General features: G+C 62.6%; 55 protein-coding genes and 2 tRNA genes (1 of these 57 running past the window's edge). 30 read left to right on the top strand and 27 right to left on the bottom strand.

What is annotated here, in order from left to right; genetic code table 11:
• Nucleotides 1–351, bottom strand: a 351-nt coding sequence (locus AC1D1N_RS23060; RefSeq protein ID WP_477351253.1) for an aminotransferase class I/II-fold pyridoxal phosphate-dependent enzyme, incomplete at its 3' end; no start/stop codon positions are given.
• Nucleotides 352–625: 274 nt separating this feature from the next.
• Between AC1D1N_RS23060 and galE the strand changes: the two genes are divergently transcribed.
• The 3 genes from galE to AC1D1N_RS23075 all read left to right on the top strand — a co-directional run bounded on the left by galE (nt 626) and on the right by AC1D1N_RS23075 (nt 4,807).
• Complete coding sequence (gene galE, locus AC1D1N_RS23065; RefSeq protein ID WP_112561872.1) at nt 626–1,621, top strand: UDP-glucose 4-epimerase GalE; 996 nt, start codon at nt 626–628, stop codon at nt 1,619–1,621.
• Nucleotides 1,622–1,726: 105 nt separating this feature from the next.
• Nucleotides 1,727–2,977: a D-amino acid dehydrogenase gene (locus tag AC1D1N_RS23070; protein ID WP_112561873.1), complete on the top strand. Its 1,251-nt coding sequence runs from the start codon at nt 1,727–1,729 to the stop codon at nt 2,975–2,977.
• A 3-nt stretch (nt 2,978–2,980) separates the two neighbouring features.
• A complete protein-coding gene (locus AC1D1N_RS23075; protein WP_477351256.1) occupies nt 2,981–4,807 on the top strand; it encodes an alanine racemase in 1,827 nt (608 codons plus the stop codon).
• Here the strand turns inward: AC1D1N_RS23075 and AC1D1N_RS23080 are convergent, their stop codons facing one another.
• The 7 genes from AC1D1N_RS23080 to AC1D1N_RS23110 all read right to left on the bottom strand — a co-directional run bounded on the left by AC1D1N_RS23080 (nt 4,808) and on the right by AC1D1N_RS23110 (nt 11,985).
• Entirely contained in the window at nt 4,808–6,184 is a 1,377-nt protein-coding gene (locus AC1D1N_RS23080) for an FGGY-family carbohydrate kinase (RefSeq protein WP_477351257.1), read from the bottom strand.
• Entirely contained in the window at nt 6,181–6,498 is a 318-nt protein-coding gene (gene rhaM / locus AC1D1N_RS23085; protein WP_477351259.1) for an L-rhamnose mutarotase, read from the bottom strand. The genes AC1D1N_RS23080 and rhaM overlap by 4 nt, the downstream gene beginning before the upstream one ends.
• Nucleotides 6,498–7,493 (bottom strand): ABC transporter permease, encoded by a 996-nt coding sequence (locus AC1D1N_RS23090; protein WP_477351261.1) that lies wholly within the window; start codon nt 7,491–7,493, stop codon nt 6,498–6,500. The genes rhaM and AC1D1N_RS23090 overlap by 1 nt, the downstream gene beginning before the upstream one ends.
• Nucleotides 7,490–8,467, bottom strand: coding sequence for an ABC transporter permease (locus tag AC1D1N_RS23095; protein ID WP_112561878.1), 978 nt, complete (start codon nt 8,465–8,467; stop codon nt 7,490–7,492). The genes AC1D1N_RS23090 and AC1D1N_RS23095 overlap by 4 nt, the downstream gene beginning before the upstream one ends.
• A complete protein-coding gene (locus AC1D1N_RS23100) occupies nt 8,464–10,014 on the bottom strand; it encodes a sugar ABC transporter ATP-binding protein (protein WP_477351263.1) in 1,551 nt (516 codons plus the stop codon). Before AC1D1N_RS23100 ends, AC1D1N_RS23095 begins: the two co-directional genes overlap by 4 nt.
• Before the next feature lie 114 nt (nt 10,015–10,128).
• Entirely contained in the window at nt 10,129–11,124 is a 996-nt protein-coding gene (rhaS, locus tag AC1D1N_RS23105; RefSeq protein ID WP_023669661.1) for a rhamnose ABC transporter substrate-binding protein, read from the bottom strand.
• 57 nt (nt 11,125–11,181) lie between these two features.
• Nucleotides 11,182–11,985, bottom strand: coding sequence for a DeoR/GlpR family DNA-binding transcription regulator (locus AC1D1N_RS23110; RefSeq protein WP_112561997.1), 804 nt, complete (start codon nt 11,983–11,985; stop codon nt 11,182–11,184).
• A 183-nt stretch (nt 11,986–12,168) separates the two neighbouring features.
• On the opposite strand from AC1D1N_RS23110, the gene AC1D1N_RS23115 reads away from it, so the two are divergent.
• From AC1D1N_RS23115 to ggt, 3 genes are all read left to right on the top strand, one after another.
• On the top strand, nt 12,169–14,271 hold the full coding sequence (locus tag AC1D1N_RS23115; RefSeq protein ID WP_436258024.1) for a bifunctional rhamnulose-1-phosphate aldolase/short-chain dehydrogenase: 2,103 nt from the start codon (nt 12,169–12,171) through the stop codon (nt 14,269–14,271).
• Nucleotides 14,272–14,379: 108 nt separating this feature from the next.
• Nucleotides 14,380–15,672: an L-rhamnose catabolism isomerase gene (gene rhaI / locus AC1D1N_RS23120; RefSeq protein ID WP_477351266.1), complete on the top strand. Its 1,293-nt coding sequence runs from the start codon at nt 14,380–14,382 to the stop codon at nt 15,670–15,672.
• A 142-nt stretch (nt 15,673–15,814) separates the two neighbouring features.
• Nucleotides 15,815–17,554, top strand: coding sequence for a gamma-glutamyltransferase (gene ggt / locus AC1D1N_RS23125; protein WP_477351268.1), 1,740 nt, complete (start codon nt 15,815–15,817; stop codon nt 17,552–17,554).
• 22 nt (nt 17,555–17,576) lie between these two features.
• On the opposite strand, the gene AC1D1N_RS23130 is transcribed toward ggt, so the two are convergent.
• From AC1D1N_RS23130 to AC1D1N_RS23140, 3 genes are all read right to left on the bottom strand, one after another.
• The gene (locus AC1D1N_RS23130; RefSeq protein WP_352592729.1) at nt 17,577–17,921 is read right to left on the bottom strand and encodes a hypothetical protein; all 345 of its coding nucleotides are present in this window, start codon (nt 17,919–17,921) and stop codon (nt 17,577–17,579) included.
• A 296-nt stretch (nt 17,922–18,217) separates the two neighbouring features.
• The gene (locus AC1D1N_RS23135; protein WP_477351270.1) at nt 18,218–19,567 is read right to left on the bottom strand and encodes a sigma-54-dependent transcriptional regulator; all 1,350 of its coding nucleotides are present in this window, start codon (nt 19,565–19,567) and stop codon (nt 18,218–18,220) included.
• Entirely contained in the window at nt 19,564–21,438 is a 1,875-nt protein-coding gene (locus AC1D1N_RS23140; RefSeq protein WP_477351272.1) for a sensor histidine kinase, read from the bottom strand. The genes AC1D1N_RS23135 and AC1D1N_RS23140 overlap by 4 nt, the downstream gene beginning before the upstream one ends.
• Nucleotides 21,439–21,663: 225 nt before the next feature.
• Between AC1D1N_RS23140 and AC1D1N_RS23145 the strand changes: the two genes are divergently transcribed.
• Nucleotides 21,664–22,998, top strand: coding sequence for a dicarboxylate/amino acid:cation symporter (locus AC1D1N_RS23145; RefSeq protein WP_477351274.1), 1,335 nt, complete (start codon nt 21,664–21,666; stop codon nt 22,996–22,998).
• Between the two features lie 144 nt (nt 22,999–23,142).
• Nucleotides 23,143–23,724: a histidine phosphatase family protein gene (locus tag AC1D1N_RS23150; RefSeq protein WP_477351276.1), complete on the top strand. Its 582-nt coding sequence runs from the start codon at nt 23,143–23,145 to the stop codon at nt 23,722–23,724.
• 181 nt (nt 23,725–23,905) lie between these two features.
• Here the strand turns inward: AC1D1N_RS23150 and AC1D1N_RS23155 are convergent, their stop codons facing one another.
• A complete protein-coding gene (locus AC1D1N_RS23155) occupies nt 23,906–24,670 on the bottom strand; it encodes a pseudouridine synthase (RefSeq protein WP_477351278.1) in 765 nt (254 codons plus the stop codon).
• On the opposite strand from AC1D1N_RS23155, the gene AC1D1N_RS23160 reads away from it, so the two are divergent.
• Nucleotides 24,669–25,661, top strand: a complete 993-nt coding sequence (locus AC1D1N_RS23160) for a hypothetical protein (protein ID WP_477351280.1) — start codon at nt 24,669–24,671, stop codon at nt 25,659–25,661. The genes AC1D1N_RS23155 and AC1D1N_RS23160 overlap by 2 nt on opposite strands.
• Nucleotides 25,651–27,237, top strand: coding sequence for a GH3 family acyl-acid amido synthetase (locus AC1D1N_RS23165; RefSeq protein ID WP_477351282.1), 1,587 nt, complete (start codon nt 25,651–25,653; stop codon nt 27,235–27,237). Before AC1D1N_RS23160 ends, AC1D1N_RS23165 begins: the two co-directional genes overlap by 11 nt.
• Before the next feature lie 11 nt (nt 27,238–27,248).
• Here AC1D1N_RS23165 and AC1D1N_RS23170 read toward each other — a convergent pair whose 3' ends face one another.
• On the bottom strand, nt 27,249–28,349 hold the full coding sequence (locus AC1D1N_RS23170; RefSeq protein ID WP_477351284.1) for a cytochrome P450: 1,101 nt from the start codon (nt 28,347–28,349) through the stop codon (nt 27,249–27,251).
• Nucleotides 28,350–28,528: 179 nt separating this feature from the next.
• On the opposite strand from AC1D1N_RS23170, the gene AC1D1N_RS23175 reads away from it, so the two are divergent.
• Nucleotides 28,529–29,602, top strand: a complete 1,074-nt coding sequence (locus tag AC1D1N_RS23175) for a hypothetical protein (protein ID WP_477351286.1) — start codon at nt 28,529–28,531, stop codon at nt 29,600–29,602.
• A gap of 275 nt (nt 29,603–29,877) precedes the next feature.
• The gene (locus tag AC1D1N_RS23180) at nt 29,878–30,087 is read left to right on the top strand and encodes a DUF768 domain-containing protein (RefSeq protein ID WP_477351287.1); all 210 of its coding nucleotides are present in this window, start codon (nt 29,878–29,880) and stop codon (nt 30,085–30,087) included.
• Between the two features lie 77 nt (nt 30,088–30,164).
• Here AC1D1N_RS23180 and AC1D1N_RS23185 read toward each other — a convergent pair whose 3' ends face one another.
• Nucleotides 30,165–30,623: a hypothetical protein gene (locus AC1D1N_RS23185; RefSeq protein ID WP_112561893.1), complete on the bottom strand. Its 459-nt coding sequence runs from the start codon at nt 30,621–30,623 to the stop codon at nt 30,165–30,167.
• Between the two features lie 190 nt (nt 30,624–30,813).
• On the opposite strand from AC1D1N_RS23185, the gene AC1D1N_RS23190 reads away from it, so the two are divergent.
• Together AC1D1N_RS23190 and AC1D1N_RS23195 are read left to right on the top strand one after the other, a co-directional pair.
• Nucleotides 30,814–31,071, top strand: coding sequence for a DUF982 domain-containing protein (locus tag AC1D1N_RS23190; RefSeq protein ID WP_112561894.1), 258 nt, complete (start codon nt 30,814–30,816; stop codon nt 31,069–31,071).
• Nucleotides 31,072–31,143: 72 nt separating this feature from the next.
• Nucleotides 31,144–31,743, top strand: a complete 600-nt coding sequence (locus tag AC1D1N_RS23195; RefSeq protein ID WP_477351288.1) for an SOS response-associated peptidase — start codon at nt 31,144–31,146, stop codon at nt 31,741–31,743.
• A 96-nt stretch (nt 31,744–31,839) separates the two neighbouring features.
• On the opposite strand, the gene AC1D1N_RS23200 is transcribed toward AC1D1N_RS23195, so the two are convergent.
• The 10 genes from AC1D1N_RS23200 to AC1D1N_RS23245 form a co-directional block, all read right to left on the bottom strand.
• Nucleotides 31,840–31,915: transfer RNA gene (locus tag AC1D1N_RS23200), tRNA-Phe, on the bottom strand.
• A 224-nt stretch (nt 31,916–32,139) separates the two neighbouring features.
• Nucleotides 32,140–32,331, bottom strand: coding sequence for a DNA gyrase inhibitor YacG (gene yacG / locus AC1D1N_RS23205; RefSeq protein WP_436258269.1), 192 nt, complete (start codon nt 32,329–32,331; stop codon nt 32,140–32,142).
• Entirely contained in the window at nt 32,328–32,954 is a 627-nt protein-coding gene (locus AC1D1N_RS23210) for a Maf-like protein (protein WP_112561910.1), read from the bottom strand. The genes yacG and AC1D1N_RS23210 overlap by 4 nt, the downstream gene beginning before the upstream one ends.
• A 19-nt stretch (nt 32,955–32,973) precedes the next feature.
• Nucleotides 32,974–33,192, bottom strand: a complete 219-nt coding sequence (infA, locus tag AC1D1N_RS23215) for a translation initiation factor IF-1 (protein WP_006200926.1) — start codon at nt 33,190–33,192, stop codon at nt 32,974–32,976.
• Between the two features lie 183 nt (nt 33,193–33,375).
• Nucleotides 33,376–33,825, bottom strand: a complete 450-nt coding sequence (locus tag AC1D1N_RS23220) for an arsenate-mycothiol transferase ArsC (protein WP_477351482.1) — start codon at nt 33,823–33,825, stop codon at nt 33,376–33,378.
• Between the two features lie 124 nt (nt 33,826–33,949).
• Complete coding sequence (locus AC1D1N_RS23225; RefSeq protein ID WP_477351290.1) at nt 33,950–34,435, bottom strand: UPF0262 family protein; 486 nt, start codon at nt 34,433–34,435, stop codon at nt 33,950–33,952.
• A gap of 6 nt (nt 34,436–34,441) precedes the next feature.
• The gene (gene hisD / locus AC1D1N_RS23230) at nt 34,442–35,734 is read right to left on the bottom strand and encodes a histidinol dehydrogenase (protein ID WP_477351292.1); all 1,293 of its coding nucleotides are present in this window, start codon (nt 35,732–35,734) and stop codon (nt 34,442–34,444) included.
• Between the two features lie 110 nt (nt 35,735–35,844).
• Nucleotides 35,845–36,279, bottom strand: coding sequence for a DUF2948 family protein (locus AC1D1N_RS23235; protein WP_112561913.1), 435 nt, complete (start codon nt 36,277–36,279; stop codon nt 35,845–35,847).
• A gap of 278 nt (nt 36,280–36,557) precedes the next feature.
• The gene (gene murA / locus AC1D1N_RS23240) at nt 36,558–37,850 is read right to left on the bottom strand and encodes a UDP-N-acetylglucosamine 1-carboxyvinyltransferase (protein WP_477351295.1); all 1,293 of its coding nucleotides are present in this window, start codon (nt 37,848–37,850) and stop codon (nt 36,558–36,560) included.
• A 139-nt stretch (nt 37,851–37,989) separates the two neighbouring features.
• Entirely contained in the window at nt 37,990–38,208 is a 219-nt protein-coding gene (locus tag AC1D1N_RS23245) for a hypothetical protein (RefSeq protein WP_436258274.1), read from the bottom strand.
• 148 nt (nt 38,209–38,356) lie between these two features.
• On the opposite strand from AC1D1N_RS23245, the gene AC1D1N_RS23250 reads away from it, so the two are divergent.
• From AC1D1N_RS23250 to AC1D1N_RS23265, 4 genes are all read left to right on the top strand, one after another.
• Nucleotides 38,357–38,431, top strand: a tRNA-Thr gene (locus AC1D1N_RS23250).
• A gap of 182 nt (nt 38,432–38,613) precedes the next feature.
• Nucleotides 38,614–38,979 carry a helix-turn-helix domain-containing protein gene (locus AC1D1N_RS23255; protein ID WP_477351297.1) on the top strand — a complete coding sequence of 122 codons (366 nt, stop codon included), beginning with the start codon at nt 38,614–38,616 and terminating at the stop codon, nt 38,977–38,979.
• A gap of 302 nt (nt 38,980–39,281) precedes the next feature.
• Nucleotides 39,282–39,893 (top strand): Crp/Fnr family transcriptional regulator, encoded by a 612-nt coding sequence (locus AC1D1N_RS23260; RefSeq protein WP_477351299.1) that lies wholly within the window; start codon nt 39,282–39,284, stop codon nt 39,891–39,893.
• 57 nt (nt 39,894–39,950) lie between these two features.
• Complete coding sequence (locus AC1D1N_RS23265; protein ID WP_477351301.1) at nt 39,951–40,460, top strand: hypothetical protein; 510 nt, start codon at nt 39,951–39,953, stop codon at nt 40,458–40,460.
• 324 nt (nt 40,461–40,784) lie between these two features.
• Here the strand turns inward: AC1D1N_RS23265 and AC1D1N_RS23270 are convergent, their stop codons facing one another.
• The gene (locus tag AC1D1N_RS23270; RefSeq protein ID WP_477351303.1) at nt 40,785–42,068 is read right to left on the bottom strand and encodes an ATP-grasp domain-containing protein; all 1,284 of its coding nucleotides are present in this window, start codon (nt 42,066–42,068) and stop codon (nt 40,785–40,787) included.
• A gap of 47 nt (nt 42,069–42,115) precedes the next feature.
• Here AC1D1N_RS23270 and AC1D1N_RS23275 point away from each other — a divergent pair, with 47 nt between their 5' ends.
• From AC1D1N_RS23275 to AC1D1N_RS23325, 11 genes are all read left to right on the top strand, one after another.
• Nucleotides 42,116–42,562, top strand: a complete 447-nt coding sequence (locus AC1D1N_RS23275; protein ID WP_477351305.1) for a hypothetical protein — start codon at nt 42,116–42,118, stop codon at nt 42,560–42,562.
• A gap of 156 nt (nt 42,563–42,718) precedes the next feature.
• The gene (copM, locus tag AC1D1N_RS23280) at nt 42,719–43,333 is read left to right on the top strand and encodes a CopM family metallochaperone (RefSeq protein ID WP_477351307.1); all 615 of its coding nucleotides are present in this window, start codon (nt 42,719–42,721) and stop codon (nt 43,331–43,333) included.
• Between the two features lie 12 nt (nt 43,334–43,345).
• Entirely contained in the window at nt 43,346–43,624 is a 279-nt protein-coding gene (locus AC1D1N_RS23285) for a DUF5676 family membrane protein (protein WP_436258281.1), read from the top strand.
• Between the two features lie 20 nt (nt 43,625–43,644).
• Nucleotides 43,645–44,094, top strand: a complete 450-nt coding sequence (locus tag AC1D1N_RS23290) for a hypothetical protein (protein WP_477351309.1) — start codon at nt 43,645–43,647, stop codon at nt 44,092–44,094.
• A 19-nt stretch (nt 44,095–44,113) separates the two neighbouring features.
• Nucleotides 44,114–44,437, top strand: a complete 324-nt coding sequence (locus AC1D1N_RS23295) for a DUF2933 domain-containing protein (protein ID WP_436258283.1) — start codon at nt 44,114–44,116, stop codon at nt 44,435–44,437.
• Between the two features lie 2 nt (nt 44,438–44,439).
• Complete coding sequence (locus tag AC1D1N_RS23300; RefSeq protein WP_477351311.1) at nt 44,440–45,108, top strand: methyltransferase family protein; 669 nt, start codon at nt 44,440–44,442, stop codon at nt 45,106–45,108.
• 83 nt (nt 45,109–45,191) lie between these two features.
• Nucleotides 45,192–46,622 carry a multicopper oxidase family protein gene (locus AC1D1N_RS23305; RefSeq protein ID WP_477351313.1) on the top strand — a complete coding sequence of 477 codons (1,431 nt, stop codon included), beginning with the start codon at nt 45,192–45,194 and terminating at the stop codon, nt 46,620–46,622.
• 52 nt (nt 46,623–46,674) lie between these two features.
• Entirely contained in the window at nt 46,675–49,110 is a 2,436-nt protein-coding gene (locus tag AC1D1N_RS23310; RefSeq protein ID WP_477351315.1) for a heavy metal translocating P-type ATPase, read from the top strand.
• Between the two features lie 8 nt (nt 49,111–49,118).
• Entirely contained in the window at nt 49,119–50,342 is a 1,224-nt protein-coding gene (locus tag AC1D1N_RS23315; protein WP_436261901.1) for an MFS transporter, read from the top strand.
• A complete protein-coding gene (locus AC1D1N_RS23320; RefSeq protein ID WP_477351317.1) occupies nt 50,339–51,850 on the top strand; it encodes a thymidine phosphorylase family protein in 1,512 nt (503 codons plus the stop codon). Before AC1D1N_RS23315 ends, AC1D1N_RS23320 begins: the two co-directional genes overlap by 4 nt.
• Entirely contained in the window at nt 51,847–52,758 is a 912-nt protein-coding gene (locus AC1D1N_RS23325; protein WP_477351319.1) for a ribose-phosphate pyrophosphokinase, read from the top strand. The genes AC1D1N_RS23320 and AC1D1N_RS23325 overlap by 4 nt, the downstream gene beginning before the upstream one ends.
• Before the next feature lie 52 nt (nt 52,759–52,810).
• Here AC1D1N_RS23325 and AC1D1N_RS23330 read toward each other — a convergent pair whose 3' ends face one another.
• Together AC1D1N_RS23330 and AC1D1N_RS23335 are read right to left on the bottom strand one after the other, a co-directional pair.
• Nucleotides 52,811–54,124, bottom strand: coding sequence for a glucoamylase family protein (locus AC1D1N_RS23330; RefSeq protein WP_477351321.1), 1,314 nt, complete (start codon nt 54,122–54,124; stop codon nt 52,811–52,813).
• Between the two features lie 57 nt (nt 54,125–54,181).
• Entirely contained in the window at nt 54,182–54,826 is a 645-nt protein-coding gene (locus AC1D1N_RS23335) for a CBS domain-containing protein (RefSeq protein WP_436258289.1), read from the bottom strand.
• A gap of 278 nt (nt 54,827–55,104) precedes the next feature.
• Between AC1D1N_RS23335 and AC1D1N_RS23340 the strand changes: the two genes are divergently transcribed.
• Nucleotides 55,105–55,556, top strand: the 5' portion of a protein-coding gene (locus tag AC1D1N_RS23340; RefSeq protein ID WP_436261902.1) for an ABC transporter ATP-binding protein. 256 nt of this gene lie beyond the right edge of the window; only the first 452 of its 708 coding nucleotides appear in the window; it begins with the start codon at nt 55,105–55,107; its stop codon lies beyond the right edge, outside the window.

Consider the following 55,556-nt stretch of genomic DNA (forward strand, 5'->3'; position numbering starts at 1 on the left):
GGAGACGAAGCCGGAGGTGAAGACCAGGGCCGCTTCCTTGTCGTGCAGGTCGGCAAGTTCCACTTCGAGCTCGACCAGCGGGTTGCTGGTACCTGAAATGTTGCGGGTGCCGCCGGCGCCAGAGCCCATCTTGCCGGCCGCGTTCTGGAACGCGGCGATGACATCGGGATTCTGGCCCATGCCGAGATAGTCGTTGGAGCACCAGACGGTGATTTCCTCGGCGCGGCCATTGGAACGCCAGATGGCGCGCGGAAACTTGCCGACAATGCGCTCGAGATCGGCGAAGACGCGGTAGCGCCGCTCGGCATGAAGCTGGTCGATCGCTTCCTCGAAGAACCGCTGATAGTTCATATCGCCTTCCCAGTTTTGCGCGGGATCATAATCATTGGCCCATTCGTCGTCCACCTGGCCTGTTTGGTCAAAATGCCACGCCCCAAGCCTGTTCCTAACGATCCCAGATCGTGGCCTATTCCCTTGATGTGGATCAATTTTGTTTCCATGCCACAGGCCGGTGAGACTGTTACGGATTTAACATTCAGGCGTTTCTAATGGCCTTGCCGCAGGCTTTCCAGTAAGGCGGTCATTGAGACAGTTTCCGATAAATCATGAGCAAAAGAGGACGCGGATGACGGTTTTGGTAACGGGCGGCGCCGGCTATATCGGCAGCCACATGGTCTGGGAACTGCTGGATGCCGGTGAGAGCGTCGTCGTTCTCGACCGGCTTTCCACCGGCTTCGAATGGGCGGTTGCGCCCGAGGCCAGACTGGTCGTCGGCGATGTTGCCGACAGGGAATTGGTCGGCCAGATCATCCGCGAGAACAGGGTCGACGCGATCATCCATTTCGCCGGCTCCATCGTGGTTCCCGAATCGGTTGCCGATCCGCTCGCCTATTACGAGAACAACACCTCAAAGACCCGCACGCTGATCGAAACCGCGGTGCGTGAGGGCGTGCCGCATTTCATCTTCTCTTCGACGGCCGCCGTTTATGGTGGCGCCGGCCTTGAGCCGGTGCGCGAGGATGCCCGCCTGGCGCCGGAATCGCCCTACGGCCTGTCCAAGCTGATGAGCGAATGGATGCTGCGCGATGCAGCGCTTGCCCATCCCTTGCGCTACACGGCGTTGCGCTATTTCAATGTCGCCGGCGCCGATCCCAAGGGCCGCACTGGCCAGTCGACCCCGGGCGCCACTCATCTGATCAAGGTCGCCTGTGAGACCGCGCTCGGCAAGCGTCCCTTCATGCAGGTGTTCGGCACCGACTATCCAACGCCGGACGGCACCTGCATGCGCGACTACATCCATGTCAGCGACCTGGCCGCGGCGCATCGCCTGGCGCTGGAGCGGCTGCGCGCCGGGGGACAGAGCCTCGTCGCCAATTGCGGCTACAGCCATGGCTATTCAGTGCTCGAGGTCATCGACAGCGTGCGCCGCGCCTTCGGCCGGGATTTTGAGGTCAAGATGGGCGACCGCCGTCCGGGCGACGCCGCCGCCGTGGTCGCCAATTCGGATCTTGCCCGCGCCGAACTCGGCTGGACCCCGCAACGCGACGATCTCGATCAGATCGTCACTGATGCGCTCGCCTGGGAGCGCATCCTGACCGGCAAGAACTCAGCGCGGGGCTGAGCCAGGTCCGCCCAAGGGCTCGCAAGGCGCGCGGCGAAGCGCTATTGAAGGCATTCGCAAGCAAAGCGTGGAGGCGCTGCGCCGCGAAGAGCTTGGGGGAACGGCATGAGGATAACGGTGCTCGGGGCCGGCGTTGTCGGTACGGCGGCCGCCTATTATCTGGCCGCCGACGGCCACGAGGTCACCGTGATCGAGCGGCATCCGGCGCCGGCGCGGGGCACCAGCCAGTCCAATGCTGGCCTGGTCTCGCCCGGTGACGCCACCGCCTGGGCCTCGCCGGCGGCGCTCAAGACGTTTTTGCGCGCGCTCTGGAACCATGATCTCGGCATCAAGGTCAGGCTGCGCTTCGATCCCTATTTCCTCGCCTGGAGCCTGCGCTTCCTGCGCCAGTGCACGGTGGCGCGGCTGCGCGCCAACAGCCGGGTCAAATTGCGGCTGGCGCTCTATTCGCGCGACTGCATCAACGCCATCTCGGCCGACACCCGCATCCACTATGACGAGCGCAAGAAGGGCATCCTCTATTTCTTCCGCTCGCAGCACAGCCTCGACACCGGCACCGACAATTATCGCTATCTCGCCGAACACGGCCTGCCGATCGAGATCGTCGGCCGCGACCGGCTGATCGAGCTGGAGCCGGGCCTTGCCGGGGTGAAGGAAAAGATCGCCGGCGGCGTCTATTCGCCGATCGACCAGACGGGCGATTCCAGGCTGTTCGTCGAAAAGCTCGCCGCGCACGCCACCGAAAAGCTCGGCGTAAAATTTCTCTATGGCACGACGGTCGAGGGCCTCGATATCGAAGGCGACCGCGTACGTGCAGTGATGACCTCGGCCGGTCCCATCGCAGGTGATGCCGTGGTCATCTCGATGGGGCCGGAGAGCGGTCTGCTCGGCCGCCGCTACGGCATCGACTTGCCGGTCTATCCGGTGAAAGGGTACACCGCGACCATTCCGCTGGAGGACGAAAGCAAGGGTCCGACCATGGGCGGCGCCGACGAGGACCAATTGATCGCCTATTCCAGGCTGGGCAACCGCTTGCGGCTCGCTTCGACCGCCGAATTCACCGGCTTCGACCGCACCCATCGTCCAAGCGACTTCGCCGCCATGTTCCGGACCGGCAAGGACCTGTTCCCCGACGCCTTCGACGAGAAAAAGGCGGTGCTCTGGGCGGGTCTGCGGCCAATGATGCCGAACTCCGTGCCGGTCATCGGCCAGGCGCGCTACAAAAACCTCTATCTCGACACCGGCCACGGTCATGTCGGCTGGACCATGGCCTGCGGCTCCGGCAAATTCCTGGCCGACCTCATCGCCGGCCGCAAGCCGGAGATCGACCCGCAAGGGCTGGTCTACGGAGGCTAGGCGATGTCGGGACCGCAAGTCGCCATCGACCTTGGCCGCATCGAGCGCAATGCGCGCACGATCGTCGAGCGCTGCGCGCTGTCAGGCATCAAGGTGTTCGGCGTCACCAAGGGCACGTGCGGCATGCCGCAAGTGGCGCGCGCCATGTTGCGCGGCGGTGTTGCTGGCATCGCCGAATCGCGTTTTGAAAACATCCGCCGGCTGCGCGACAGCGGCATCAATGCGCCGATCATGCTGCTGCGCAGCCCGCCGATGGCGCGTGTCGAGGAGGTGGTGCGCACCGTCGACATCAGCCTGCAGTCCGAGCTGACCACGATCCGCGAGATCTCGCGCATCGCCGAGCGCATGTGCCGCGTCCACGACATCATGCTGATGATCGATCTCGGCGATCTCCGCGAAGGCATCTGGCCGAGCGACCTCATCCCCACCGTCGAGCAGATCCTGCAATTCAAGGGCGTGCGCATTGCTGGCATCGGCACCAATCTCGGCTGCTTCGGCGCCATCATGCCGACGCCGGAAAATCTCGGCCAGCTCGTCGCCCATGCCTACAAGACTGAGCGCCTGTCCGGCAAAAGCCTCGACTTCATTTCCGGCGGCGCCTCGTCATCGCTGACACTGCTGCTCGAAGGCAAGCTTCCCGCCGGCATCAACAATCTCAGGGTCGGCGAGGCGATCCTGCAAGGCGGCATCGAGACCTTCCGCGATGTTCCGTGGCCGGAACTCGAACCCGATGCCTGCCGGCTGACCAGCGATATCATCGAGGTCAAGCTCAAGCCGTCGCGGCCGATCGGTGAATCCGGCTACGACGCTTTCGGTAATCAGCCGGTCTTCCCCGACGAGGGCGACCGGCTCCGCGCCATCGCCAATATCGGCCGCGAGGACGTGCTGGTCGAAGGGCTGACGCCGATCGCCAAGGGCATACGCGTACTCGGCGCCTCCAGCGACCATCTGCTGCTCGACGTGCAGGACGCCGATCCGCGCCCCGCCGTCGGTGACCGCGTCGCCTTCCGCATGAACTATGGCGCCATGCTTTTGGCGATGACGTCGGAATATGTCGAGAAGGCGCCGATGCACGACGTGGCGGATTTCTCCGGCCGCAAGATGGTGTCGATCTCGGCCGAACTAGAAGCCGCCGGCATCCTTGCGCGAGAGGGAACCGGCGCGCGGCTGGAGGCGATGAACTTCGATGTGGTGGAACTCGCCGATGTCGAGCGCCCGCCATCGGGCTTGATCCGGCTCGCTGCCGGCGCCGACCGCCGTATCGCCCACAAGGCACTGACCGCGACGGCGCGCGCGACGCATTCCTTCGGCCTGATCTGGATCGATTCCATCGCCGCGTTGATGCCTGAGGATGAAGAGGGCAGAGATCTGCCGGAAGCCTCTGTGCTGGCGCGTACACTCGGTCTCGACCACAAGGCGGGCGCGCTGCAGCCGCAGCTGTCGCCGGAAAATGTCGTCATCATCGGCCTGCGCCACGCCGATCCGGCCGAAGCGAGGGTGCTGAAGGATTCGCGCGTCTCGGCCTTCACGATGACCGACATCGACGCCATGGGCATGCGCGACCTGATGCATGAGGCGATCCGCATCGCCACCTCGGGAACGCAAGGCTTCCATGTCAGCTACTCGCCCACAGTCACCGAATTCGCCGGCTGGGCAGCAGGCTCTGGCGGACTGACGGTGCGCGAAACGCATCAGGCGATGGAAGCGATCTCGCTCTCCGGCGGCCTGCTGTCGATGGATGTCTCGGGCCTGACCGCCGATCTTGAGCCAAGGATCGGCACAGACGTGGTCAACTTCGTCATGTCGGCCTTCGGCAAGCGGATTTTGTGATCAGCCCTGCGCTCGTACAGCCGCGCGCCACGCGCTGACATAGTTTGGCCAGACCGGGTCGGTCTGCGGCTCTATTCTCTCGCCTTTGCCGTGCGTTGTTCCCTGATCCGTTGCCAGCAGTGCAGCGCCGATGCTGGTGCCGGTGGCCGCCTCGGAGGCGATGACGGTACGCCCGGTCGCTGCTGCCAGCATGCCGACAAAGAGGCGGTTGCGGGCAAACGGTCCCTCCACGGTGGTCGGACCGTCGGCGCCGATCAGCTCGAGGCAGGTGGCCGTCATTAGCGCCAGATAGAACGAGATGGCGGCGAACCGCTCGCCCTTGCTGATGCCGTCGGCATGAAGCCATACCGCGGCATGGTGCGGGAATGGCCCCGATCCCCGCTGGGTCGACGGCAGGAGCAGCATTTTTCTTGCCAGAACGGCGAGCACATCGCTGCCGCTGCAATCCTGCGGTTTGTCCTTGGTCAGCAGGGAAAACTCACGGCCACCCATGAAGCGGGCCGAGGGCACGGGAGCGCCCAGCGCGCTGACATTGACCAGCGTGTCGCGCGCCGCATCGAGTGCAATCTCCCTGCCGCCGACGGCCATCGACACCACCCAGGTGCCGGTCGAGACGACGGAAAAGGGCGGCTTGTCGGAGAGAAGATGCGGCAGCAGCGAGGCATTGGAATCGTGCAAGCCGCAAAAGACTGGCGTCTGCGGGCCAAGCCCGGTTCGCGCGGCAAGCGCCGGCAGGATCGGCCCGAGACGATCCCTGGCCGACCGCACCGGCGCCATCAGGCTGCGCCATTTCAGGCTGTCGACCATCGACGAAAAATCGGCTGTCCACGGATCCCACAGATCGGTGTGGCAGCCGAGCGAGGTCACCTCATTGGCGGCGACGCCGGTCAGGCGTAGCGCCCAGTATTGCGGGTACATCAGCATCGCAGCGGCCTTGGCAACTTCGGCGGGAAAACGCTGATGCTGCCAGAAGAATTGCGCACCCAGATTGAGGCCGAGGGGCAGACGCGGAGTCCCGGTTTCAGTGAAGGGCGGACGGATCGCGTCATACTCCGCCGCCAGCCTGTCGGGTCCGTAGAACTCGTAGTCGAGCACCGGCAGCACCAGTTCACCAGAAGCGTCGACCAGCACGCCTGTTGCGCCATGGGTGGTGATCGAAATGGCGTCGATGCGCTGTTCGCGGTTGAGGCTGGCCAGGCTGTTGAGGATGAATGTCCATAGCGCCTCGACATCGTGATGCGGGTAGGGCGGCTGCCGCAGCGGCGCATTGGCCATCCGGCGCAAAGCCACCTCGCTCAGCGTGACGAGATCGACCAGCGCCACCTTGGCGTTGGTCTTGCCGATGTCGATGACGGCGATGTGGCGGAGCCCACTCATGCCATATGGAACACTGTTTCCAGCTGCACGGCCACCGGCTCGTTGTCGGGCTTCGTTTCCATGATGTCGGCCATGTGGGCCCACCAGCGCTGCATAACCGGATGTTTCGGCAGGTCGGCCATGCCATGATCGTCGCGCCGCCACAGCACGCCGAACAATATGCCTGTCTCTTCGTCGAGATGGATCGAATAGTCGGAGACGCCGGCTTGCTTCAGCAGCGCGACCAGCGACGGCCAGATCTCGTCATGGCGCTTTTTGTACTCGGCCTTCATGCCGGGCTTAAGCTGCATCTTGAAAGCGTATTTCTCAGACATCAGCTGACACCACGCAGCCGCCGCCAGACGATCGGCAGCGCGATGACGATGATCAGCAGCAGGCCGATGAAGATCGACATGACGATGCCGGGTACATTGAGCAGGCCGAGCCCGAAGGTCACCAGCCCCATGATGAAGGCGGCGAGCACGACGCCCAAAATGCTGCCGGAGCCGCCCAGAATGCTGACGCCGCCGAGCACCACCATGGTGATGACTTCGAGCTCATACCCCTGCGCGATCGACGGCCGCGTCGAGCCGAGACGCGAGGTGATCAGCACCGAGGCGATGCCCGCCATCAGCCCGGTCAGGCAAAACAGGATGAATTTGATGCGGTCGACGCGCACGCCGGAAAACTGTGCGGCGACCGGGTTGTTGCCGATGGCGAAGACGCGGCGGCCGAAACTGGTGCGATGCAGCAGGAACCAGTAGATCATCGCCGCTATGAGGAACAACACCAGCTCGAACGACACCACCCACCAGACGTAACCCTGGCCGAAGAACGCGAAGCTCTCGGGGTAGCCCTTGTAGGCCTGGTCGCCGAGGATGATGAAGGCGATGCCGCGAAACAGGCTCATCGTGCCGATGGTGACAACGATGGATGGCAGGCCAAGTCGGGTCACCAATAGCCCGTTGAAGGCGCCGCAGCCAAGCCCGACGACGATGCCTATCAGCACCAGCACAGGTGTGTCCGCGCCGGCCTGCACCGCCATGCCCATTATGGTCGACGCGAGCGCGATGATAGCGGCGACCGAAAGGTCGATCTCGCCCGAAATAATCAGCAGCGCCATGGCAAAGGCGATGAGGCCCTTCTCAGTGAAATTGAAGGTCAGATCCGACAGCGAGTAGGCGTCGAGGAAATAGGGCGAGGCGAAACTGTTGACGGCAAAGATCGCGACCGCCACCACGACCAGCAGTGCTTCCCAGGAAAAGATCGCCGAGGAGAGCGGCTTGTCGAGCCGGTCGGGGATGTGGCGCGGGGCCGGAATGTCGCTCATGCCGCCTCCGCTTTCCGCAGGATGATACGACCTTGCTGGCGTTCGCCGCGCGCGTTGAGCACGACGGCCAGAATGATGGCGCTGCCCGAAATCGCCATCTGCCAGAAGGGCGAGATGTTGATGACCGGCAGTGCGTTGGAAATAATGCCGAGGAACAGCGCGCCCAGCACCGCGCCGCCGACCGAGCCGATGCCGCCGGCGATCGAGATGCCGCCGATGACACAGGCGGCGATGATGTTGAGCTCATAGCCATTGGCGACCTCGACCGAGGCGATGACATAGCGCGAGATCCAGAGATAGCCGGCGAGGCCACCGATCATGCCGGAGATGCAGAAGACGATGAATTTGGTGCGACCGACGTCGATGCCGGCATAGACCGACGCCGTCGGGTTGACGCCGATGGCGTAGATCGAGCGGCCGAGCGCGGTCCGTGTCATCAGGATGAAAAACAGCGCGATGACCAGGATGGCGATCCACGACAGCACCGGAATGCCGAGGAAGGCCGCCCGTTGGAAGCCGATGAAGTCGGGGCTCATCTTGTCGGCATTGACCCAGGCGCCACCGGACAGGACGAAAGTGGCGCCGCGATAGATGGTAAGCGTGCCCAAAGTCACCACGATCGAAGGGATGTTCAGCCGCCACACCAGCAGGCCGTTGATGGCGCCAAGCACCAGCCCGACCGCGAGTGCAATGACGATCAGCAGTGGGATCGGGATCGCCGGATGCGCTGCGTTCAGCATCGCCACCACCATGCCGGTGAAGCACAGGTTGGAGGCCATCGACAGGTCGATCGACCGCGTCAGGATGACCACCATCTGTCCCAGAGCCAGGATCATCAGGATCGAGGTGTCGTTGAACACCTGGCCGAGATTGCCGGGGTCGGCGAAGGCCGGGAAGCGTGTCGAGATCAGGCCGATCAAAACGACGATGGCCGCCGCCAGCCAGATCTCGCGGTATTTCAGGAGAGCCTTCATGCCGCGATCCCCGCTGCCGTCCTGACCAGCGCTTCGGCGTCCAGCCCCTTATTGTCATAGACCGCCGCAACCAGGCCTTCGCGCATGACGACGACCCGGTCGGACATGCCGAGGATTTCGGGCAGTTCCGACGACACCATGATCACCGACAGGCCTTGCGCCACCAACTCGGCCATGAAGCCGTGCACGGCGGCCTTGGAGCCGATATCGATGCCTTTGGTCGGCTCATCCAGGATGATCACCTTGGGCGCGGTCGCCAGCCATTTGGCGATGACGATCTTCTGCTGGTTGCCGCCCGACAACGTGCCGACATCCTGGCTGAGTGAGGAGGCGCGCAGGTCCAGCCGCTCGGTGTAGGAGCGGGCGAGCGAAAATTCTTCCGCCAGCCGCAGCAGGCCGGATTTGGATGTTCGCTTGAGCGAAGGCAGCGAGACATTCTGGAAGATCGGCAGGCCGATCACCACGCCTTGCTTGCCACGTTCCTCCGGCACGTAGACGATGCCGGCTTCGATCGAATCCGCCGCCGATCTTGGCGCGATCGCCTTGCCTTCCAGTATGATCGTGCCGCCCGATATGCGGGTTATGCCTGAAATCGCCTGCATCACCTCGCTGCGCCCGGCGCCGACAAGGCCATAGAAACCGAGGATCTCGCCTCTGTGCAGCTCGAAGCCGATATCGTTGAATTCGGTCGGGTGCGACAGGCCGGAGACCGACAGCACCGGCGCGCCGATCTCGGCCTTGCGCTGCGGAAAGATGTGATCGACGGAGCGGCCGACCATCATGCGCACGATCTGGCTCTGGCCGGCATCCTTGATCAGCCCTTCGCCGACCATCTCGCCATCGCGGAACACCGTGTAGCGGTCGGCAATGCGATATATCTCGTCGAACTTGTGGCTGATGAACAGGATCGCCTTGCCTTCCTCCTTGAGGAATTCGATCAGCAAAAACAGCTCCTCGATCTCCTTCATCGAGAGCGCCGCGGTCGGCTCGTCCATGATGACGATCTGCGCGTCGATCGACATGGCCCGCGCCACCGCGACCAGGTGCTTGTTGGCGATGCCGAGGTCCTTCAGCCGCGCATCGGCGTCGATATGGCCGGCATGCATGGTGTCGAGCACTTCGCGTGCATTCTTGCGCATCGTGCGCCAGTCGATGGTGCCGAACCGTGTGCGCGGCGCATGGCCGAGAAAGATATTTTCGGCGACCGTCAAATCGTCGAACAGCACGGTTTCCTGATGAATGGCGGTGACGCCATGGCCGAAGGCGGCATGAGCGCTGGGCAAGGTCACCGGCTGGCCGTCAATGCTGATCGTGCCGGTGTCGGGCTGGTAGATGCCGGTCATGATCTTGACCAGCGTCGACTTGCCGGCGCCGTTCTCGCCGATCAGCGCGGTCACCTGGCCGGGGTAAAGCGACAGGCTGACATTGTGCAGCGCGCGCACGCCGGGAAAGCTTTTGGAGACGCCGGACAGCGTCAGGCGCGGGGTAGCCTTACCCTCCCCCTTGTGGGGAGGGTCGCGAACGATGTGAGCGGGGTCTACTAGCATATCAAGGTCCTGGCACGTGGAGATGTCGCCACCCCCACCCCGTCTCGCCGGTTTTGCTTCGCAAGACCGCCTCGCCGACCCTCCCCACAAGGGGGAGGGTACTGGCGCTCCAGATCAATAGATCTTGGAGAACTTCTCGATGTTCGACTTGTCGAACTGGAAGGGCGGAGCCATCGCAGCCGAGTTGGAGTCGTCGAGCGTGACCTTGCCGACGCGGCCGATCGACAGTGTTGCGCCCGGCTTTGCCTCTTCCTTCTTCACCGCCAGGTCATGGGCGAGGTAGACGGCGGAGTAGCCGAGGTCGATCGGGTTCCACAGCGCGACCGCCTGGCTGGAACCATTGTCGATGAACTTCTTGAACTCCGACGGCAGCGCCAGGCCGGTGACATTGACCTTGCCGATCAGGTTTGCGTCGGTGACAACCTGGGCGGCGGCGACGACGCCGACGGTGGTCGGCGCGATGATCGCCTTGAGGTTCGGATAGGATTTCAGCAGACCCTTGGCTTCGTCGGTGCTCTTGGCCGAGTCGTCATCGCCATAGACGGTGGCGACGAGTTTGATCTTGGGGAACTTCTCCGGCAGGATTTTCTTGGCCGCATCGATCCAGGCATTCTGGTTGGTCGCGGTCGACGATGCCGACAGGATGGCGACTTCGCCGCCCTCCGGCAGATAGTCGGCGGCAAGCTTGATGATGGTCTCACCGATCAGGCCGGTGTCGGACGGGTTGAGGTGCAACTGGCGGCCTTCCTTGGCGACGCCGGAATCCCACGAGATGACGGTGATACCGCGCTCCATGGCCTTCTTCAGCACTGGCACCAGCGCGTCGGCGTCATTCGCCGAAATGGCGATAGCGTTGACCTTCTGTGCGATCAGCGAATTGACCACTTCGATCTGCGCTTCGGCGGTCGCCTTGGTCGGGCCGGTGTAGATGATGTCGACATCGCCGAGTTCCTTGGCCGCCTCTTCGGCGCCCTTGTTGGCGGCGTCGAAGAAGCCGTTGCCGAGCGACTTCACCACCAGCGCGATCTTGACGTTCTCGGCATAGGCGGCATTCACAAACATGGCGGCCGAGAACGCGGCCGTCACCATCAGTTTTTTCAAAAAGCTCATCTGATATTCCTCCCTTGAGTGTTGCATTCCATCGTCGCTGCGGGCGTGAGGTCGGCCTCAGGCCTGCAGCGAAGATTCTTCCTTTGCCGACTTGCGGGCAACGATCAGCGTCACCCCCGCGTTTTCCAGCATGTTGGCTTCGCGGTCCTCGATGCCGTCATCGGTGATGACCGTGGCGATGCGCTTGAGCCCGCACAGGATCAGGCTGGAGCGCTGGCGGAATTTCGAGGAATCGACCAGCACCACCAGCTCGTCGGCCTGGTCGATCAGTTTCTGCTCCGCCTGGATCAGCAGCGGATCGCCTTCCATCAGGCCGAGCGGGCCGAGCCCCTGCGCACCCATGAACATGCGGCGTGCATAGAAATTGCGCGTCACGTCATTGTCGAAGGGCGACAGGATGATGTTCTGTTCGCGGTAGATCGTGCCGCCCGACAGCATCACCGTGTTCTTCGAATGCTTGAGCAGATGCTCGGCGATCGGGAACGAGTTGGTGAAGATCGGCATGCGGCGTCCGGTCAGGAAATGCACCATCTGGAAGGTGGTGGTGCCGCCGTTGATGATGATCGGCTCGCCGTCCTTGCACAGCTCGACCGCCTCTCGCGCAATCGCCCGCTTCTGCGACGCATTCAGCGTTTCGTTGACGGAAAAGGGCCGGCCGGCGAGGCCGATGAACTGTGGAGGCGAGATTGCCTCGGCGCCGCCGCGCACCCGGCGCAGGCGCTTTTGCACGTGAAGGGCTGCGATATCGCGCCGGATCGTCGCCTCGGACGAGTCCGTCAGGTCGACCATCTCCTGCACCGTCACCACAGGCTTTTCCTGGACGGCGGACAGAATGATCCTGTGGCGCTCTTTTTCGTGCATGGTTCCTCCCTGCATGGTCATGAGGCACTAGAAAACAACCAGTGTCAATCATTTCCGATCATATAATTTCATTGTGCAGTGCAATATGATCGATATTGATCGTTTGTGATTGACAAGCAGCGTGCTTGCGTAGACATTTCCGGCAAAATGGATCGCGCCTTTTGCGTCCCAGGGAGGATAATCATGCTCGACAAGCGCTCCGGCTCGCGCCTTGCCAATCTGTGGGACGACGCGAAGGCGAAGGGGCTGAGCGGGCCTGAGCTTCTGGTCTATCGTTCGAACACGCTTGGGTCCGACAAGCGCGTCACCAACTATGGCGGCGGCAACACCTCCTCGAAGATATGGCAGAAAGATCCGCTCACCGGCGCCGAGGTCGAAGTGCTCTGGGTCAAGGGCTCGGGCGGCGACAGCGCCTCGATCAAGCTGGACGGTTTCGCCACGCTCTACATGGACAAACTGCAGGGGCTGAAAGGCCTTTATCGCGGCGTAGAGCATGAGGACGAGATGGTGGGCTACCTCCCCCACTGCACCTTCAACCTCAATCCGCGCGCGGCCTCGATCGACACGCCGCTGCATGCCTATGTGCCGAAGCCTTTTGTCGACCACATGCATCCCGATGCCATCATCGCCATTGCCGCCGCCAAGGACTCCAAAGCGCTGACCAGGGAGATCTTCGGCGACGCCATCGGCTGGCTGCCGTGGAAGCGGCCGGGCTTCGAACTCGGCCTGTGGCTGGAAAAATTCTGCGTCGAACATCCCGAGGCCAAAGGCGTCATTCTCGAAAGCCACGGCCTGTTCACCTGGGGCGACACACCCAAGGAATGCTACGAGACGACGATTTCGGTAATCAACCAGGCGATCGAATGGTTCGAGCGCCGCTCCGAGGGTCTCGCGATCTTCGGCGGCGAAGCGGTGAAGTCGCTCGATGCTACTGAGCGCCGCGCCATTGCGGCGAAACTGATGCCGAGGATTCGCGGCCTGATCTCGGAAAAGAGCCACAAGCTCGGTCATTTCGACGACCAGCCCGCCGTGCTCGAATTCGTCAACTCCAGGGATTTGCGCCCGCTGGCCGCACTCGGCACCTCATGCCCGGATCACTTCCTGCGAACAAAAATCCGGCCGCTGGTGATCGAGTTCGATCCGGCCAAGCCTGATGTCGATGCGGTCATCGCGCGCCTTGCCGATGACATTGCCGCTTATCGTGTCGGCTACCAGGCCTATTACGACAGCTGCAAGCACCCGGACTCGCCCGCCATCCGCGATCCCAATGCTGTCGTCTACCTGATGCCCGGCGTCGGCATGTTCACCTTCGCCGGCGACAAGGCGACGGCCCGCATCTCGGGTGAATTCTACGTCAATGCCATCAATGTCATGCGCGGCGCCTCCACAGTCTCGTCCTATGTCGGCCTGCCCGCGCAGGAGGCCTTCGACATCGAATACTGGCTGCTCGAGGATCTGAAGCTACAGCGCATACCGAAGCCGAAGTCGTTAGCCGGCCAGATCGCACTGGTCACCGGCGGCGCCGGCGGCATCGGCCGGGCAACGGCCAACCGGCTGCTGCGCGAGGGTGCCTGCGTCGTGCTGGCCGACATCGATGAAGCCGCTCTCGCCAGCGCCAACGACGAGCTGGCCAAGGCCTATGGCAAGGATTTCGTCCGCCCGGTGCTGATCAACGTTACCTCTGAGGGTCAGGTCGTTTCCGGCTTTGCCGAAACGGCGGTCGAGTTCGGCGGCATCGACATCCTGGTCTCCAACGCCGGCCTGGCGTCCTCGGCGCCGATCGAGGAAACCACGCTGGCGCTGTGGAACAAGAACATGGACATCTTGTCGACCGGCTATTTCCTGGTCTCGCGCGAAGCCTTCCGGCTGTTCCGCGCCCAGAAGATCGGCGGCAATGTCGTCTTCGTCGCCTCCAAAAACGGCCTGGCCGCCTCGCCCAACGCCGCCGCCTATTGCACCGCCAAGGCCGCCGAGATCCATCTCGCCCGCTGCCTGGCGCTGGAGGGCGCGGAAGCGCAGATCCGGGTCAATGTCGTCAATCCGGATGCCGTGCTGCGTGGCTCGAAAATCTGGACCGGCGAGTGGAAGGAACAGCGCGCCGCCGCCTACAAGATGTCGACCGACGATCTGGAGGAGCACTACCGCTCGCGGTCGATGCTGAAGCGCTCGGTCTTCCCGGAAGACATCGCCGAAGCGATCTATTTCTTCGCCTCCGACATGTCGGCCAAATCCACCGGCAACATCATCAATGTCGACGCCGGCAACGCGCAGAGCTTTACGCGCTGAGCTAACGTCGAAGCGCTTCCCTTCTCCCCGTCACTATACGGGGAGAAGGTGGCCCGAAAGGCCGGATGAGGGGCAGCGCTGACCGAACGCATTTGGGAGGAATAGCACTTGTCCGAAACCATCATCTCCGCCGACCTCGTCGCCAGCCACAACGCCGCCCGCAAGCCCGACCTCGAACTCGACTACACCTCGCTTGGCGAACGTCTCGACCGGCGCGGCATCGCCATCGACGCCATCCGCGATAAGGTCGAGAAATTCGCCGTCGCCATTCCGTCCTGGGGCGTCGGCACCGGCGGCACCCGCTTTGCCCGTTTTCCCGGCGCCGGCGAGCCGCGCGACATCTTCGACAAGATAGAGGACTGCGCCGTCATCAGCCAGTTGACGCAGGCGACACCGACCGTCTCGCTGCACATCCCTTGGGACAAGGCCGACCCGAACCGGCTGAAGCAGGCGGCCTCGCGCTTCGGCCTCGGCTTCGACGCCATGAACTCCAACACCTTCTCCGACGCCAGGGATCAGAAGCTCTCCTACAAATTTGGCTCGCTGTCGCATGCCGATGCCGGCACGCGCCGGCAAGCGGTCGAGCACAATCTCGAATGCATCGAGATCGGCAAGACGCTTGGTTCGAAGGCGCTGACGGTGTGGATCGGCGACGGTTCGAATTTCCCGGGCCAGGTGAATTTCGCCAAAGCCTTCCAGCGCTATCTCGACGCAATGAAGGAGATCTACGCTGGCCTGCCGGCCGACTGGAAACTGTTCACCGAGCACAAGATGTACGAGCCGGCCTTCTATTCCACCGTCGTGCAGGATTGGGGCACCAACTACCTCATCGCCAGGGAGCTCGGCGACAAGGCCTTCTGCCTGGTCGACCTCGGCCACCATGCGCCCAACGTCAACATCGAGATGATCGTGTCGCGGCTGATCCAGTTCAAAAAACTCGGCGGCTTTCACTTCAACGATTCCAAATATGGCGACGACGATCTCGATGCCGGTTCGATCGACCCCTACCGGCTCTTCCTCGTCTTCAACGAACTGGTCGATGCCGAGCTTTCCGGCGTCGAGGGTTTCGACCCCGCCCACATGCTCGACCAGAGCCACAACGTCACCGACCCGATCGAAAGCCTGATGCTGTCGGCGGTCGAGGTGCAGCGCGCCTATGCGCAGGCGCTGCTGGTCGACCGCAAGGCGCTCGAAGGTTTCCAGGACGGCAATGACGCGCTGATGGCGACGCAAACGCTCAAAAGCGCCTACCGCACCGATGTCGAGCCGATCCTGGCCATGGCGCGGCTGAAGAGCGGCGGCGCCATTGATCCGGTCGCCGCCTATCGTGCGGCAGGATACAGGGCGAAGGCCGCAGCGGAGCGGCCTGCGGTTGCGGGTGGCAGCGGCGGGATTGTTTGAGGTTGGCTGATCTCCCCCACGAGGGGGGAGATTAGCAACTCCTCGGCCAGCGGGCGAACACCAATATGTGTTCACTCATATTGATGATGGACTCGGCCGCTCCAAGTAGCTCTTCTAGGCACACTGAACTTGGAGCACCGCCATGCCCTTGACCCGCCGGACGCTGATTGGCGTCACCCTTTCGCTCGCAATAGCCCTGACGCCATCCGCAGCCGTCTTCGCTGCCTCGCCGCAGCCGGCGAAGGGCGAGCACGGCATGGTCGTGACCGCCCAGCATTTCGCGTCGGAAGCCGGCGTCGAGGTGCTGAAGAAGGGCGGCAACGCCGTCGATGCGGCGGTCGCCGTCGGCTATGCGCTCGCGGTCCTCTACCCTAATGCCGGCAATATCGGCGGCGGCGGGTTCATGACCATACGCTTCAAGGACGGCAAATCGACCTTCCTCGACTTTCGCGAGCGCGCGCCGCTGGCGGCAACCAAGACCATGTATCTCGACAAGGATGGCAAGCCGGTGAAGGGCGCCAGCCTTGATGGCTATCTCGCGGTAGGCGTGCCGGGTTCCGTGGCCGGTTTCGAGATGGCGCGCGAAAAATACGGCACGCTGCCACGCCAGGACTTGATGGCGCCGGCAATTGCCTATGCCAAGGATGGCTTCGTTCTCGACCAGGGTGACGCTGCTTCATTCGCAAGCAATGCCGCGCGGCTGGCGAAGGACCCTGCCGCGGCCGCCATCTTCCTGAAGCCGGACGGCAAGCCCTATGGCGCCGGCGAGCGTCTCCTCCAGCCCGACCTTGCCGCCTCGCTCGCCGCCATTTCCGAAAAAGGCGCCGATGCCTTCTACAAAGGCGCCATCGCCGATGCCATCGTCAAGACGAGCGGCGCCAAGGGCGGCATTCTCGCAAAGGCCGATTTCGAGCAGTATGCGGTGCGCGAACTGAAGCCGGTGAGCTGCACCTATCGCGGCTACGAGATCATCTCCTCGCCGCCGCCGAGCTCCGGTGGCGTCATCATCTGCGAAATCCTCAACGTGCTGGAAGGGTACCCGCTATCCTATCTCGGCGCCGACTCGGCCGAGACTGTGCATGTCATGGTCGAGGCGATGCGCCATGCCTATGTTGACCGCAACTCGGCCCTTGGCGATCCCGATTTCGTCGACAATCCGGTCTCGAAACTGCTCGACAAGGGGTACGCCAAGGACATCCGCGACAAGATCGACCCGTTCCGGGCGGGGATCTCTCGGGACCTGATGCCGAAGGGCTTTGGCGAGTCGAACGAGACGACGCATTATTCGATCATCGACAATGACGGCAACACGGTCGCGGTCACCTACACGCTGAACGGCTCGTTCGGCGCCGGTGTCGTTGCCGACGGCACTGGCATCCTGCTCAACAACGAGATGGACGATTTCACCCAGAAGCCCGGCGTGCCCAATCTCTATGGTCTGGTCCAGGGCGAGGCGAATGCCATCCAGCCGAAGAAGAGGCCACTGTCGTCTATGAGCCCGACCGTCGTGGCCAAGGACGGCAAGCCGTTCATGGTCATCGGCAGCCCTGGCGGCTCACGCATCATCACCATCACGCTGGAAGCCATCGTCAACGTCATCGACCACGGCATGAACATCCAGGAGGCGATCGACGCGCCGCGCATCCATCATCAGTGGCTGCCCGATACGATCTATGTGGAACCGTTCGGCCTGTCGCCCGACACCGAAAAGCTGCTGGCCGGCATGGGCTACCACCTCGATCTCGCTGATTCGACCTGGGGCCAGGCGGCCGGCATTCTTGTCGGAGGCAAGAGCCTTGCGGAAATCGAGAAGGGTGGCGGCGCCCGCTACAACGGCGCCATCGACAGCCGCGCCGCATCCGGCGAGGCTCTAGGATACTAGATCACGATCAAACAAGGATCGATCAAAGGACGAGCGTGAGGGTCGATCCGACCAGCATCAGTGCCGCGATGCCAACGAACAGCGCGTAAATGCGCGGCCGGTCGAGTAGCAGCGCATTGCCCGATATCCAGGCGGCGGTCGCGCCGCCAAGCGCAAACAGGAAGCCGTTGCGGTGGCCGAAGGTCATGGAAGCGGCCATCAGCCCGCCAATGATGAGCGCGCCGAACACGATGATCACGGCGACGGCGTATTTCTCGAAGTCGTTGCCGCCGCCCATGGCCGGGCCGATCGCGTTCAAATTCGGCAGATCGTCCGGATCGAAGGGATTGGTCGACCCATATTCATCTTGACCGACAGGTTCTCGCATCACTCATTCTCCGCTGACCGGCAACAAATCATCAACATCTGCCGAGCGCAACCGGATCGCGCATTGCCGAAGGCGGCCGATGCGGTCTTCAACACCTTCTGATGCCGACTTGCCACGGTTTTTTCGGACAGGGTCGCAAAATCCACCACGCTTTAAAGCAATTCCAGGAAAAGTGTGATCGGTTTTCCCGGGAAAAGCGCGTAGCGCTTTCCCTTGGGAATTGCGCCGAAACAAAGAGATAGAGCGGTTCGCCGTTTCCGTGAAACGGCGAACCGCTCTAGGCTCACACCCCTGAATTACCTGGAAAAATCGCTGCGCACGATGCCGTGCCGCTGCAGTTTGTCATAGAAGGTCTTGCGCGGGATGCCGAGCGCCTCGATCGTACGCCGGACATCGCCGTCATTGCGGCCAAGCGTCTCGCGGATCACATCGGCCTCATAGCGTTCCAGCCGTTCCGGCAGCGAACCGGCGTCGTCCGTTTCCGCCGAGGCGGAAAGCGACGCTTGCGCCGCTTCCTCAAGCCCAAGCACGAAACGCTCGGCGAAATGCGCGAGTTCGCGCACATTGCCCGGCCAGTCATGCTGGCTGAGATAGCGGTGCACCGAGGCAGGCACGGCAGGCATTTGACGGCGGAAGCGGGCGGCGGCGCGCTCGGCGAAGTAGAAGAACAGCAAGGCGACGTCGTCGCGGCGTTCGCGCAGCGGCGGGATCGAGATCGTCACCACGTTGAGCCGGTAATAGAGATCCTGGCGGAAGGAGCCGCGCTGGCCGGGATCGCCGAGATCGACCTTGGCGGCGGCAACGACACGCAGATCGACCGGCCGCACTTCGTTGGTGCCGAGCGGCGTCACCTCGCGCATTTCCAGCACCCTGAGCATCTGTACCTGGGTCGAGACCGGCATGCTTTCGATCTCGTCGAGGAACAGCGTGCCGCCGCTCGAATGCTCGATGCGGCCGATCCGCTTCTTCTGTGCACCGGTGAAGGCGCCGGCCTCATGGCCGAATAATTCGCTCTCGATCACCGTATCCGGCAGCGTGCCGCAATTCAGCGCCACGAAATTTCCCTTGGCGCGCCGGCTCCAGCGATGCAGCAGGCTCGCCACCACCTCCTTGCCGGAGCCGGTCTCTCCGGTTACCAGCACATCGACATCGGTATCGGCGATTTGCCTCAGCGTGCGGCGCAGCCGCTCGATGGCTGGCGTCTGGCCGATCAGCGGCAGCCCGTCCTGCGCCTGTTCGGCGCTTTCGCGCAAGGCGCGGTTCTCCATCACCAGGCGGCGCTTTTCGGCTGCGCGCGCCACGCTTTGCGCCAGCCGGTCGGCGGCGAACGGCTTGGTGATGAAATCGTAGGCGCCGTCCTTGATTGCCTTGACTGCAACCGCGATGTCGCCATGCCCGGTGACCAGGATCACCGGAATGTCAGGATCGAGCTGCAAAACGCGATCGAAGAGCTGCAGGCCGTCAATGCCGGGCATACGGATGTCGGACACCACCACGCCGGAGAAGTTGGCGTCGAGCCCGGCCAGCGCCTCGGCAGCGGAAGCAAAGGCCGACACCGAAAAGCCGGCAAGCTCCAGCGTCTGCCGAGTGGCTCTCAGCAGCTCGCTGTCGTCGTCGATCAGGATGACCGGTGCGGTGTCCATCATCGAGCCTTGGCGAGGTGAACGGTGAAGCGCGTGCCGTCTCTGCCGCTCGCCACCTCGATGCGACCGCCATAATCGGCGACGATATCCTGCGAGATGACGAGGCCGAGCCCAAGGCCTTTCTCCTTCGACGTGTTGAACGGCGTGAACAGCGATTTGAGGATGGCGGGCGAAATGCCCGGTCCATTGTCGGCGACGTCAAGCGCCACGCCGTCGGCCGTTTCCAGCGCCGACACTTGCACCCTGGCGCCGTCGCGGCCGTCCAGCGCCTCCAGCGCGTTCTGGAAAAGATTGATCAGCACCTGCTCCAGCCGCAGCCGGTTGCCCATCACCTTGAGTGTCTGCGGTGGCAGCGTGATGTCAAGCGCGTCAAGCCGGCCGGCAAAGCGGCTCCTGAGCAGCACGACCGCCCCTTCGATGACGCCGCGCAACTCGACCGGCTCGGCCGCGGTGCGACCTTTGCGGGCAAAGACCTTCAACTCCTCGGTGATGCCGCCGATGCGCTCCGTCAGCGCCGCAATCGCGCCAAGGTTCTCCTCGGCCGAGGCGGTCTGCTTGCGCTCCAGGAACACACGCGCATTGTCGGCATAGGCGCGGATCGTTGCCACCGGCTGGTTGATCTCATGCGCGACGCCGGCGGCAACCTGGCCGAGGGTCGCAAGACGGTTGGCCTGCACCAGTTCCTGCTGCATGACCTGCAGCTTGGCCTCCGTGCTGCGGTGATCGGTGATCTCGGCCTGCAGCCGGTCGCGCGCCAGGCTCAGATCATGCGTGCGCTCGACGACGCGGCGTTCGAGCTCGATGCGCGCCGCCTGTTCGGCGGCAATGCGCATCTGCGCCGACTGCCGTCGCCACAGGAGATAGCCGGCCAGCGCGAGCAGCGGCACCACCACGCCCAGCGCCAGCAGCCGCATTTCACGCACCGCAGCCGCGATCGGCGCTTCGGCCGGGACGAGATAGTCGAGCCGCCATGGCGTCGATTGGACCAGTGTCGAAAGTCTGAGATATTCGGCATCGCTGCCGCCGGGCGTCACCGCATGCACCATCGATACGTCAGGGCTCAATGCCTCAGGGCGGGTGATCGGCAGCGGGATCAGCGGCGCGTTGCCGAATTGCTGGCTGCTCCGGATGGTGGCAGCCAGCGGACCGGCAAGTGGTGCCGTGGTCATGAAACGCCAGGACGGCACGCTGGTGATCAGCACGACGCCATGATCATCGCTGACATAGGCCGGGCGGTTAGCCTCGTGCCAGTCGGCCTCGAGCTGGTCGAATTCCATCTTGACGACAACGACGCCAAGCGGTGCGGCCGCATTGCCGACGCGCCGCGAAATGTAGAGGCCGGGGCGCTTGCTGGTGTTACCGAGAGCGAAATACTCGGCGGTTCCGGATTGCATTGCGCCGGAGAAGTAGGCGCGGAAACCATAGTCGTTGCCAACGAAGCTGGTCGCCTCACGCCAGTTGCTGGAAGCGATTGCGAACCCGTCGACGCCGGTGACGTAAAGCACCGACGCCTTGGTGCCGGAGACCAGCCCTTCGAGTTTGCGGTTGAGCACGTCGATCGCGACTGCGCCTTTGTTCTGCAGGGCGTCATGTACCTGCTGATCCTCGGAAAGGAGAAGCGGCAGCGCCCGCGGGCTTTCCAGCACCGCGCGCAGCAGCGCAACCTTCAGATTGGCATCGGTGCGGCCTTGCGCCGCCAGCGTTGCGACCTCGGCACGGCGTGCATAGAGGCCGGCGCCGGTGAGCGCCGTCGCCACGAACACAAGCGCTATTCCCGCAAACAGCAGCCAGGCGCGGCGTGCCCGCTTGCCGAGTTGCTCCGGCGTCGATGACAAGGCAGCGGCAGGGCGTTGCAGCATCGCCCATTTGTGCATGATTTCGCACAAAGCACAATTCAGTCATGCGGATGTCCGCACTTGCGTCTGAACGACACCAACCTCGATCGATCGAAATAATCAACAAAATCAAGGAGGAAGACCTCGCCACGCGGTCTGGCACGGCAGTTGCAATGATCCATTCAGCAGTCGCGAGGCTGCTGGAGGTCAAAACAACTTGCCCCGGGAGGTCGAGCTTTCGATCGGGGCGCCATGGAGGACATCATGCAGCCAGCATTCGCTGCCGCCGAACCGCGCGGCAAAGTACCTTTCTACCGGCATCTTTACGTGCAGGTCCTGACGGCGATTGCCGCCGGCGTTCTGCTCGGTCACTTCTATCCTGAACTCGGTGCTTCACTGAAGCCGCTCGGCGATGCCTTCATCAAGCTGGTCAAGATGGTGATCGCGCCGGTCATCTTCCTGACGGTGACGACCGGCATTGCCGGCGTTTCCGACCTGAAAAAGGTCGGCCGCGTCGCCGGCAAGGCTATGGTCTATTTTCTGGTGTTCTCGACCCTGGCGCTGATCGTCGGCCTGGTCGTCTCCAATATCGTCCAGCCCGGCGCCGGCATGCACATCGATGCGGCGACGCTCGATCCCTCGAAGGTCGCGACCTTCACCGAGAAGGCGCATGACACGACCATCGTCGGCTTCCTGCTCAACATCATCCCTGACACCATCACCGGCGCCTTCGCGCAGGGCGACATCCTGCAGGTGCTGTTCTTCTCGGTGCTGTTCGGCATTTCTCTGGCTCTCGTCGGAGACCGTGGCCGTCCGGTTGTCGATTTCCTGCAGGCGCTGACCTCGCCGATCTTCCGCCTGGTCGGCATCCTGATGAAGGCCGCGCCCATCGGCGCTTTCGGCGCCATGGCCTTCACCGTCGGCAAATACGGTATCGGCGCGATCGCCAACCTCGCCTTTCTGATCGGCACCTTCTACCTGACCTCGCTGCTCTTCGTGCTGGTCGTGCTTGGCGCTGTCGCATGGTACAACGGCTTCTCGATCCTGGCGCTGATCCGCTACATCAAGGAAGAGCTGCTTTTGGTGCTTGGCACCTCGTCGTCCGAAGCGGCACTTCCCGGCCTGATGGCCAAGATGGAGCGCGCCGGCTGCACCCGTTCGGTGGTCGGCCTGGTCATCCCGACCGGCTATTCCTTCAACCTCGACGGCACCAACATCTACATGACGCTGGCCGCCCTGTTCATCGCCCAGGCGACTGACACGCCGCTCACCTATGGCGACCAGATCCTGCTGCTGCTCGTCGCCATGCTGAGCTCCAAGGGTGCTGCCGGCATCACCGGCGCCGGCTTCATTACGCTCGCCGCCACGCTCTCGGTCGTGCCTACGGTGCCGGTCGCCGGCATGGCGCTGATCCTTGGCGTCGACCGCTTCATGTCGGAGTGCCGGGCGCTGACCAATTTCGTCGGCAATGCGGTGGCGACCATCGTCGTGGCGCGCTGGGAAGGTGAACTCGACCAGACCAAGTTCGCCGCCGCCATGGCCGGCACATTGTCCGAGGAGGCCGACCTGGCGCTGTCGGGCGATCTGCAGCCCGCCTGATTACGGAACCCTGACGTTCGTACATGAGGCCGCAGCCGGTTCGCCGGCTGCGGCTTTTTGTTTTGGAGCCGGAGTGCGGCACAGCTGGTGCGGGCTGGGCGTTCCCGGCTAGGGTGCGCTCGGGTCCAAGCCGAAGGTGAGTGAATGAGCAGCGCGTATCCCGAAATCTACCTCGTCCGTCACGGCGAGACCGAATGGAGCGCGTCGGGAAAGCACACCGGCCGCACCGACATCCCGTTGACGGCGGCGGGCGAGGCCGCCGCCCGCGGCGTCGCGGACCGGCTCGAGGGCCTGTCCTTTGAGGCGGTGTGGTCAAGCCCGTCGCAGCGCGCTTTCAACACCTGCACGCTGGCAGGCTTCGGCGCCACTGCCGTCAAGAAGGACGACCTGCAGGAATGGGACTATGGTGCCTATGAGGGCGTAAGGACCAAAGAGATTCTGGCCAAGCGTCCCGGCTGGCAATTGTTTCGCGATGGCTGTCCCGGCGGCGAGACCGCCGCGGATGTCGGGGCGCGGGCCGACACAATCATCGCCGGGATGCGCGCCATCGAGGGAAACGTGCTGGTGTTTTCGAGCTCGCATTTCCTCAGAGTACTGGCAGCACGCTGGCTCGGCCTGCCGCCTGAGGGCGGCGCGCATTTCGTACTCGACACCGCCAGCATCAGCATCCTCGGCTACGAGCACGACCTGACCGAGCCCGTCATCCGCAAGTGGAACCAGAAATAGTCCTGGCTGAACTTCTGACGGATGCGCCAGGCCCCCTCATCCGGCCGCTTCGCGGCCACCTTCTCCCCGAGGGGAGAAGAGGCATATGTCAGCGTCGGCGTTGATCTCCTCTCCCCTCGGGGAGAGGTCGGATTGTCCCGAATTGCCCTTCGCAATTCGGTTGGCAATCCCGGTGAGGGGGCTAACGCAGTCCCGCAGTCGCTAGCAGCGCCAATTCCTCTGATGTCAGATGCCGCGCCTGACCCTTGGCGAGCTCGCCGAGATGCAACGCGCCGATCGCCACCCTGATCAGCCTCAGCACCTCGACGTCGAAGGCGCCGAGCAGGCGGCGGATCTGGCGATTGCGGCCCTCGTCGAGCACGATTTCCAGCCACGCAGTACGGCCGCCGCTGCGCAGCAGATCGATCGAGCTTGCGGTCAGCAGTTCCCCGTCGACATCAGCGCCTTCGCGAAACCGCGCCAGCATCGCCTCGTCGGGCGCGGCGCCGATCTGCACGTGATAGGTCTTGGCGACGTGCGACGCCGGATCGAGCAGGCCATTCGCCCAGCGCGTGTCGTTGGTCATCAGCAACAGGCCTTCGCTGGCCTTGTCGAGGCGCCCGACCGGCGACACGAAAGGCAGGTCGAGCCCGGTGAGGCAGTCATAAACGGTGCCGCGCCCCTGCGGGTCTTCGCGGGTGGTGACCAGTCCGCGCGGCTTGTTGATCATCAGATAAACCTTTGCCTCCGCAGCGATGCGCGCGCCGTCGACGGCAATGCGGTCACGATTGAGATCGACGCGAAGCGACGGATCGCGCACCACCTTGCCGCCGACCCGCACGCGCCCCTCGGCGATCAGCAGCTCGGCCTGCTTGCGCGAACACAGACCAAGCTTGGAAAGCGCCCGGTTCAGGCTGACGCCTGCCTTGGCGGCGGCTTGTCGGGTGATGTTTGGCGGCCGTGCCATGATCCTGTTTTGCCATCCCAATGATCGGCACCGACAAATGCCACGCCCGGCAACGGCATCGCAACCTGCCGCGACGCAAACATCCTTATTTGCCAGCGCACAGCGGTTGAGACGTGGCCTGTGTCTTGTCGGGCAGAGCGATCTCGACCAGCGGTTGAGTGGATTGTTCTCCGGTAACCAAAGGCAATTTTCAGTTGAAATGGCGGGGTGGTATCCCCTATGTCGGCATGCAGGGCATCGATCAAAGGGGGAGACCGTGTCGCATAACGCCGGTTCGACCAAATCCGGAACGATACCCGTGCGCGATCTCAGCAAAAGCGATCGCGACGAGATGTTTTGCCTCTATGAAAAATACTACGAGGCCGCAGATCGCGGCCGGTTCGAGCACGATCTCGCCGAGAAAGAGGTTGTTGTCGTCATCAGCCGCCAGGATGAGATCATAGGTTTCTCAACCATTTTCGTCGGAAGCCAGAAGATCGACGGCAAGATGGTTCACTATCTTTTCTCAGGCGACACGGTTCTGGACTCCTCGCGCTGGGGCGATCCGGTCCTGCTGCGCGCCTGGTTTCGCGCCGCCGGCGCCGTCAAGGCGAGGGTCGAAGGCCGGCTGTTCTGGTTTTCCATCGTGATGGGCCATCGCACCTTCCGCATCCTGCCCAATTTTTTCCGCGACTTCTTTCCGTCGATCGAGGGGCAGGACACCAACGATCTGGCGCGGGTACGCAACGAGATCGCGTCGGCGCGCTATGGACGGTACTTCAATCCGGAAACTGGGCTGATCGACTTCGGCCAGTCGCAAGGACATCTGCGGCACGAATGGGCAGGCGTCGAGGAAACAGCGACGCGCAATCGCTACGCGGCCTTCTTCCTCAAAGCCAATCCTGAACATTTTCGCGGTGTCGAGCTCGCCTGCGTGGCGGAATTCGATATCGCCAATCTGAAGCGCTACGGCGCGACCAGCTTCGCCGAAGGCCTTGCCGATGGTCATTGAGGCCTGGGCGCGGATTGCCGATCTGACGGCGGCCACCGACGCCGGCTTCCGCGCTGGGCTGAAGGACGTCGAAACAGTCCAGCGCCGCACCCTGGCGGGCCTGGTCAGCGCCAATCGTTCGACGGTGTTCGGCAAGGACCACCGGTTCGCCGAAATCGGCTCGGCAGAAACGTTTCGCGATTTGGTGCCGATCGCCGACTATGCCACGCTCCTGCCTTACATCAGCCGTGCGATCGGCGGCGGAGACGCGGTGCTGACGACCGAGCCGATCCGGTTCATCGAGCAGACCGGCGGCAGTTCGGGCGGCTCCAAGAGCATTCCCTATACGGATACAGGGCTTAGGGCCTTCACCGACTGCCTCTATCCCTGGCTTGCCGACCTGATCCGCCGACGGCCCAGGGTCACGCGTGGGCACAGCTATTTCGCGCTCAGCCCCGTCGGCCGCTCGCTCGACCAGCGCATCGGCGCGCACCGGCTCGGCAGTTCCGTGCCTTTCGCCTATTTCGACGCCTTGCGCGACAGCCTGATCGCACTGTCGGCCGTGCCCATGGAACTCAGGCTGCTCTCTGATTTTGAGACCTGGCAACGCCAGACCTGCCTGCATCTTCTGGCCGCCGAGGATCTTGCCTTGGTGTGGGTGTGGAGCCCGACCTACTTCACCGAAATCCTGCGTGCGATGCGGCGTGATCGGACCATGCTTTTGCCCGAGCTGAGCTCGATGCTGGCAGCAACGCACCCCGCCGCCGCGGTCCGCGACCGTATCGAGACGCTGGAGAAAGCGCTCTGCGACCCGCAAGGCGACCTCTCGGCGATCTGGCCGGGGCTCGACATCATCAGTTGCTGGACGGATGCATCGAGCAAAGGCTTCGCGGCCGAACTGCAGGCCTTGTTCCCCCGCGCCTTTATCCAGTCGAAAGGCCTGATGTCGACGGAAGCCGCCGTCTCATTTCCCTATGGCGTGGGTCCTGGATCGATCCTGGCATCGCAAAGCGGTTTCTTCGAGTTTGTCGACGATGACGGACCCAGTCATTTTGCCTGGCAGTTGGAGGTCGGCCGGACCTATCGGCTGATCGTCACCACCGGCTCCGGCCTTTATCGCTACGACACGCAGGACATGGTGAAAGTCGTCGGCTTCGACGGCGACACGCCGCGCCTGCAATTCGTCGGCCGCGCCGGCATGGTGTCAGATCTGTGCGGTGAGAAGCTGACCGAGGCGTTCGTCGCCGTCTGTCTTGGCAAGATCGGTCTCGGCCAGCAGCAGGCCTATGCGCTGGTCGTTGCGGCAACCGAGCCGCATCCGCACTACCGTCTCTTCATCGAAGCCAGTCCGGCCGGATCAGGCGGGGCGTGGGGAAAAAAGCTCGATGCCGAGCTTGGCGCCAATCCACAATATGAGTATGCCCGCCGGATCGGCCAGCTCGGCCCCGTCCTGGCGACGCCGGTCGAGGACCTCTATGGCCGGCTGAAGCGGCATCGGCTGAAAAGCGGTATAAGCATTGCCGGCATGAAGGCGCCGGTGCTGCTGCGGCAGGCCGACAGCGATCTCATCGCCGCGCTGGAAGCGACCGGGCCTTGATCCGTCGCCGGTCAGGCAACCAGCCGCAAGGCCAGCGAGTCCAGTCCGCGGATCGAAGAGTTGTCCATCCATCTTGCTCCGCCCGGCACCGGCTCGATGCTTTTCCAGCGATGGAGCACCGCCTCCAGCAGCCGTTTTCCCTCCATTTCGGCCAGCGCCTTGCCGATGCAGACATGGGCGCCGCGGCCGAAAGCGAGGTTCTGCTTGCCTGGACGGCTGACGTCGAAGCGCTGCGCCTGCGGGAACTGGGCCGGATCGCGATTGGCTGCGCCGACGAGCAGCACAAGCATCTGCTCCTTGTCGACTGGCTGGCCGTCGAGCGCGGTCGGTTGCAGCGGCCAGCGGCAGATTTTCTGCACCGGGCTTTCAAGCCGAAGCGTCTCGGCAACCGCGTTGGCGACCAGATGCGGGTCGGCCCGCAAGGCAGCCCATTGAGCTGGCGCGTGGGCGAGGTGGAACAGCATGTTGCCAAGCAGATGCACAGTCGTCTCATGACCGGCAAAAGCCAGGAACGCGATGTTGCGGCCGGCGACCGTCAGCCCTACAGCGTCGGCCAGGGCCGGCAAGCCGACCAGCAGCGGCGGCATCTCGCCGGCGGCAAGCTGGCCGCGCAACAGCTCGGTGAAATAGGCCGACATGGCGTCGGTAGCGTTCGGCATCGAGCTGAAGGCTTCGTCGAAACCGGTGTCGAGCATGGTACGGATCGCCGCCGACCAGGCGCGCAGCATCGGCATGTCTTCGGCTGGCACGCCAAGCAGGCGGCCGATGACGCGCTCCGGCACCGCGCGGGTGAAAACGGCGACGACGTCGACCGTGCCGGACAGGTCCGCCTTCGTAACCAGCTGGTCTATGGCCTCGGCGACAACCGGCGCCAGCGCCGCCATGCCGTTGCCGACGAAGGGCTGCTGCAATGCCTGCCGGATTGCGGCATGCGCGCGTCCCTCCTGATACATCAGCCAGTCGTTGACGGCTGATCGCTGGGTATTGGCGTCTGCTTCGCCCGGCGGGACATGCGACAACTGCCGGTTGACAAGACAGGACGAAACGAGATCGTATTTTGTTATGTAGACATCGCCCCACGGCGCTTGCCAAGCAGGTGCCTGCTGGCGCATCTCGTCGTAAATCGCGTAGATGTCTATGGAACCATTGAAGCAACCGGCGCGTACTTGTCGCCAGCTGTGGTCGGTTGGCGGAAATTCTCCATGCATTTTCTTGTGAATAACCCCCGTTACCCCCGCCAGGGAACCCCGAAACGCCGCCACCTGTCCAACTTCGACCGGTCGGCAGGGTCATGACCACAAGCGTTGCCGCAGGCTTTGGCCCAATCTACTACCTTTGTACCCGCCAGAACGCTTACACGATAGGTGTGTTCCTTGGCTATTACCCGCACGGGCTAGGCGATATCTTGCGGATAATCCCCTATGAAGAGGCTGGAAACCTTGGTTCGGTTGTGCCTGGGACCTTCGTTTTCACCGATTTCGAAAGGCTGACGCTAGATCAATTGCAGGCCGCCGCTTCCCTGTTCGACAGCATCGCTGCGCAGAATCCCGGCCTGTTGCTACTCAACAATCCCGCCCTTGTGCCTGGCCGCTTCGACCTCCTGAAGCGGTTGAAGCAAGCCGGCCTCAACAGTTTCGACGTTCACCGCCTCGATCGGCGTGACGCCATTTCGCGCTTTCCGGTCTTCGTCCGCTGGGAAAGCCGCCACGATCCGCCGCTGACCGGCCTGCTGGACAGCGCGCAGGCGCTCGAAGCCGCAGTCGCCGCGCTGCCGGATCCAGTCCGGCAGGACCCGGACCTGATGATCGTCGAATATGGCGCCGCGCCCTCGGGCGACGGTCGCTTCCGCAAATATTCCGCTTACAAGGTCGGCCCCACTGTCTACCCGCAGCACTGCTTCATCAACGAAAGCTGGTACATCAAGTTTCCAAGCACCCGATTTACTGAAGCGGACCGGGCCGAAAGCCGCGCCTATGTCGCTGACAATCCGCACGCAGCCGAGATCGAGCGTGTGTTCGCGCTGGCCGAGATCGACTATGGCCGTATTGACTATGGCGTGGTCGACGGCCGCATCCAGACCTTCGAGATCAACAACAACCCGACGGTTCTGGCGCGGCCTCCAGGCTGGGATGCGGGCGTCAATTACGGCCGCTATGCCGATTTGCATGCACAGGCGCTGCGCGGCATCATTCGGCCGACATCATCCGCCCCGCCCGTGAGGCTTGGTCAGGGAAGCCGCAGCGCCGATGCCATCCACGCCGCTGCCATGCGCAAGGTGCGCCGGCGCATCGCCTGGTTTTCCTTCAGGCGAAGCCTGTCGCTGCGCGGGCTGAAGAAGCGGCTTGCAAACCGTTTCCGGTCTTAGACTGATCCCGATCACCGGGAAGAGCAGCATGAAGCCGGGCTTGGCACCGGCTTGCACTGGTGTTGCGTGAAAGCGGCTGTGGAACGCCGGCGCGCCGAAGGGCGTTATTTCTTGCGAGCGATCAGTCGCGAAAGGCACCGCCATGAAGAAAGTCTACGAGAAACCGGTACTCGTGAAGCGGGGGAAGCTCACCAGGCTGACGGCCCAGATTGTCGCCTCCGGGGTCATTTTGGGAGAGTGATTTCCGATCGAACTCCAGGCAGGAGAACAATTCAATGAGCGAGCGCGGCGTTGATTTTCTGCAAGGCTGGATACACGAGCACCTGCCGGGTGAACTGCCTGCCGACAAGGCAACAGCTCGAATCCTGACCACGCTGGCAGCCCTGGATGCTCGGCATTCAGGCCTTGAGGTTAGCGAGATCGAAGAGGATTTCGGTTCGCTGGAACGGGTGATTTACGAGGCGCTCGATCAGCCCGAAATCTAAGTCCGCTGCAGGCGAGTGTCGGCCCATCGCCTTCTTGGCGGTGGGCTTTTCCATGATTGCCTCCGTGAGGCGTAGCCCTATGCGGCACGCATCGATTGCGCTGCCCGGGCTGGCGGCAATTCGAACACAGTGGCGCCGTTCTCCTGGCCGCGCTCGACATAACCGATGACGCGGAACCATTTGGCGACGTCGGCTCGCTGCAGCCAGCTGCGCGAGTGGATGGGAAGGTTGCCGGCGAGCGCCTGGACATGGCGGATGTGGCGCCGGCAGAAGCGGACCGTCGCGGCGCTGAAAAAACCCTCCTGCGCGGCAAACAGCGTGTCGGCGGCGTCGCTGTTCTCATGCCAGGCAATGATCGCGACCGTCTTGTCGCCCTCGACCAGCGCGTGAGCGCGGCCTTCCTTCAAATTCATCATCAGATTGTCGTAGGCGGCCTTGATGTCCTTGCCGGCGGCCGCATACTCGTCCGACATACGCGTGGACAAATCCCGAAAAACACTTTCGAGATCGCCGATCGTAGCTGCGCGTGCTCGCATTTCTCCTCCTGCAGCCCCGGCAGGCAGTTTGCCCTAGGAAGAGGGGATTACCAAGCAAATCAAATCCGCGATCTGGCCCATGCGCGCAAAGTGATTTCGGCAAGCGGGGTTTTTGTGTTGGCAAATCGTGCCTGATGGAACCGAACTGGCTCTCCCGAATTGACTTGCGGTCGCGTTCGGGAGGGAAAGCATGCAAGACCAGCATTTCGATGAGCCGGTTCGCGTCGCGCTCGGCAGGTCCAGAAACACGATCTACAAGGTCGAGCGTGTCGCCCAGGCCGCCGACATCCTCATCAACCGCTGGCCGGTGAAGACGGGCCGCTATCACGTCGCGGCCCGCAAAGCTTGCCTTGGCGCTCTCGAAGGCCTGAAAGAGGCCCGCTATGCCCGCGCCGCCTTCGTCAATGCGGCGATCGAGGCCGATATACTGGTTGAGCGCGATGCCTAGAGCGGCCCGTTGCTTTTCATCGCCGCTTCGTTTGCCGTAACGTAGACTTGGCAGTCCGGTCCGGAGCCTTCCATGTGCAACGATTATGAACAGCATATTCTCTGGGCTGAATATTGCCGGATGCTGGAGTCGCTGGCACTCGAGATCCCGACCCACCAGACCGAACTTGACCTGCCGCAGGCGGACGACATCCACATTAATGATCCGGCCCCGATCATGCGCGCCGCTGGCGACACCGGCGTTGTGGAACTGGCTTCGATGACGTTCGGATTTCCACCGGCCGGACCGAAAGGCGGACTGGTGTTCAACTACCGCTCCGAAGGTCGGCAATTCGGGAGCAGCAAACGCTGTCTCGTGCCGGCATCCGGCTTCTTCGAGTTCACCGGCACCAAATATCCGAAGGCCAAGCATCGCTTCACCCTCAACGGCTCTCCGTTCATGGCCATCGCAGGGCTTTGGCGTGAAGCCGTCGGCAACAAGCCGCCAACCTTCACCATGCTGACGACCGAGCCTGGACCGGATATCGCGCCCTATCACAATCGGCAGGTGGTCGTTCTTCAGCCTGAGAATTGGTCCGCCTGGCTCGATCTGACGAAAACGGAAGCCGAACTGCTACAGCCGCTTCCGGCCGGCTCGCTGGGTGTGGAGACTGTGCGCGCCGACAGTTCATAGTTCGGTTGCGGAGGCGCACCGGCATATTCAGCATCCCGAGATCCGCCTGGAGCCGCCAGTAAGAGGTCAGTCACCTGATTTCTTCAGAGAAAGAGATGGTGCCCAGAGGCGGATTCGAACCACCGACACGCGGATTTTCAGTCCGCTGCTCTACCAACTGAGCTATCTGGGCCTCGCCGGCAAACAAGATATCGTTGGCCGGATTTCAGGAAAGCACCGTGGGCGCCCCTTGAAAGCGCGTGGGTTATAGCACGGGAATCCGGCCTGTCCAGCGCTTAAGCGCCGATTTTCCGGGGCAATTGTCGCGGATAGGTGACGGGGCTCGATAGGCGTCGGCAAAGCAGCAATCGCGCAGGTCGGCCAAGTGAAATTGTCGCGGCCGGCGCCGCGCAAACCCTACTTCGGCTCGTCGCTCTCCTCCTCATCATCACGCGCGGTGATGACATAGGCGCCCTTCAGCCAGCGGTTGAGGTCGATGTCCTTGCAGCGCGTCGAGCAGAAGGGATAGGTCTCGCGCGCCGATGGCTTGCCGCATTCGGGGCAGGGGCGCTTCGGGCGCAGCGGCGTGACCTTGTCGTCCAGGCTCATGGCCGCGCGGTGTGCCAGTTGGTGTGGACCTTGAAGCCTTCACCGGAAAGCAGCGCCACCGTCTCGTAGAGCGGCAGGCCGACGATGTTGGTGTAGGAGCCGACCAGCTTGACGACGAAGGAACCGGCGAGACCCTGCACGGCATAGCCGCCCGCCTTGCCGCGCCATTCGCCCGACGCGACATAGGCGTCGATCTCCTCGCGCGGCAGCCGCTTGAAGCGAACCCTGGATTCAACCAGCCTTTGGCGCAGTTTGCCGCCCGGCGTGATCAGGCAGATGCCGGAATAGACCCGGTGCGAACGGCCCGACAACAGCCCAAGGCAGTTGGCGGCGTCATCCAGCGTCTCGGCCTTGGGCAGGATGCGGCGCCCGACCGCGACCACCGTATCGGCGGCCAGCACGAACCCCGGCGCATAGTCTTCCTCACTTTTCAGCGAAGCCAGCGCCTTCTCGGCTTTTTCCGTCGACAGCCGCTTGGCCAGCGAGCGCGGATGCTCGGCGCGCAGCGGCGTCTCGTCGACATCGGCCGGCAGCACGCGGTCCGGCTCGATGCCGGCCTGCTGCAACAACTCGATCCGGCGCGGTGAACCCGAGGCAAGCACCAGCTTCTGCAAAATGCTCATCGCGGTCCGGATCTAATTCTTACTTGAAACGATAGGTGATGCGGCCCTTGGTCAGGTCATAGGGCGTCATCTCGACCAGGACCTTGTCACCGGTCAGCACGCGGATGCGGTTCTTGCGCATGCGGCCGGCCGTATGGGCGATGATCTCGTGTTCGTTTTCGAGCTTCACCCTGAACATCGCATTCGGCAACAATTCCGTCACGACACCCGGAAACTCGAGGACTTCTTCCTTCGGCATTCGATACCTTTGCTTGGATTGCAGTTCCGGCGTCCTGGAGTGCCCAGGCCGGAATTTCGGCGGAACCTATATGATAATCGTCCGCTTGTGAACACGCTTAGATCGCGTCATATGCGACGCGATCTAAGCTTTTGTTATGCATGTCGTTGTCTCAAAACCGGGACCACTTTTGAGCGACATCCATTAATCCGCCGCGTTTTTTGCTTCCGGAAGCAAAAAACGTCGGCTAATCCGCGTTTTCAGCCGCTCGCGGACGTCCCGGTAGCTGGCCATGATCTGCTCGCGCCTGCCGCCGACATCGGTCGGGTCGGGCATCGGCCAGTACTCAACGTCGACGGCAAGCGAGCGGGTGAGTTCGAGCGCGGCGTGGTGCGCTTCCGGCGCCAGCGTAACGATCAGGTCGAAATAGTCGTCCTCGAGATCGTCCATTGCTTTCGGCTGGCGCTCGCCCAGCGTCAGCCCTTCTTCGGCCAGCACCGCATCGACAAACGGGTCGCGCTCGCCCCTGTGTACGCCGGCAGAGGCAACGAAAGTGGCCGGCGGCAGCATGCGCCGCGCCAGCTGCTCGGCCATCGGCGAGCGCACGGCGTTCATGCCGCACAAAAACAGGATGGAGCGGGGCAGCGCGGCCACTAGAGCATGATCCCGAAAAGTGGGAACCGGTTTTCTCGGACAAAACGCGAATAGTTTTGTCCAGAGATCATGCTCCAACAAAGAGTCAGATCAGGATGGCCATTCAACGAAACGTCATCCTGATCTAACCCCGCCAGTGCAGCACGCAGACCAGCGTGAAAAGCCGCCGCGCCGTGTCGAAGTCGATGTCGATCTTGCCGGCAAGCCGGTCCATCAGCGTCTGCGAGCCTTCATTGTGCAGGCCGCGCCGGCCCATGTCGATCGCCTCGATATGGCTCGGCGTCGACGAGCGGATGGCGTCGTAATAGCTTTCGCAGATCAGATAGTAGTCTTTGACGATGCGCCTGAGCGGCGTCAGCGACAGGATGTGGGTGACAACGGCAGCGCCATCCTCGCGGGCGACCGCAAACACCAGCCGGGATTCGGCCAGCGACAGTTTCAAGCGGTAGGGGCCGGCGCCGTCATCATTGACCGGCAGAAAGCTGTTTTCCTCGATCAGGTCGAAGATCGCCACCGCGCGCTCATGTTCGACGTCGGGCGTCGAACGGCCGATCGATTCGTCGAGTTCGACGTCGATCAGTCTTGCGCGGGTTGGATCGCCGTCCGCCATGTCCGCCTACATGTTCAGCCGGATGGCGACGGAGCGGCCATGCGCGTCAAGGCCTTCCGCCTTGGCCAGCGCGATCGCCGCCGGCGCAAGTGCTCTCAGTTGCTCCGGCCCGAGCTTCAGGATCGAGGTGCGCTTGACGAAATCGAGCACCGACAGGCCCGATGAGAAACGCGCCGAGCGCGCCGTCGGCAGCACGTGGTTGGAGCCGCCGACATAGTCGCCAATGACTTCGGGCGTATGGCGCCCAAGAAACACCGCACCTGCATTGCGCATCCTGGCGAGAAAACCCTCGGCGTCGTCGATGGCCAACTCGACATGTTCGGCGGCGATGCGGTCGACCAGCGGCAGCGAGGCCTCGATTGTGTCCACCAGGATCACCGCGCCGAAATCGCGCCAGCTGGCGGCCGCCGTCGCGGCACGGGGCAGGCTCTGCAACTGCCGCTCAACCGCCTGTTCGACGGCTTTGCCAAACGCGGGATCGTCGGTGATCAGGATCGATTGCGCCGACACGTCATGCTCGGCTTGGGCCAGAAGGTCGGCGGCAATCCAGTCGGGATCGTTGCTGCCGTCGGCCACCACCAGAACTTCCGACGGGCCGGCGATCATGTCGATGCCAACCGTGCCGAACACCTGGCGCTTGGCCGCGGCGACATAGGCATTGCCGGGTCCAACGATCTTGGCGACCGGCTTTATTGTTTCGGTACCATGGGCAAGCGCTGCGATCGCCTGCGCGCCACCGACGCGGTAGATTTCCGAGACGCCTGAAATGTCGGCCGCCACCAGCACCAGCGGGTTGATAATGCCGCCCGGCGCCGGCACCACGATGACGATGCGCTCGACGCCGGCCACCTTGGCCGGTACGGCGTTCATCAGCACCGAGCTTGGATAGCTCGCCGTACCGCCCGGCACATAGAGCCCGACCGCCTCGATCGCCGTCCAGCGCGAGCCCAATTCGACGCCGGCGGCATCGGTATAGCGGTCGTCCCTGGGCATTTGGCGTTCGTGATGGGATCGGATGCGGTCACGGGCGAATTTCAGCGCCTCGACCGTCTGCGGATCGGCTTGCTTGTAGGCCTGAGCGATATCTTCCTTCGACACGGCGATACCGAGCCTGTCGAGCTCGGCGCGATCGAATTTCCTCGAATAGTCGATCAGCGCCGCATCGCCCTCGGCGCGAACCCGCGCAATAATGGCGCGTACAGCGGTGTCGACGTCCTCCGACACCTCCCGCTTTGTGGTCAGGAAGGCGGCGAAATGCTGTTCGAAACCGGCGTCGGACTGGCGGAGCGTGATGGCCATCGGCTGCGTCTAGATCATGATGAGATTTGGTTGAAATCTCACCATGATCTAACCCTTTGTTGGAGCATGATCTTTTCCAAAAACCGGTACCCACTTTTTGGGATCATGCCTTAGCCCCTGTGCACCGGACGCGAGGTGGCTTCCCAGGAGCCGCCTATATCGGCAAGCCGCGCCTCGATGCATTCGACATCGAGCATGATCGTGCCGCCGCCGGAGAAGACCAGCTCAACGATGCCGGCTGGCTTGCTGATCTCGACAAAGCTGATTGCCAAGAGCGACAGCACCTCGGCCGGCCTGTCCCGGGCTATGCCGTTGGTCTTGGCGCCGAGCACGCGGTCAAAATGCAGCACCGCCTGGCGCCGTTCATTGTGCTGGCTGAACAGCCCGGATTTCGCCTCCCAGACGAAGCGGTTCATGGTCAGCAGGAAACGCTTGGCCGAAGGCAAATATTCGAGGTCCGAAACCTTCATCACAGCGTCCTGAACATGGGCCGAGACGATGCTCAGATCCTGATCGTCAAGCGCAATGAGTTTGAGGGCTGCCATGCGGAATTTGTGCCTAAGGTTGGTCTGAAGCCTTCTGTTAGGCGGTCTTAGCGATCCGTGCAACCGCGCCAATAGCTTCGGTTTGCGCTGCCCCTCATCGCCCTGCCGGGCACTTCTCCCCGTATAGTGACGGGGAGAAGGACGCAGATCCGAAGGATTTCGCCAATTTTCTGCGTTGCAAGAGAGGAGCCGATATCGCGATCAGCCCCTTCTCCCCGTCACTATACGGGGAGAAGATGCCGGCAGGCAGATGAGGGGCGGCGCCGACCTTGCGAGGTTTACGCCGAAATCCGCTCGATCACGGCGCCGCAGTTGGACAGCTTTTCTTCCAGCCGTTCAAAACCGCGATCGAGGTGGTAGACGCGGTTGACCGTGGTCTCGCCTTCGGCCGCGAGGCCGGCAATGACCAGCGACACCGAGGCGCGCAGATCGGTCGCCATAACAGGCGCGCCCTTCAGCTTGGCGACGCCGTCGACGATCGCCGTCTGGCCCGACAGCGTGATGTGGGCGCCGAGGCGGGCCAGTTCCTGCACATGCATGAAGCGGTTTTCGAAAATGGTCTCGGTGATACGCGACTTGCCCTTGGCCATGGTCATCAGGCCCATGAACTGTGCCTGCAGGTCAGTCGGGAAGGCCGGGAAGGGCGCCGTCGTCACGTCGACCGGCGAAATGCCGGCGCCGTTGCGCCGCACACGGATGCCGGAATTGGTCGGGATGATCTCGGCGCCGGTCTGGGCAATCACGTCCAGCGCGGTCTGCAGCAGCTCGGGGCGGGCGCCTTCCAGCACCACGTCGCCGCCGGTCATGGCCACCGCCATGGCATAGGTGCCGGTCTCGATACGGTCCGGAATGACGCGCACGCGCGCACCTGACAGCGATTCGACGCCATCGATGGTAATGGTCGGCGTGCCGGCGCCGGAGATCTTGGCGCCCATGGCGTTGAGGCATTCGGCGAGGTTGATGATCTCGGGCTCGCAGGCGGCGTTTTCCAGCACCGTCTCGCCCTTGGCCAGCGACGCCGCCATCATCAGCACATGGGTGGCGCCGACCGAGACTTTCGGGAACACGTAGCGGTTGCCGACGAGGCGGCCGTTCCTGGTCTTGGCCAGGACATAGCCGGTGTCGACATCGATGTCGGCGCCCAGCGCCTGCAGGCCTTCAAGGAACAGATCGACCGGCCGCGTGCCGATGGCGCAACCGCCCGGCAACGACACTTTGGCCTCGCCCATGCGGGCCAGCAGCGGGCCGATCACCCAGAACGACGCCCGCATTTTCGACACCAGCTCGTAAGGCGCGGTCGTGTCGACGATGTTGCGGGCCGAGAAATTGATGGTGCGCGAATAGCCCTCATTCTGCTTTTCGCGGCGACCGTTGACCGAATAATCGACGCCGTGATTGCCGAGGATGCGGATCAGCTGCTCGACATCGGCCAGATGCGGCACATTTTCCAGCGTCAGCGTGTCGTCGGTCAGCAGCGATGCGATCATCAGCGGCAGGGCTGCGTTTTTCGCGCCCGAAATCGGAATGCTTCCGGCGAGCTTGTTGCCGCCGACAATTCTGATGCGATCCATGAGAGAATGTCCCCTCGGCCCGAAAGGCCGGTTTTCGTCAGTTTGAGTATCGGCCCGTCTAGACCATTGGCCGGCTTGGTTCAAGAAATAGGATTTCCTGCCCTTGGCCAAGGTGGCGGGCCAGTGTGGCGGCTTTTGGTTAGTCCTTGTGCATTTTTTCAGCAGCCGCCAGGCCTTCCGGCCGCTGGTCGGCGTCGCCGGCGCGCTGCTTGTCAGCGTCGCCGTTGCGCCGTGAACGCGCCTGCGCCTTGCGCTTCATGAGATTGGCGCGCAACTGCTCTGCCAGGCGGTCCTTGCGGTCCGTGCCGCTCTTTTTTGCTGGATCGGCCCTTTTCGGTGGAATTGTCTTGTCGTTCATCGTCCCGTCCCACCCGTGACTGGCAGGCTTGCCGTTCTGGGATAGCTAGCATTGTGGCGCCGGCATGTCAGCGAAACTTGTCTGGCAAAGCCTTTCACAGATGCCTTGCGCTTGTCGGTTCGATATGGCAGAAGCCCCGCCATCAGCGGCTGCGGTAGCTCAGTGGTAGAGCACTCCCTTGGTAAGGGAGAGGTCGAGAGTTCAATCCTCTCTCGCAGCACCAGTCTATCTCCTTGAAATCATTGACACCCAACGGTTTCTGTCCATCCTGACGTTACAAATGCCGTAACAATCGGGTGGTTTCGATGACAGGCCGCGTTCGTAATCTCCTGGATCGGGACGGCCGCTATTTTGCACGTCTCGTCATCCCTAAAGAGCTTCGACCGTATATGAACGGTAAGACAGGTGATCTGGCACGAACTGATCTTTGGACGCGTCGTTTTGAGAAACCTGACCGCCGAGCAGTCGCGAGCAGCACGGGAGCTATTACACTGGTCCCGTGTGCGGCTTGGCGCAAAGTCCAATCTTAGCGAAGCCACGATCCGCGATTTTGAGATCGGCCGCAGGATTCCGCATCCGGGCACACTCACCCGCATACGACAAGCGCTGGAGGGAGCCGGTGTTGTCTTTACATCTGGAGGCCCATCGCTGACCAATCTCCCTGAAGGTGAGCCTGGTGGGATTTCAGTTCGAGCGCGAAACCTGAAGATGCGTGATGGGCGCAGAGGAATCGAATCCAAATTGGGAGCCGACATGGCAGGCAAATTGTGAACGTGTGGGACCTGTCCGACGGCTGCGGCGGGGGAATGTAGAATTGCGGGAGTATGCATCTTTCCCCATTCTGTAACCGGAATCACCGTGTCTTGGCGGAGGTTGCCGGCGACTTAACTTGGCTTACACTCGCCAATCGTGGAACGGCGAGCATGATGGGATGGGTCGGGCGGCATGTGGTTGATGGGCGGCATGGGCCTCGTCTGGATCATGTTGTTGGTCGCCCTCGTGCTCGCGATCGCGGCGCTCGTCAAATATCTACAACGCTGACCGATTGATGCGCCAACACAGGGACCTTCCCGTTGAGAAGCTCACCGCCCGCCGATTTTCGCCGTATTCTGCCGCCCAGTCTGCTGACGTCGGCGCGGCATACCTGGCTGCAGCCGGGAGCCTACCTCTTCCATCAGCGTGATCCGGTTCGCGCGGTTTATTTCGTCGAGTCGGGACAGATCGCGTTGCGGCGCCCTCTTCCAGACGGAAACTTCGTCGTTACGCAGGTGGCAGGACCTGGCGACAGTCTTGCAGAAGCGGCGCTGTTTGCTGAAAATCACCACTGCGATGCCATTGGCATGATGCAAAGTCAGGTGCTCGGTGTGCCAAAGCAGTCGATGCTCGACCTGTTTGACCGGGACCATAGCGTCGCGCTGGCGTGGACGCGCCATCTCTCGTGGCAACTGCAGGACCTTCGCCAGCGGATTGAAATCCGCGACATCCGGCCGGCACGCAACCGCGTCCTCGCCTGGCTGTCCTTGCACGACAGATCGGAAATCGTTCTTGATCGGCCGCTCAAGGATCTGGCGCCGGAACTCGGTCTGACCCATGAAGTGTTCTACAGGACACTGGCTGCCCTGGAACGCGACGGATCAATCCAGCGGCGCAAGGGGATGATCGTGCGAACGCGCTCACAGATATGATCGCGGTCATATGCTCAAGGCACATAGCGGTGCATGGTGGTGAAAAAGGAGATCACCATGAGACATCGAACCATTTGCATTGTCTTCGCCAGCACATCCATTACCGCCATCGCCGCCGTCATGGTTACGCCGGCCGTGGGGCAGCAGGCCGTTGCCAGTCCATCACAACAAGCCGAGGTGGAGCGGAAGGGTGTAACGGTCATGCCATTCGATCAGCAGCGAGCTATGCACATGTTCCAGCAGACGCCCACCGGAGGTGTGCAAACGGTGCTTTCCCGGGATGGCGATTCCGCGCAGATCGCGGCAATCCGGTCGCATCTGCGCCAGGAAGCCGACAAGTTTGCGCGGGGCGACTATTCCGATCCGGCCACCATCCATGGCCAACAAATGCCTGGGCTCTCAGTCCTGAAGACGGCCGGCCAGAACCTTCGCGTCGCTTATCAGGAACTGCCTTTAGGAGCCCAGATGACATTCACGACGCACGATCCTGCCACGGTGAAGGCTCTTCATGACTGGTTCGCCGCGCAAGTAAGCGACCACGGTTCGCATGCCATGATGATGAAATAGCTGCGTCTGTTCGGTTGGCCTTCCGGAAAAATCAGACCTGCCGGAGGCGTCGGCCGCCGAGCCGTGCGGGCTTAGGCCGAGATCAGCGACGAAATGCTGATAGGGGTATGCCTCGGTCACGTTGATCGGACCTTGTCCGTCGTCGCGCGACATAGTTCAGGTTCTTGGTTCCGACGGCGCCGCTGTCCCTGACCTTGAGACCGCTCTCTCGGCCAACAACGAGGCGATCCCATTCATCTCAACGTGACCACGTCGATGAGTCTGTGCAATCTGGGCTTGCGCACCGGCCTGCCGAAATCGACGAGCAACAGCCGACCTCCTTGGTCAGATGACTAAGACCGGAGCAAATCCGCCGCCGGGTGTCCGGAAATTCGTGGTCTGGCCCTGGTAGAGGCGCGCGGCTGCGAGCAGAACCTGGCCATCATAAGTATAGAGCCGCACGTCCATCTTGCGCGGTGCAGGTGCGCCATCGATCTCGATCATGCGCTGTCCGGGTGAGGCAAACGCCTGGGCCACATAGCCACCACGGGCGATCTCCGCCCACACACCTTTCGTCACCTTGTCGCCGCGGTAGACCGCCTTGCTGCCGTGGCCTGAGAGCGGCTTGAAGAACATGTCCTTGCGGAATTGCCAGGCGGCATCCGAATTGTCGGGCGTGACCAGTGTGGTCCGCGGAATGCCGGCGAGCCGCGAGCGCATCTCCGGAGAAAGGCCGAATGCATCCAGCGCCGCCGGATCGGATAACAATGTCAGATTGCGCTTGCTAGAAAAGAGCGCATGGTTGTGCGGATTGGGCGTGAGCACCACGGCGCCGTCCTGATAGGCCGCTCTGAGCGCGGCATGTTCCGGGCGATCGAGTGTGAAATCGACCAGGCGATTGTAGACTAGGTCAATCTCTTGTCCGTCGAGCCGAAGCCTTCCGCTATCATATTTCAGCTCACTCGCGTTCCCGATCGTCGCCTCGATGCCGTGCCTCAGCAGCAACTGCCTGGCGAGCACGAATTCGGGATAGAGATACTGCTCCTCAGGCCGATCATCGACGATCGCGATCCTTCGCGGCGAACCGGCTCCACGCTGCCTGCGCCATTCGCTCTCGAACATCGCGATTACGCTGGTTTCGAAATGATCGTCCCTAGCGCCGATCAACGCCCGATCGACCTCGGAGCAGCAAGCCTTCTGTGCCCTGGCCAGCAAGGCATTGAGGAAAGCCCCGCCGGCGTTGGTGTTGACCTCAATCAGCTTGGCACCGTCATCGTCGAGGTGGAAGTCGTAGCCCATGAGAGCGCCGACGGGTCCAAAATCCCTCTGCGCAATTTCGGGAGCCCAGGAGAGAACCGTTTCGCGGTAGGCTGGCAGCTTTGCTGTCCTCTCGATGGCGACGACGATTCTCTGCATCTCATCGAGGGCGGACGCGGCGAGGAAGACCGGGACGTTGGAAAACAGATGCGGCCGCGACGCCATCAAGGTTTCGCAGAAGCCGGGCTCTCCGGCTTCGCGATCCAGCGCGGCCCAGAGCGCTGTCCGGTCCAGCGTTATGCAGAAGCATTTGCGGTTGAGCCGCCCCGACAGGGACGTGCTGGCTTTTGCCACGCCGGGGACTGTGAGCACGTAGTTATCTCCTTATTGCCGGCCGCTGAAACGATACGAGTTTCGGATTGGCTACGCTCACGAGCATTGATTTGCATCAAAGTGGCGACATACAGTTGGGCTACACTAAATCCATGAAAATCGCCTTGGCCCAGCTTCGCTTGCTGCTAGCCGTGATCCTCCTGATCGCGGGCGGTGCCATTGCTGGTCTTACCGAACAGGCTTCTGCAATGGGCGTCGGCGTCACCACAGACGTTGCGTTGTCGAACCCTTTGCACAAGGTGATGGGTCACGTCGCGTCCACAGACCAGGACAACCATCGCGCGCCATGTAATGGCTGCCTGGATTGCTTACAGTCGGCCGGCTCCGGCTGTTGTGCTGCAGGCATTTCCTCTGGCGATTTCGACGTTCTTCATGATGCGCCGGTTGCCGTCCGGTTCATGGCGGGCAAGGCATTCCTGCCAACGGGCATCGACCCCGAGGCTCTCCTGCAACCTCCCCAGACTTTCGCCTGATATCGCGCCGTCGCCGTGCTTGGGGCCGTTGAATCCAGCAGTGCCCGTCAAGGCCCCATAGCGCGCGAACGATCCGCGAAACCGTGACCGGCAGCGGCGATCTGGGCTGCCCTCCGCACCCGCCTATCGCTTCACACCAACGACAAGGAAACTGTCATGAAAACTCACCTTCGATTGATCACGTTTGCAGCATTCACAACTCTTTCAAGCGCGGCATTTGCCCAGACCGATCCGCACCATCCGGCGGCCGATGCGCCGCAAGCCACTACAGCTGCTCCGGCCGCACAGGCGATGCCGGGCGGGTTGCCCGAGCAGTGCACGGCGATGATGTCCACGATGCAGAAGATGATGCCCATGATGGAGAAGATGGCTCCCATGATGCAGCAAATGATGCCGATGATGCAGAAGATGATGCAGGGGGGCATGATGCAGGGTGGGCAAGGCGGCATGCAAGGCGGGATGATGCAGGGTCAAGGCGGCATGACGAACATGCCGATGGGCACCGCCAACATGTCCGAGGCGTCCAGAAATTATATGGACGCGATGAAGCGAATGGATGCACCCATGATGCAGGGCATCCAAGCCGGCGATCCCGATGTCGCCTTCGTCCAGGGGATGATTCCGCACCACCAGGGGGCGATCGACATGGCCCGTGCGGTTCTGCAATTAGGCAAGGATGATCAGGTCAAGGTTTGGGCCAATCAGATCATCACGGCTCAGCAGGCCGAGATCGCCGCCATGCAGGATTGGCTCAAGCAACACGCGAAGTGACGGGAGGATGACATGGACAAACTCAGCGTCCTGTCCGTCGGCATTGCTCTGGGCGTGACGTCGGCCCTGATGAGCATGCTCTGCGCGTTGGCAGTCGCTATCTGGCCAGAGGCAACACTCGATTTCTTCGGTGCCATCTTGCACGGGCTAGACCTCAGCGCGGTCAGGTCTACGGCGCCGATAAGCCCCGTCCGTGTTCTCTACGGCGTTCTCGGGCTTGGCATCGTCGGGCTGCTGGCGGGTGTCGTTTATGCCTCGATCTACAATGTCGTCGCCACGGGGCGCCGGTAATGCAAGTCAAGGTTCAGCCCATGAAAGCCACAGTCAAACCATGGACGACGTCGTCCGTCACTCTTGCTCTGGCGGGGATGATCATCGCCGGCATCGGACTGTATTTCATCGCCCTCAGGCCACCATTATTGCCCGAGGATGTCCGCTATATGAACCTCTCGGTTGCCGAGCTCGAAGCCATCGGTCCGCGTCTTGCCATGTGGCTGACGCAAGTTTTCCGGGTGCTCGGCGGCTACGCCCTGGCCACTGGCGTTCTCCTGATTGCGCTGGCAATCACCGCGTTCCGCGCGCGCCATCCGGTCGCGGTGGCCGGCGCTCTGGTCGGAGGAGCGTCATCCATCGGCTTGATGTCGGTGGTCAACTTCACGATCGGCTCCGACTTCAGGTGGCCACTGTTCGTCTGCGCGCTGGTCTGGGCCGTAAGCCTCGCCGCCTATGGGCTCGAAAGCTCCCGCAATGACAACCGCTGACAAATAAGGAACCCATCCCATGAATACCAACAACGTTTACCGCATGTCCGGTCCGCCGGCCGGGTCCGAACCAGAACCGGAGGCCGAGGCAGGCAGGTTTTGGACTTCGAAGACCGGCCTTGTCACGATCGCTTTCCTGCTGATCGCCGCGTTTTTCCTGCTCACGGAGCACTGGGCCCATACCCTCGGTGTCCTTCCCTTTCTGCTGCTGCTCGCCTGTCCTCTGCTTCACATGTTCATGCATGGCGGCCACCGCGGGCATGGCGGTCACGGCGGCCATGCCAGGCAGAAGGAACCTGAGCCGGGCGCGCATGACGGCACCACCCACCACGAAGGAGCATGACGATGGTCGAGCAATCTCCTGCCTACGGCCTTTGGGGCCTGGTCATAGTCAATTCGGCGGTTTTCATCCTGTTCGCATTCAGCTTCTTCAAGCCGCGAACCGGCCGCGACTGGCGCTCCTTCGGTGCCTTCAGCGCCTTCCTGGTGGCACTGTTTGCCGAGATGTATGGCTTTCCCCTGACGATTTACCTGTTCTCGGGGTGGCTGCAGTCACGATACCCCGGCATCGACTGGTTCTCGCACGATGCCGGTCACCTCTCGGAGATGATGTTCGGCTGGCGTCTCAATCCGCATTTCGGCCCCTTCCACGTTCTCAGCTTCTTCCTGATCGGCGGCGGATTCATGCTGATCTCGACTGCTTGGCGGGTGCTTTACGAAGCGCAGCGTCACAATCGGCTCGCAACGGGTGGGCCATATGCCTCCATCCGGCACCCGCAATATGTCGGCTTCGTCCTCGTCATGGCGGGCTTCCTCGTGCAATGGCCGACGCTGCTGACGCTGGCGATGTTTCCCATTCTGGTCGCCATGTATGTGCGACTTTCCTTCATTGAGGAGCGTGAAACGAGAAAAGAGTTCGGCGACTCATACGACCGTTATGCCGCTCGTGTGCCCGCCTTTTTCCCGCATTTGGCCAGGCTGTTCGGCTCCGGTCGCGAGCGCCGTGCGCCTTGAGGGCAGAGCCCCTGGGCCTGATCCTGTGTGCTGAACCAAATAACGAAGTTCTGAAATCCGAAGTCGAAAACAAAGGAACGATCATGAAACGCCGGGATATTCTGAAGGGCGCAGTGGCAGGCGCAGCAGCTTTTGCAATCCCATCGGGCTTGCTCGCAGCAGCCTCTGCCGGTCAGTCGGGCGGCCAGTCGCTTGGCATCTCGCGCCGCACGATCGAGGTGAACGGTAAAGCTGCAAGTGTCTTCGGCCTGCAAAGGGCCGACGGCGCGCCTGGCCTGCGCTTGCGGGCGGGCGAAGCCTTCAACGTGCTGCTTCGAAACGAGACTGCCGAGCCGACGATCATACATTGGCACGGACTGACGCCGCCGTGGCCGAGCGACGGCGTCGCCGACGCGCCACTGCCGCTCATCAGCGCCAAGGCCGATCGCAGCTTCCAATTTCCGGTCGGCGGGCCAGGCACTTTCTGGATGCACGCCCATACCTTGCAGGAACAATTGCTGCTCGCGGCTCCGCTCATTGTCGCCGATCCCGCCGATGACGCAAAGGATGAGCAGGAGGTTGTTGTCCTGCTCCACGATTTTTCGTTCTCATCGCCTCAAGAACTGCTGGCTGGGCTGCAGAGTAAGAACACCGGCGGCTCCATGTCGATGGACGGCATGGATATGTCGGGAGCGAAGACCAACGCCATGGCAGGGATGAAGGATGGCGGCATGGTGATGGATATCAATGACATCGAGTATGACGCCTATCTGGCCAATGACCGGTCCCTGAACGACCCCGAGATCGTGCCGGTCGAACGGGGCGGACGCGTGCGCGTGCGGATCATCAACGGCGCCACCGCGACGGCGTTTACAATCGATTTCGGGGAACTTGACGGCGAACTGATTGCGGTAGACGGTCAGCCTGTCGAACCGGTCAGGGGCCGGCACTTTCCAATGACGATGGGCCAGCGCATCGACGTGCGCGTGCAGTTGCCGGGCGACCTCAGCACCTCCTTTCCGATCCTGGCGCTGCGCGAGGGAAGCAAGGAACGGACCGGAATCGTCCTGCGTCCGGCGGGGGCGGCGGTGGCCAAGCTCGGGCCAGCGGCTGACGTCGACGCTCCGGTTCTGAACCTGACGCTCGAGGCGCAACTTCGAGCAATCGCGCCACTTGCATCACGCCTGGCGAACAAAACGTTCGAAATGGCGCTGACCGGCGACATGGCTGCCTATCGCTGGGGTCTCGAAACCAGCGCGCCCATCCTCGTGGACAAGGGCGATCGGGTCGAGGTCACGCTGCGCAACGACACCATGATGGCTCACCCAATGCACCTTCACGGCCACCATTTCCAGGTGGTCGCGATTGACGGGCAGCGTTTCCGGGGCGCCGTTCGCGACACCGTGCTGGTGCCGCCGATGCGGTCGATCACCATTGCCGTCGATGCCGTCAATCCCGGCAAATGGGCATTTCACTGTCACCATCTCTACCACATGGCGAGCGGCATGATGTCGACCTTTGCCTACCGAAGCTGAGACACCGCAAGCGGTGCGATTGCTGCCACGAACCGCGGCACGGAGAACGATGATGAAAAAGATCAATCTGGAAGTGCGCGACCTCATCGGCATGATGGATTTCGCCGCGGTCGAAAAACGCCTGGCAGCTCTGCCGGGTGTCGCCGGTGTCGCGATGAACGCGGGATCGACAACCGCAACCATCGAATTCGATGAGGGGCGGACGACTCCGGAGACCCTTGCTCGGGAAATCAAGGCCTGCGGTTTCCATTGCCGCGGCGAGGTCGTGCCGCGGCATCTGTGCATGCCTGACAGCATGACGATTCCGCCGGGGCATCCGCGCGCGACCGTCGGGCGCGCCGGGCACGCCGGGCACGATCATGGAGGGAACGCCGCCATGATCGAGCCGGCTCCAGCGGGCGGGACCACGGTTGCAGCCAAGGCGTCGCGCGACGCCATGGCCCATGAGATGGGACACGGCGCCGGCATGGACATGCAGGGCATGGTCAAGGATATGCGCAACCGCTTCCTCGTCAGCCTGATCTTCGCCCTGCCGATTTTCGCCATGGAGCCGATGGGTCTGGGCGAACCTTGGTTGCGCCCGCCCTTAGGACTGAGCGAAGACGTAGCGATGTTCTTCCTAGCCAGCGCCGCGATCCTCTACCCAGTCTGGCCTTTCCTGGTCGCCGCCTGGCGGGCCTTGCGCAACGGGGTCCTCAACATGGCCGTGCTGGTGGTGCTGAGTGTGGGCACCGGCTACCTGTTCAGCGTCGGCGCGACCTTCTTCTTCGAGGGGCAGCAGTTCTACGAGGCGGCGAGCGTGCTGCTCGTGTTCATCCTGCTCGGCCATTGGCTGGAGATGCGCGCTCGCGCCGGAGCCTCGGCCGCGATCAGGGCCTTGCTTGACCTCGCCCCGCCCAGGGCCTCAGTCTTCCGCGATGGCAAGGAGGTCGAGGTTGCGACCGCCGACGTAGTGCTCGGCGACATCGTGGTCCTGCGGCCCGGCAACAAGCTTCCCGTCGACGGCGAGGTGGTCGAGGGCACGTCGACGATCGACGAGTCGATGCTGACGGGTGAGTCGATGCCGGTGACCAAGAAGGTCGGCGACAAGGTCATCGGGGCGACCATCAACAAGAGCGGCACGCTGCGCTACCGCTCTACCAAGGTGGGTGCCGACACTGCGCTTGCCCAGATCGTCAAGCTGGTCCAGGAGGCTCAGAACTCGAAGGCGCCGGCGCAGCTGCTCGCCGATCGTGCTTCGCAATGGCTGGTGCTCGCCGCGATCCTCATCGGGCTTGCGACCTTTGCCGTCTGGTTCTGGTGGCTCGGCCAGCCTCTGCTGTTCGCGATGACCTTGACCATAACCGTCTTCGTCATCGCTTGTCCCGATGCGCTCGGCCTCGCCACGCCGATGGCTGTCATGGTCGGCACCGGCCTTGGCGCGTCAAACGGGATCCTGTTCAAGAACGCAGCCGCTCTCGAGGAGGCGACCAAGCTCAACGTGATCGTGTTCGACAAGACCGGCACGCTCACCATGGGTCAGCCCAAGGTCGTCGAAATCGTCCCCGCCGCCGGCGTTTCACCCGACGAGGTTTTGCAAGTTGCAGCTGCCGTGGATCAGGGGTCGGATCACCCGCTGGCCGTCGCAATCGTCGAGCGAGCCGGAGACCTGACGCTTCCCAAGGTTTCGGGATTTCTCAACATCGAGGGCAAGGGCGCCAGCGCCGCCATCGGAGGAAATCCGGTTTTCCTCGGCAACCGACGCCTCATGGACGAGCAGAAAATCGATCTTCTGGCGCTCGGCGAGAAAGCCGAAACGCTCAAGGGCGAAGGCCGCACCGTCATCCATGTGGCACGGTCTGGCAAATTGCTCGGGCTGATCGCGATCGCCGATACGCCGCGCCCGACAGCCATCGCAACGATCGCCAAACTGCATGAGCAGGGCGTACGCGTGGCGATGCTCACGGGCGACAATGCCGGGACCGCCAAACGCATCGCGGACGTGCTCGGCATCGACATCGTCCTGGCCGATGTCTTGCCAGGGCAGAAAGCCGAGAAGATCAAGGAACTGCAGGGACAGGGCCTGAGGGTCGGCATGGTCGGCGATGGCGTCAACGACGCGCCAGCCCTGACGCAAGCCAACGTCGGGTTTGCGATCGGCGCGGGCACCGATGTCGCCATTGAAAGCGCCGACATCGTGCTGATGAGAAGCGATCCCTACGATGTGGTCGGCGCGATGACACTCTCGCGCGCCACGCTACGCAAGATGCACCAGAACCTGTGGTGGGCGGTTGGCTACAATCTCATCGCCTTCCCGATCGCGGCGGGCGTGTTTTACCCATTCCTGCTGAGCCCCGAGCTCGCAGCCCTGGCAATGTCGGGCAGCTCGGCTCTTGTGGCCATCAACGCTCTTCTGCTCAAGCGAACCAGGCTCGAAGGCATTCGACCTTCCGCCGCATCGATGAGCGAAGGTGTCGCTCATCAGCACCCTACGGGCGCCCAGGCATGAGCGTGTCGATGCAGGCTCGCCTGCCGACGTCGCGATGGGCCCTGGGCGCACTTCTCGCCTCGGCCTTTGTCGTTGCGCTGGGCTACGGAATCGTCTTGCCGGTCCTGCCGATGATGGTCGAGCGGCTTGCCGGTTCCACAGACCCGACATTCAATGCGCGGCAGATTGGCTTCTTGACCGCCGCCTATGTCGCCGCGCCGGTGGGCGCCGCTTTCCTCTGGGGTAAGTGGTCGGATTTGATCGGGCGCAGACCTGTCCTTGTCGTTGGTCTGATCGGCTTTGCCGTCACCCTGGCCGCTTCGGCGCTGGCCCCAAGTCTACTCGTTCTTTATGTCGGGCGAATATTGAATGGCGGCTTCGCGGCTGCCGTGGGGCCAACGGGACTTGCGTTCATTGCCGACACCGAAGGTGAGGACAATCGCCGCACCAGAGCGTTCGGCTGGATGAGCATGGCATCGATCGCAGGCTTCCTGGTCGGACCCACGCTCGGCGGGCTCGTGGCGGAACTGAAGCTTGACTTGGGCGTGGCGGCTGTCCCGCCACAGACCGTTCCCTTCATTCTTGCGTCCGGCCTCGCTGTAGCGGCAGCGCTTGGCGTGTGCTCTGTGCTGCCTGGAAAGCTGCCCGGCCCCCGTGTTGAGGCGAACAAGCCCGGGTCATCAATGTTCGTGTCCGGAGAGATACGGCTGCTCGCTCTTGCCGCCGTGGCAGCGGCAGGGCTTGGTGCATTCGAGGTCGGGCTCACGTTGCGAAACGTTGAACTCGCAATGGGTCCCACTGCGCTCGGCCTCATGTTCGCGACATGCAGCGTTGTGATGTTTGCGGTCCAGGGCCTTGTCTTTTCGCCGCTCGTCAAACCGGCAGCGACGAGGCTGCTTGTGGCTCCTGCCTTCCTGGTGATGGCGATCGGTCTGGCGGTTATGCCGAGACTTGCCGGGCTCACGGAAATGCTGTTTGCGGTTTCCGTTGTTTCGGCTTCGGCCGGTTTGATCAGCCCGTTGCTCGCCTACTGGGTGTCACGCATCAGCGCACGAAGCCAAGGTCTGGAACTCGGCGTCCAGTCGGCAGCGGTCAGCCTCGGGCTGTCAGTGGGCTCCGCGGCCGCCGGCCTGCTATTCGGTTTCCACCGTCTGCAAGGCGCCACCTTCCTTGTTGCTGCCGCGGCGATGGGTCTCGCCGCAGTCGCGAGCCTGAAACTGCCGCAACCACCGCCGCTGGAGCAGCAGGCATGAGTGACGCCCCTAGCCCGTTACGCCTCATCCGAGCGGGTATCGACACCTATCAGCAACCGGTCGTCTACATGCATCGCGATTGTCACGTCTGCCGGTCGGAAGGTTTCACCGCTCTGACCCGGGTTCTGGCTCGCAGCGGCGACCGCGAGGTGGTCGCCACGCTTAATGTGGTTGTCGATGATCACCTCGAACTGGATGTCGCCGCACTGTCGGAGGCCGCTTGGGCGATCCTCCAACCGGGCGCCGATGCAGTCGCCGTATTCAGCCATCCGGAGCCGCCCGTCTCGGCACCGGCATTAAGGGCGAAGGTCTTCGGCCAGCGGCTCGGCGAGTCGGATTTCCTTGCCCTAATGCACGACACCGTCAGCAACCGCCTCTCAGACATGGAACTGACGGCATTCGTCACGGCCTGCGCCGGCGACCGGCTCGACAATGAAGAGACGATTGCTCTGACCAAGGCAATGTTGGCGGTCGGAGAGCGCATAGATTGGGGCGGCGACGCGGTGTTGGACAAGCATTGCGTCGGCGGCCTTCCCGGAAACCGCACCACGCCCATTGTCGTTGCGATTGTTGCTGCTGCCGGTCACCGAATCCCAAAGACGTCCTCGCGCGCCATAACCTCTCCTGCCGGCACGGCCGACGCGATGGAGGTTATGGCGCCGGTGACGCTGGATCTCGAAGCCATGCGAAGCGTGGTCGAGCGCGAAGGAGGCTGCATCGTCTGGGGCGGAAATGTTCGGCTCAGCCCAGCGGACGACATTCTGATCCGCATCGAGCGCCCGCTTGACTTCGACAGCGACGGCCAACTGGTCGCAAGCGTGCTTTCCAAGAAGGCCGCGGCCGGCGCTACCCATGTGGTCATCGACATTCCCATCGGACCGACCGCCAAGGTGCGTTCTTTCTCAGCCGCCGCTTTCCTCGAGGCAAGGCTCATTGCCGCGGCGCAAGCTCTTGGACTTAACCTCTCTGTCCTCCGCACCGATGGCCTCCAGCCCGTCGGCTATGGCATCGGTCCGGCTCTTGAGGCGCGGGACGTGCTTAGCGTCCTGCGCAACGACGCGGCAGGGCCCCGCGATCTCCGCAGCCGTGCGCTCGACATTGCTGGCGTCTTGCTCGATTCCGCGCCCGGGGCGGTGCTAGGAAAAGGCCGCGCCGTGGCGTCCACACTGCTCGACAGTGGCGCGGCTCTCCGCAAGTTTATGGCGATCTGCCAGGCACAGGGCGGCTTTACCGAGCCGGGAGTGGCCCCACACATCAGTCCAGTTCTTGCCAGCCGCGATGGCCAGATTCAGGCGGTCGACAATCGTCGGCTTGCAAGGATCGCCAAGCTCGCCGGCGCCCCAGGCAGCCCTCTGGCTGGGACCGATTCCCGAGTTCGGATCGGCGACAGTGTCCAGGCCGGTGAGCCGCTGTTTCACGTCCATGCCCGGTCACCGGGAGAACTGGAATATGCGCTGGAATATGCTTCGGCTCATCCGGAGATATTCGAAATCGGGGTCGGACAATGACCCGCGTGCTGCTTCCTTTCCCGTTGCAACGAACCCTGACAGACGCAATAGCCCCCTTGCTGGGCGCACGAACCGGTCGGCTGGACTGGCGCCACTTTCCGGACGGCGAATCCTTGGTCACGGTCGAACAGGATCTGGACGGCGTCCACGTCGCCCTCGTCGCCAGCCTCCGCAACCCTGATGAACTCGCTCTGCCATTGCGGTTCGCGGCCGCGACAGCGCGCGAATTCGGAGCACGCTCCATTGGACTTATTGCGCCGTATCTGGCCTACATGCGCCAGGATAAGCGGTTTAATCCCGGCGAAGCCGTAAGTGCGCCAATGTTCGCACGTTTCCTGGCGGACAGTTTCGATTGGCTGGTGACGGCAGATCCTCACCTGCACAGGATTCCCAGGCTCTCCGAGCTTTTTCGCATCCCAGCCCGTGCGGTGGCCACGGCTCCTCTCATCTCTGAATGGATCAGAGACAACATCCCGAATGCCGTCCTGATAGGACCAGATGGTGAAAGCAGCCAATGGGTATCCGACGTCGCCGACCGCGCCGGCGTGGCCTATCAGATCCTGGCGAAAATCCGACGAGGTGACCGTGACGTCGACGTGAGTCTCCCTTCGATCGATGCGGCTCGCAGCCGAACCCCGATCATCGTCGATGACATCGCTTCGTCGGGACGGACCATGATCGAAACGCTGAATCATTTGAGGCAGCTTGGTCTGCCTCCGGCAGTCTGCATCGTCATTCATCCCGTGTTCGCTCAAAACGCCTACGCGCAACTGTTGGCGGCCGGCGCTGAAAGGGTCGTGAGCACGGACTCCATTCCGCATCCGTCGAACGCGATTTCCCTCGCCGGCTTGCTGGCCGAGGGTAGCGTCGAATTGTTCGGGAACGCTCTTCCAAAGGAGACGCCATAAACGTAACGCTCGCCTATTTCTCAGCCGGATCCACGCGAACCGGTCCAACCGATCAAGCAGTTGGCGACGACTCCTGATCAAACTCTCGCAACCATCCGCCTCCAAAGCCTGCCCGTTGCAAGCCGCTGCGAACATAAGCGCACGAGCGCATCAATCGCCACAAGAGGCCGCTGCTTTCGTTCTCGATCATCAGAACGACGGGGCCCTCGTTGAGGCCGAAATGCCAAGGCGAAATCCACCAGCCGAATGTGTCGTCGGACCTTCCCGGGTGCGTCGGATTGAAGGCCGCCTTGAACCCGTAGGCTTTGGCGGCCTTGAGCTTGGCTTGATGGATGCAAAAGCTGATCGCCGGCCGGACGATTTCCGGAGCAAACGGCAAGGAGGCGGCAATGGCCCATGGGGCCAGCGTGCCGTCGTCGGGACCATAGGGGACACCGCGCGCGACATAACCCTCGAACTGGCGTTGGATGCCGTTCAACGACAGCGTGGAAGGGCCTGGGCCCTCGCTTGCGGTGATGCCCCAGCAATGTTCGCCATAGCCCTCAAATCCACGCGGATTTTCGATCGCGTAACGTTGCTGGATGAAAGTGGCGCGTCGGCTGTTCTCGAAGTAGTCGCTGCCTTTGCCGCGCATGAAGGCATCCTGCAACCCTCGGAGATCGATCCATACGTGCGAGAGTTGGTGGATGAATAGCGGTCCCGCATAGAGGTAGTCGTAGCCGTAACAATGCTCCCATCGAAACGTCGCGGTCCAGGCCGCGTAGCTGCTCTCGGGCAAGGGGTGTGTCGGCGAACCCAGCCCCAGGACATAGAGCAAGAGCGCTTCGTCATAGCCTTCCCAGCGATACTTCAAGAATCCTTGCTCAGGTGTCCAACCATGGGTGACAGTCTCTCCCCCATCCTGCGCCCAGCGCCAGTCGGCTCGGTGATAGAGCGCCTCTGCCAACGTGCGGATCTCGGCTTCGGCGTCGGTGTCGGCATCGAAATACTGCCCTGCAGCCAGCGCACCCGCCAGCAGGAGCGTGCTGTCGATGGTCGACAGCTCGCATTGCCAGGCTCGCCGGCCAGTTTGCATGTCAAGAAAGTGATAGTAGAAGCCGCGATATCCCGTAGCATCCGGCTCCGGGCCCTGTGGACTGTTCCAGAAGAAGCGCAGCGTTACCAAGGTGCGTTCCGCAGCCGCGGTTCGCGTCATGAATCCGCGTTCGACTCCCACTGGATAGCTCGCCAGCGCAAGGCCGGTGGCGGCGATGCTTGCGGGCCAATTCGCTTCGGTCTTGTCCAGTATGAGACCGTTCGAGGGGTTCGCTTCATGGATGAAGTAGTCGAACGTCTCCCGCTGCAGCGCCACCAGATCGTCTTGCATGGCAGAGGTGCTCACCGGATGATCGGTCTCGCGAGGGTGCGACAGCATCGCTGCAGTTCACGGATGGGCCAGGTAGAGGTGGTCGAACACACCCTTGACGCCCCTGACGCCCTCGGCAACCACGCGGACGGCATCCCGTTCACTCTGCGATCTGACAGCACCCGAAAAATGCACCAGACCATCGCTCACCGTAAGCGTCAACGCGTCTCCTTCGACCCCTGCGTCGTCTCGCAGTCGGGTAAGAATGCTGCGCCGGATCGCATCGTCACCTGCCGCCGTCGCGTCGTCGAACTTCGTCGCAACGACAACACGCAAAAGATCGGCGCGGCTGACGACGCCGACAAGACGCTGTCCCCTCATCACCGGAATGCGCTTGATGCCATGCTCCCGCATCAGCGCAACAATTCGGGTTATCGGGGTTTCCTCGTCCGTCACGATAACGTCCGAGGTCATCAGATCCGCCACTTTCCAGCTGTGGCCCTTCACATAGCCACGAGCCTCACCTGCCGGAAACGCCGAGGCACCGAGCTCCGACCTGCGCAGGAAATCACCTTCGCTCACAATTCCAGCCAGACGGCCGTTGTCATCGACGACAGGCATGCCGCTGATGCGCTGATCCAGCATGATCCGCGCTGCGTGTCTTACGCTGTGGTCAGGCGACACGGTAACAACCTTTGCAGTCATTACATCCTTTGCTTTCATCCGCCTCATCCCTAGCTCAGTTCAAGTGAACAGGCGCCCGAGCACCAATCGGCGGCATCCTAGCGTAGATGCCGCCGACCTCCTTTGAGGCAAATCAATACCGGCTCGGAACCGGCCGATCCGGGCGACTTTGACGCTCACAACCGCAATTTGTTGATGGCAGTGCTGGTATCGGTGACGGCCTCGGATCCCTATTTTGACTTGCATCAATGTCGCGGTCGCCTCGACGGGTGACTGTGGCAAGCGATGCGACAGGTGCCTCAAAATCCCTAACGGCCATGGCTGACACGGTCTTCACTGCAAAAGCGCTGACCAAAACCTACACCTCGGGTGAGACGCAGGTGCTCGCATTGCGTAGCCTTGACCTTGAGATTTCGGCGGGGGAGATGGTCGTTCTGCTTGGCCCATCGGGCAGCGGGAAATCGACCCTGCTGAATATCATGGGCGGCCTTGACCATGCCACGAGCGGCCAGTTGTTCTTCAGGGATCAGGAACTGACCAATCTCGACGATCGCGGGCTGACCGCCTATCGACGGCAGCACGTCGGGTTCGTTTTCCAGTTCTACAACCTGATCCCCAGCCTGACGGCCTACGAAAATGTTGCTCTGGTCACGGAGATTTCCGATCATCCGATGCGCTCGGAGGAGGCTTTGGCGCTGGTTGGCCTTGAGCCGAGGATGCATCATTTCCCGGCTCAGCTCTCCGGTGGCGAGCAGCAGCGCGTGGCAAT

Source organism: Mesorhizobium sp. P2_B5 (assembly GCF_056404775.1).

Bases quoted from the DNA above. Each gene is read 5' to 3' on its own strand.
- galE (WP_112561872.1), top strand. From the start codon at position 626: ATGACGGTTTTGGTAACGGGCGGCGCCGGCTATATCGGCAGCCACATG.
- AC1D1N_RS23070 (WP_112561873.1), top strand. From the start codon at position 1,727: ATGAGGATAACGGTGCTCGGGGCCGGCGTTGTCGGTACGGCGGCCGCC.
- AC1D1N_RS23075 (WP_477351256.1), top strand. From the start codon at position 2,981: ATGTCGGGACCGCAAGTCGCCATCGACCTTGGCCGCATCGAGCGCAAT.
- AC1D1N_RS23080 (WP_477351257.1), bottom strand. From the start codon at position 6,184: ATGAGTGGGCTCCGCCACATCGCCGTCATCGACATCGGCAAGACCAAC.
- rhaM (WP_477351259.1), bottom strand. From the start codon at position 6,498: ATGTCTGAGAAATACGCTTTCAAGATGCAGCTTAAGCCCGGCATGAAG.
- AC1D1N_RS23090 (WP_477351261.1), bottom strand. From the start codon at position 7,493: ATGAGCGACATTCCGGCCCCGCGCCACATCCCCGACCGGCTCGACAAG.
- AC1D1N_RS23095 (WP_112561878.1), bottom strand. From the start codon at position 8,467: ATGAAGGCTCTCCTGAAATACCGCGAGATCTGGCTGGCGGCGGCCATC.
- AC1D1N_RS23100 (WP_477351263.1), bottom strand. From the start codon at position 10,014: ATGCTAGTAGACCCCGCTCACATCGTTCGCGACCCTCCCCACAAGGGG.
- rhaS (WP_023669661.1), bottom strand. From the start codon at position 11,124: ATGAGCTTTTTGAAAAAACTGATGGTGACGGCCGCGTTCTCGGCCGCC.
- AC1D1N_RS23110 (WP_112561997.1), bottom strand. From the start codon at position 11,985: ATGCACGAAAAAGAGCGCCACAGGATCATTCTGTCCGCCGTCCAGGAA.
- AC1D1N_RS23115 (WP_436258024.1), top strand. From the start codon at position 12,169: ATGCTCGACAAGCGCTCCGGCTCGCGCCTTGCCAATCTGTGGGACGAC.
- ggt (WP_477351268.1), top strand. From the start codon at position 15,815: ATGCCCTTGACCCGCCGGACGCTGATTGGCGTCACCCTTTCGCTCGCA.
- AC1D1N_RS23130 (WP_352592729.1), bottom strand. From the start codon at position 17,921: ATGCGAGAACCTGTCGGTCAAGATGAATATGGGTCGACCAATCCCTTC.
- AC1D1N_RS23135 (WP_477351270.1), bottom strand. From the start codon at position 19,567: ATGATGGACACCGCACCGGTCATCCTGATCGACGACGACAGCGAGCTG.
- AC1D1N_RS23140 (WP_477351272.1), bottom strand. From the start codon at position 21,438: ATGCACAAATGGGCGATGCTGCAACGCCCTGCCGCTGCCTTGTCATCG.
- AC1D1N_RS23145 (WP_477351274.1), top strand. From the start codon at position 21,664: ATGCAGCCAGCATTCGCTGCCGCCGAACCGCGCGGCAAAGTACCTTTC.
- AC1D1N_RS23150 (WP_477351276.1), top strand. From the start codon at position 23,143: ATGAGCAGCGCGTATCCCGAAATCTACCTCGTCCGTCACGGCGAGACC.
- AC1D1N_RS23160 (WP_477351280.1), top strand. From the start codon at position 24,669: ATGATCCTGTTTTGCCATCCCAATGATCGGCACCGACAAATGCCACGC.
- AC1D1N_RS23155 (WP_477351278.1), bottom strand. From the start codon at position 24,670: ATGGCACGGCCGCCAAACATCACCCGACAAGCCGCCGCCAAGGCAGGC.
- AC1D1N_RS23165 (WP_477351282.1), top strand. From the start codon at position 25,651: ATGGTCATTGAGGCCTGGGCGCGGATTGCCGATCTGACGGCGGCCACC.
- AC1D1N_RS23170 (WP_477351284.1), bottom strand. From the start codon at position 28,349: ATGCGCCAGCAGGCACCTGCTTGGCAAGCGCCGTGGGGCGATGTCTAC.
- AC1D1N_RS23175 (WP_477351286.1), top strand. From the start codon at position 28,529: ATGACCACAAGCGTTGCCGCAGGCTTTGGCCCAATCTACTACCTTTGT.
- AC1D1N_RS23180 (WP_477351287.1), top strand. From the start codon at position 29,878: ATGAGCGAGCGCGGCGTTGATTTTCTGCAAGGCTGGATACACGAGCAC.
- AC1D1N_RS23185 (WP_112561893.1), bottom strand. From the start codon at position 30,623: ATGCGAGCACGCGCAGCTACGATCGGCGATCTCGAAAGTGTTTTTCGG.
- AC1D1N_RS23190 (WP_112561894.1), top strand. From the start codon at position 30,814: ATGCAAGACCAGCATTTCGATGAGCCGGTTCGCGTCGCGCTCGGCAGG.
- AC1D1N_RS23195 (WP_477351288.1), top strand. From the start codon at position 31,144: ATGTGCAACGATTATGAACAGCATATTCTCTGGGCTGAATATTGCCGG.
- yacG (WP_436258269.1), bottom strand. From the start codon at position 32,331: ATGAGCCTGGACGACAAGGTCACGCCGCTGCGCCCGAAGCGCCCCTGC.
- AC1D1N_RS23210 (WP_112561910.1), bottom strand. From the start codon at position 32,954: ATGAGCATTTTGCAGAAGCTGGTGCTTGCCTCGGGTTCACCGCGCCGG.
- infA (WP_006200926.1), bottom strand. From the start codon at position 33,192: ATGCCGAAGGAAGAAGTCCTCGAGTTTCCGGGTGTCGTGACGGAATTG.
- AC1D1N_RS23225 (WP_477351290.1), bottom strand. From the start codon at position 34,435: ATGGCGGACGGCGATCCAACCCGCGCAAGACTGATCGACGTCGAACTC.
- hisD (WP_477351292.1), bottom strand. From the start codon at position 35,734: ATGGCCATCACGCTCCGCCAGTCCGACGCCGGTTTCGAACAGCATTTC.
- AC1D1N_RS23235 (WP_112561913.1), bottom strand. From the start codon at position 36,279: ATGGCAGCCCTCAAACTCATTGCGCTTGACGATCAGGATCTGAGCATC.
- murA (WP_477351295.1), bottom strand. From the start codon at position 37,850: ATGGATCGCATCAGAATTGTCGGCGGCAACAAGCTCGCCGGAAGCATT.
- AC1D1N_RS23245 (WP_436258274.1), bottom strand. From the start codon at position 38,208: ATGAACGACAAGACAATTCCACCGAAAAGGGCCGATCCAGCAAAAAAG.
- AC1D1N_RS23265 (WP_477351301.1), top strand. From the start codon at position 39,951: ATGAGACATCGAACCATTTGCATTGTCTTCGCCAGCACATCCATTACC.
- copM (WP_477351307.1), top strand. From the start codon at position 42,719: ATGAAAACTCACCTTCGATTGATCACGTTTGCAGCATTCACAACTCTT.
- AC1D1N_RS23285 (WP_436258281.1), top strand. From the start codon at position 43,346: ATGGACAAACTCAGCGTCCTGTCCGTCGGCATTGCTCTGGGCGTGACG.
- AC1D1N_RS23290 (WP_477351309.1), top strand. From the start codon at position 43,645: ATGAAAGCCACAGTCAAACCATGGACGACGTCGTCCGTCACTCTTGCT.
- AC1D1N_RS23295 (WP_436258283.1), top strand. From the start codon at position 44,114: ATGAATACCAACAACGTTTACCGCATGTCCGGTCCGCCGGCCGGGTCC.
- AC1D1N_RS23300 (WP_477351311.1), top strand. From the start codon at position 44,440: ATGGTCGAGCAATCTCCTGCCTACGGCCTTTGGGGCCTGGTCATAGTC.
- AC1D1N_RS23305 (WP_477351313.1), top strand. From the start codon at position 45,192: ATGAAACGCCGGGATATTCTGAAGGGCGCAGTGGCAGGCGCAGCAGCT.
- AC1D1N_RS23310 (WP_477351315.1), top strand. From the start codon at position 46,675: ATGAAAAAGATCAATCTGGAAGTGCGCGACCTCATCGGCATGATGGAT.
- AC1D1N_RS23315 (WP_436261901.1), top strand. From the start codon at position 49,119: ATGCAGGCTCGCCTGCCGACGTCGCGATGGGCCCTGGGCGCACTTCTC.
- AC1D1N_RS23320 (WP_477351317.1), top strand. From the start codon at position 50,339: ATGAGTGACGCCCCTAGCCCGTTACGCCTCATCCGAGCGGGTATCGAC.
- AC1D1N_RS23325 (WP_477351319.1), top strand. From the start codon at position 51,847: ATGACCCGCGTGCTGCTTCCTTTCCCGTTGCAACGAACCCTGACAGAC.
- AC1D1N_RS23330 (WP_477351321.1), bottom strand. From the start codon at position 54,124: ATGCAAGACGATCTGGTGGCGCTGCAGCGGGAGACGTTCGACTACTTC.
- AC1D1N_RS23335 (WP_436258289.1), bottom strand. From the start codon at position 54,826: ATGAAAGCAAAGGATGTAATGACTGCAAAGGTTGTTACCGTGTCGCCT.